The organism is Edaphobacter sp., assembly GCF_028283685.1.
Lineage (GTDB): Bacteria > Acidobacteriota > Terriglobia > Terriglobales > Acidobacteriaceae > Edaphobacter.
Map to the genome: position 1 here is coordinate 172,873 of NZ_JAPWKF010000008.1, position 55,958 is coordinate 228,830.

The 55,958-nt window shown below is 59.4% G+C and carries 54 protein-coding genes and 2 tRNA genes (2 of these 56 only partly in view); 28 read left to right on the forward strand and 28 right to left on the reverse strand.

Annotation, left to right across the window (positions count from 1 at the left end):
• On the reverse strand, window positions 1-505 hold the 5' portion of the coding sequence (gene mutM / locus PW789_RS15700; protein ID WP_299378228.1) for a bifunctional DNA-formamidopyrimidine glycosylase/DNA-(apurinic or apyrimidinic site) lyase. Its footprint begins 305 nt before the window's first position; the window shows 505 of its 810 coding nt (coding positions 1-505); the start codon lies at window positions 503-505; its stop codon lies off the left edge, out of view.
• A gap of 112 nt (window positions 506-617) precedes the next feature.
• On the opposite strand from mutM, the gene PW789_RS15705 reads away from it, so the two are divergent.
• Window positions 618-1,610, forward strand: a complete 993-nt coding sequence (locus PW789_RS15705; protein ID WP_299378231.1) for a beta-propeller fold lactonase family protein — start codon at window positions 618-620, stop codon at window positions 1,608-1,610.
• 107 nt (window positions 1,611-1,717) lie between these two features.
• Here PW789_RS15705 and PW789_RS15710 read toward each other — a convergent pair whose 3' ends face one another.
• On the reverse strand, window positions 1,718-3,790 hold the full coding sequence (locus tag PW789_RS15710) for a fused MFS/spermidine synthase (RefSeq protein WP_299378234.1): 2,073 nt from the start codon (window positions 3,788-3,790) through the stop codon (window positions 1,718-1,720).
• A gap of 227 nt (window positions 3,791-4,017) precedes the next feature.
• On the opposite strand from PW789_RS15710, the gene PW789_RS15715 reads away from it, so the two are divergent.
• From PW789_RS15715 to PW789_RS15725, 3 genes are all read left to right on the forward strand, one after another.
• Window positions 4,018-5,328, forward strand: coding sequence for an adenylosuccinate synthase (locus PW789_RS15715; RefSeq protein WP_299378236.1), 1,311 nt, complete (start codon window positions 4,018-4,020; stop codon window positions 5,326-5,328).
• An 11-nt stretch (window positions 5,329-5,339) separates the two neighbouring features.
• Complete coding sequence (locus PW789_RS15720; protein ID WP_299378238.1) at window positions 5,340-5,627, forward strand: putative quinol monooxygenase; 288 nt, start codon at window positions 5,340-5,342, stop codon at window positions 5,625-5,627.
• A gap of 162 nt (window positions 5,628-5,789) precedes the next feature.
• On the forward strand, window positions 5,790-6,341 hold the full coding sequence (locus PW789_RS15725; RefSeq protein WP_299378240.1) for a nuclear transport factor 2 family protein: 552 nt from the start codon (window positions 5,790-5,792) through the stop codon (window positions 6,339-6,341).
• 99 nt (window positions 6,342-6,440) lie between these two features.
• On the opposite strand, the gene PW789_RS15730 is transcribed toward PW789_RS15725, so the two are convergent.
• Both PW789_RS15730 and PW789_RS15735 read right to left on the reverse strand, forming a co-directional pair.
• The gene (locus PW789_RS15730) at window positions 6,441-6,761 is read right to left on the reverse strand and encodes a hypothetical protein (RefSeq protein ID WP_299378242.1); all 321 of its coding nucleotides are present in this window, start codon (window positions 6,759-6,761) and stop codon (window positions 6,441-6,443) included.
• Window positions 6,762-6,886: 125 nt separating this feature from the next.
• Entirely contained in the window at window positions 6,887-7,459 is a 573-nt protein-coding gene (locus tag PW789_RS15735) for an HIT domain-containing protein (RefSeq protein ID WP_299378245.1), read from the reverse strand.
• Window positions 7,460-7,832: 373 nt separating this feature from the next.
• Here PW789_RS15735 and PW789_RS15740 point away from each other — a divergent pair, with 373 nt between their 5' ends.
• Entirely contained in the window at window positions 7,833-9,758 is a 1,926-nt protein-coding gene (locus PW789_RS15740) for a 30S ribosomal protein S1 (protein ID WP_299378248.1), read from the forward strand.
• Window positions 9,759-10,226: 468 nt separating this feature from the next.
• On the opposite strand, the gene PW789_RS15745 is transcribed toward PW789_RS15740, so the two are convergent.
• From PW789_RS15745 to PW789_RS15780, 8 genes are all read right to left on the reverse strand, one after another.
• Window positions 10,227-11,006 (reverse strand): hypothetical protein, encoded by a 780-nt coding sequence (locus PW789_RS15745; RefSeq protein ID WP_299378251.1) that lies wholly within the window; start codon window positions 11,004-11,006, stop codon window positions 10,227-10,229.
• A 259-nt stretch (window positions 11,007-11,265) separates the two neighbouring features.
• Entirely contained in the window at window positions 11,266-11,439 is a 174-nt protein-coding gene (locus PW789_RS15750) for a hypothetical protein (RefSeq protein WP_299378253.1), read from the reverse strand.
• Window positions 11,440-11,501: 62 nt separating this feature from the next.
• A complete protein-coding gene (locus tag PW789_RS15755) occupies window positions 11,502-11,675 on the reverse strand; it encodes a hypothetical protein (protein ID WP_299378253.1) in 174 nt (57 codons plus the stop codon).
• A 62-nt stretch (window positions 11,676-11,737) separates the two neighbouring features.
• Window positions 11,738-11,911, reverse strand: a complete 174-nt coding sequence (locus PW789_RS15760) for a hypothetical protein (RefSeq protein WP_299378253.1) — start codon at window positions 11,909-11,911, stop codon at window positions 11,738-11,740.
• Window positions 11,912-11,973: 62 nt separating this feature from the next.
• Window positions 11,974-12,147 (reverse strand): hypothetical protein, encoded by a 174-nt coding sequence (locus tag PW789_RS15765; RefSeq protein ID WP_299378253.1) that lies wholly within the window; start codon window positions 12,145-12,147, stop codon window positions 11,974-11,976.
• A gap of 412 nt (window positions 12,148-12,559) precedes the next feature.
• Complete coding sequence (locus tag PW789_RS15770) at window positions 12,560-13,249, reverse strand: phosphoribosylanthranilate isomerase (protein WP_299378256.1); 690 nt, start codon at window positions 13,247-13,249, stop codon at window positions 12,560-12,562.
• A gap of 5 nt (window positions 13,250-13,254) precedes the next feature.
• Entirely contained in the window at window positions 13,255-14,058 is an 804-nt protein-coding gene (gene trpC, locus PW789_RS15775; RefSeq protein ID WP_299378258.1) for an indole-3-glycerol phosphate synthase TrpC, read from the reverse strand.
• 116 nt (window positions 14,059-14,174) lie between these two features.
• Window positions 14,175-14,261, reverse strand: a tRNA-Leu gene (locus PW789_RS15780).
• A gap of 182 nt (window positions 14,262-14,443) precedes the next feature.
• Between PW789_RS15780 and PW789_RS15785 the strand changes: the two genes are divergently transcribed.
• Window positions 14,444-14,701: a hypothetical protein gene (locus tag PW789_RS15785; protein WP_299378261.1), complete on the forward strand. Its 258-nt coding sequence runs from the start codon at window positions 14,444-14,446 to the stop codon at window positions 14,699-14,701.
• A gap of 13 nt (window positions 14,702-14,714) precedes the next feature.
• Here PW789_RS15785 and PW789_RS15790 read toward each other — a convergent pair whose 3' ends face one another.
• On the reverse strand, window positions 14,715-15,365 hold the full coding sequence (locus PW789_RS15790; RefSeq protein WP_299378263.1) for a response regulator: 651 nt from the start codon (window positions 15,363-15,365) through the stop codon (window positions 14,715-14,717).
• A gap of 384 nt (window positions 15,366-15,749) precedes the next feature.
• Between PW789_RS15790 and infC the strand changes: the two genes are divergently transcribed.
• Window positions 15,750-16,370: a translation initiation factor IF-3 gene (gene infC / locus PW789_RS15795; RefSeq protein ID WP_299378265.1), complete on the forward strand. Its 621-nt coding sequence runs from the start codon at window positions 15,750-15,752 to the stop codon at window positions 16,368-16,370.
• Between the two features lie 445 nt (window positions 16,371-16,815).
• Here the strand turns inward: infC and PW789_RS15800 are convergent, their stop codons facing one another.
• Window positions 16,816-18,999, reverse strand: a complete 2,184-nt coding sequence (locus PW789_RS15800) for a prolyl oligopeptidase family serine peptidase (RefSeq protein ID WP_299378267.1) — start codon at window positions 18,997-18,999, stop codon at window positions 16,816-16,818.
• A gap of 24 nt (window positions 19,000-19,023) precedes the next feature.
• Here PW789_RS15800 and PW789_RS15805 point away from each other — a divergent pair, with 24 nt between their 5' ends.
• Window positions 19,024-20,094: a VWA domain-containing protein gene (locus PW789_RS15805; RefSeq protein WP_299378270.1), complete on the forward strand. Its 1,071-nt coding sequence runs from the start codon at window positions 19,024-19,026 to the stop codon at window positions 20,092-20,094.
• A 67-nt stretch (window positions 20,095-20,161) separates the two neighbouring features.
• Here the strand turns inward: PW789_RS15805 and PW789_RS15810 are convergent, their stop codons facing one another.
• Both PW789_RS15810 and PW789_RS15815 read right to left on the reverse strand, forming a co-directional pair.
• Window positions 20,162-20,554 (reverse strand): LysM peptidoglycan-binding domain-containing protein, encoded by a 393-nt coding sequence (locus PW789_RS15810; protein ID WP_299378273.1) that lies wholly within the window; start codon window positions 20,552-20,554, stop codon window positions 20,162-20,164.
• Window positions 20,555-20,612: 58 nt separating this feature from the next.
• The gene (locus PW789_RS15815) at window positions 20,613-21,041 is read right to left on the reverse strand and encodes a YidB family protein (protein WP_299378276.1); all 429 of its coding nucleotides are present in this window, start codon (window positions 21,039-21,041) and stop codon (window positions 20,613-20,615) included.
• Window positions 21,042-21,279: 238 nt separating this feature from the next.
• On the opposite strand from PW789_RS15815, the gene PW789_RS15820 reads away from it, so the two are divergent.
• Complete coding sequence (locus PW789_RS15820; RefSeq protein WP_299378279.1) at window positions 21,280-21,675, forward strand: RidA family protein; 396 nt, start codon at window positions 21,280-21,282, stop codon at window positions 21,673-21,675.
• Between the two features lie 49 nt (window positions 21,676-21,724).
• Window positions 21,725-22,138, forward strand: coding sequence for a peptide-methionine (R)-S-oxide reductase MsrB (gene msrB / locus PW789_RS15825; protein WP_299378860.1), 414 nt, complete (start codon window positions 21,725-21,727; stop codon window positions 22,136-22,138).
• A 218-nt stretch (window positions 22,139-22,356) separates the two neighbouring features.
• Here the strand turns inward: msrB and rpmB are convergent, their stop codons facing one another.
• The gene (gene rpmB, locus PW789_RS15830; protein WP_299378282.1) at window positions 22,357-22,545 is read right to left on the reverse strand and encodes a 50S ribosomal protein L28; all 189 of its coding nucleotides are present in this window, start codon (window positions 22,543-22,545) and stop codon (window positions 22,357-22,359) included.
• 395 nt (window positions 22,546-22,940) lie between these two features.
• On the opposite strand from rpmB, the gene PW789_RS15835 reads away from it, so the two are divergent.
• Together PW789_RS15835 and PW789_RS15840 are read left to right on the forward strand one after the other, a co-directional pair.
• Window positions 22,941-23,549, forward strand: a complete 609-nt coding sequence (locus PW789_RS15835; protein WP_299378284.1) for a gluconate 2-dehydrogenase subunit 3 family protein — start codon at window positions 22,941-22,943, stop codon at window positions 23,547-23,549.
• Entirely contained in the window at window positions 23,546-25,237 is a 1,692-nt protein-coding gene (locus tag PW789_RS15840; RefSeq protein ID WP_299378287.1) for a GMC family oxidoreductase, read from the forward strand. The genes PW789_RS15835 and PW789_RS15840 overlap by 4 nt, the downstream gene beginning before the upstream one ends.
• Window positions 25,238-25,263: 26 nt before the next feature.
• Here the strand turns inward: PW789_RS15840 and PW789_RS15845 are convergent, their stop codons facing one another.
• Genes PW789_RS15845 through PW789_RS15860 form a run of 4 tightly spaced genes read right to left on the reverse strand, consistent with a single transcriptional unit; the run spans window position 25,264 to window position 29,005 of the window.
• On the reverse strand, window positions 25,264-26,229 hold the full coding sequence (locus tag PW789_RS15845) for an EamA family transporter (protein ID WP_299378289.1): 966 nt from the start codon (window positions 26,227-26,229) through the stop codon (window positions 25,264-25,266).
• Between the two features lie 20 nt (window positions 26,230-26,249).
• Window positions 26,250-26,447, reverse strand: coding sequence for a hypothetical protein (locus PW789_RS15850; RefSeq protein WP_299378292.1), 198 nt, complete (start codon window positions 26,445-26,447; stop codon window positions 26,250-26,252).
• A complete protein-coding gene (locus tag PW789_RS15855; RefSeq protein ID WP_299378295.1) occupies window positions 26,434-27,936 on the reverse strand; it encodes a sulfatase-like hydrolase/transferase in 1,503 nt (500 codons plus the stop codon). The genes PW789_RS15850 and PW789_RS15855 overlap by 14 nt, the downstream gene beginning before the upstream one ends.
• A 52-nt stretch (window positions 27,937-27,988) precedes the next feature.
• Window positions 27,989-29,005: a LacI family DNA-binding transcriptional regulator gene (locus PW789_RS15860; protein WP_299378298.1), complete on the reverse strand. Its 1,017-nt coding sequence runs from the start codon at window positions 29,003-29,005 to the stop codon at window positions 27,989-27,991.
• A gap of 213 nt (window positions 29,006-29,218) precedes the next feature.
• Here PW789_RS15860 and PW789_RS15865 point away from each other — a divergent pair, with 213 nt between their 5' ends.
• The 4 genes from PW789_RS15865 to PW789_RS15880 all read left to right on the forward strand — a co-directional run bounded on the left by PW789_RS15865 (window position 29,219) and on the right by PW789_RS15880 (window position 35,904).
• Entirely contained in the window at window positions 29,219-31,243 is a 2,025-nt protein-coding gene (locus PW789_RS15865; RefSeq protein WP_299378301.1) for a carboxypeptidase-like regulatory domain-containing protein, read from the forward strand.
• A 2-nt stretch (window positions 31,244-31,245) separates the two neighbouring features.
• Window positions 31,246-32,577, forward strand: a complete 1,332-nt coding sequence (locus PW789_RS15870) for a hypothetical protein (RefSeq protein ID WP_299378303.1) — start codon at window positions 31,246-31,248, stop codon at window positions 32,575-32,577.
• An 82-nt stretch (window positions 32,578-32,659) separates the two neighbouring features.
• Window positions 32,660-34,744, forward strand: a complete 2,085-nt coding sequence (locus PW789_RS15875; protein WP_299378305.1) for an alpha-L-arabinofuranosidase C-terminal domain-containing protein — start codon at window positions 32,660-32,662, stop codon at window positions 34,742-34,744.
• A gap of 56 nt (window positions 34,745-34,800) precedes the next feature.
• On the forward strand, window positions 34,801-35,904 hold the full coding sequence (locus PW789_RS15880) for an aldose epimerase family protein (RefSeq protein WP_299378308.1): 1,104 nt from the start codon (window positions 34,801-34,803) through the stop codon (window positions 35,902-35,904).
• 65 nt (window positions 35,905-35,969) lie between these two features.
• Here PW789_RS15880 and PW789_RS15885 read toward each other — a convergent pair whose 3' ends face one another.
• The 3 genes from PW789_RS15885 to PW789_RS15895 form a co-directional block, all read right to left on the reverse strand.
• On the reverse strand, window positions 35,970-36,785 hold the full coding sequence (locus PW789_RS15885) for an NAD(P)-dependent oxidoreductase (protein WP_299378311.1): 816 nt from the start codon (window positions 36,783-36,785) through the stop codon (window positions 35,970-35,972).
• Window positions 36,782-37,246 carry a MarR family winged helix-turn-helix transcriptional regulator gene (locus tag PW789_RS15890; protein ID WP_299378314.1) on the reverse strand — a complete coding sequence of 155 codons (465 nt, stop codon included), beginning with the start codon at window positions 37,244-37,246 and terminating at the stop codon, window positions 36,782-36,784. The genes PW789_RS15885 and PW789_RS15890 overlap by 4 nt, the downstream gene beginning before the upstream one ends.
• Before the next feature lie 137 nt (window positions 37,247-37,383).
• The gene (locus PW789_RS15895; RefSeq protein ID WP_299378317.1) at window positions 37,384-38,496 is read right to left on the reverse strand and encodes an XdhC family protein; all 1,113 of its coding nucleotides are present in this window, start codon (window positions 38,494-38,496) and stop codon (window positions 37,384-37,386) included.
• A 345-nt stretch (window positions 38,497-38,841) separates the two neighbouring features.
• On the opposite strand from PW789_RS15895, the gene PW789_RS15900 reads away from it, so the two are divergent.
• The 4 genes from PW789_RS15900 (at window position 38,842) to PW789_RS15915 (ending at window position 43,840) form a co-directional block, all read left to right on the forward strand.
• Complete coding sequence (locus PW789_RS15900; protein ID WP_299378320.1) at window positions 38,842-39,504, forward strand: 2Fe-2S iron-sulfur cluster-binding protein; 663 nt, start codon at window positions 38,842-38,844, stop codon at window positions 39,502-39,504.
• A 10-nt stretch (window positions 39,505-39,514) separates the two neighbouring features.
• Entirely contained in the window at window positions 39,515-40,519 is a 1,005-nt protein-coding gene (locus tag PW789_RS15905) for a xanthine dehydrogenase family protein subunit M (protein WP_299378322.1), read from the forward strand.
• Window positions 40,520-40,528: 9 nt separating this feature from the next.
• The gene (locus PW789_RS15910) at window positions 40,529-42,844 is read left to right on the forward strand and encodes a xanthine dehydrogenase family protein molybdopterin-binding subunit (protein WP_299378324.1); all 2,316 of its coding nucleotides are present in this window, start codon (window positions 40,529-40,531) and stop codon (window positions 42,842-42,844) included.
• 66 nt (window positions 42,845-42,910) lie between these two features.
• Entirely contained in the window at window positions 42,911-43,840 is a 930-nt protein-coding gene (locus PW789_RS15915; RefSeq protein ID WP_299378327.1) for an AraC family transcriptional regulator, read from the forward strand.
• A gap of 74 nt (window positions 43,841-43,914) precedes the next feature.
• Here PW789_RS15915 and PW789_RS15920 read toward each other — a convergent pair whose 3' ends face one another.
• Window positions 43,915-45,036, reverse strand: coding sequence for an MFS transporter (locus PW789_RS15920; RefSeq protein ID WP_299378330.1), 1,122 nt, complete (start codon window positions 45,034-45,036; stop codon window positions 43,915-43,917).
• A 1,073-nt stretch (window positions 45,037-46,109) separates the two neighbouring features.
• On the opposite strand from PW789_RS15920, the gene PW789_RS15925 reads away from it, so the two are divergent.
• From PW789_RS15925 to PW789_RS15940, 4 genes are all read left to right on the forward strand, one after another.
• Complete coding sequence (locus PW789_RS15925; protein ID WP_299378333.1) at window positions 46,110-46,448, forward strand: helix-turn-helix domain-containing protein; 339 nt, start codon at window positions 46,110-46,112, stop codon at window positions 46,446-46,448.
• Between the two features lie 284 nt (window positions 46,449-46,732).
• Window positions 46,733-47,719 carry a type II toxin-antitoxin system HipA family toxin gene (locus tag PW789_RS15930; protein ID WP_299378336.1) on the forward strand — a complete coding sequence of 329 codons (987 nt, stop codon included), beginning with the start codon at window positions 46,733-46,735 and terminating at the stop codon, window positions 47,717-47,719.
• A gap of 572 nt (window positions 47,720-48,291) precedes the next feature.
• Window positions 48,292-49,638: a hypothetical protein gene (locus PW789_RS15935; RefSeq protein WP_299378338.1), complete on the forward strand. Its 1,347-nt coding sequence runs from the start codon at window positions 48,292-48,294 to the stop codon at window positions 49,636-49,638.
• Between the two features lie 108 nt (window positions 49,639-49,746).
• Window positions 49,747-50,154 (forward strand): hypothetical protein, encoded by a 408-nt coding sequence (locus PW789_RS15940; RefSeq protein ID WP_299378341.1) that lies wholly within the window; start codon window positions 49,747-49,749, stop codon window positions 50,152-50,154.
• 18 nt (window positions 50,155-50,172) lie between these two features.
• On the opposite strand, the gene PW789_RS15945 is transcribed toward PW789_RS15940, so the two are convergent.
• Both PW789_RS15945 and PW789_RS15950 read right to left on the reverse strand, forming a co-directional pair.
• Entirely contained in the window at window positions 50,173-50,757 is a 585-nt protein-coding gene (locus PW789_RS15945) for a hypothetical protein (RefSeq protein ID WP_299378385.1), read from the reverse strand.
• 249 nt (window positions 50,758-51,006) lie between these two features.
• Entirely contained in the window at window positions 51,007-52,221 is a 1,215-nt protein-coding gene (locus PW789_RS15950) for a site-specific integrase (RefSeq protein WP_299378388.1), read from the reverse strand.
• Between the two features lie 404 nt (window positions 52,222-52,625).
• Here PW789_RS15950 and PW789_RS20210 point away from each other — a divergent pair, with 404 nt between their 5' ends.
• Window positions 52,626-52,847: a helix-turn-helix transcriptional regulator gene (locus PW789_RS20210; protein ID WP_367182579.1), complete on the forward strand. Its 222-nt coding sequence runs from the start codon at window positions 52,626-52,628 to the stop codon at window positions 52,845-52,847.
• 77 nt (window positions 52,848-52,924) lie between these two features.
• Complete coding sequence (gene xerC, locus PW789_RS15955) at window positions 52,925-54,286, forward strand: tyrosine-type recombinase/integrase (protein ID WP_299378391.1); 1,362 nt, start codon at window positions 52,925-52,927, stop codon at window positions 54,284-54,286.
• A 6-nt stretch (window positions 54,287-54,292) separates the two neighbouring features.
• On the opposite strand, the gene PW789_RS15960 is transcribed toward xerC, so the two are convergent.
• Window positions 54,293-54,368 (reverse strand) — tRNA-Ala (locus tag PW789_RS15960).
• A gap of 204 nt (window positions 54,369-54,572) precedes the next feature.
• Between PW789_RS15960 and PW789_RS15965 the strand changes: the two genes are divergently transcribed.
• Both PW789_RS15965 and PW789_RS15970 read left to right on the forward strand, forming a co-directional pair.
• Window positions 54,573-55,295: a sigma-70 family RNA polymerase sigma factor gene (locus PW789_RS15965; RefSeq protein WP_299378394.1), complete on the forward strand. Its 723-nt coding sequence runs from the start codon at window positions 54,573-54,575 to the stop codon at window positions 55,293-55,295.
• On the forward strand, window positions 55,292-55,958 hold the 5' portion of the coding sequence (locus PW789_RS15970; protein ID WP_299378397.1) for a zf-HC2 domain-containing protein. It continues 20 nt past the right edge of the window; the window shows 667 of its 687 coding nt (coding positions 1-667); it begins with the start codon at window positions 55,292-55,294; the stop codon falls past the right edge of the window. The genes PW789_RS15965 and PW789_RS15970 overlap by 4 nt, the downstream gene beginning before the upstream one ends.

The window sequence follows — 55,958 nt, forward strand, 5'->3', positions numbered from 1 at the left end:
TGCCGACTCCGTGCAGCAGCGACTGGTTCAGCAGCGCAGCCTTGATCGGCGTCTTGCGGTTGCGGAAGAGCGTGATGAAGTCCTCGACGCCGATCGTCAGCGGCTCCTTGCCCGGGCCTTCATACGCCTCGTGCGAGATCGAGAGGCGTCCGAAGCGGCGCGCATCGACGAAGCGAAGCTCCTTGCCGCCGCTGAGAGTCAGGATGGCGTGCGTGTGCGGTGGCACCGGCGTCTCGGGATCGGAGACCAGCAGCCGTCCCGTCATACCCAGGTGGACCAGAAACTGCGCGGTTGCTCCATCGGCCTGCGTCACGTCCGCCACGACTGTCTTGCCCACGCGCCGCACCCGGTCGATACGCGCGCCGGTCAAAACAGAGGCGATCTCCTCCGGCGACGACTTGAAGGTCTGCGGCTTGTTGCTCGTCCACACGCTGCGGACGCTCTGGCCGTGGATGCGCTGGTGGACGCCGTTGGCGACGGTTTCGACTTCGGGAAGCTCAGGCATTGCTGCTTAAGTATAGGTGCCGCACGTCGGGGAGAGATTCAGCAGGCTGCGCCACGGTCGGCGCGTTTGTTGCAGACCGGCATCTGCGCCGATGGCTATACTGGTCCGCGCTATGACGAAGACTCTTTCCTTTGCATCTTTCCTGTGCGCCGCAGTCGTGGGCGCGGTCTCTACCCTTGCCCCGGCAGAGACGCTGCTGGTGGCCAATCAGCATGATCAGAGCCTCAGCGTGATCGACGTCGAGGCGAAGAAGGTCGTCGCCACCATCCCCGTCGGCGGCGTCACCGGCCACGAGCTCGCCGTCTCGCCCGACGGTAAGCGGGCCTTCGTGCCCATCTATGGCAACGCAGGCGTAGGCCGCGCGGGCACCGACGGCACAGAGATCTCCGTCATCGATCTGGCCTCGAAGAAGATCGTCGGTAAGGTGGAGTTTCCCCACGGCGTGCGGCCGCACTGCGCCGTCTTCGGCTCGAACGGCATGCTCTACGTCACCACCGAGCTCGACAAGACCGTCAGCATCATCGACCCCAAGACGCTGAAGGTCGTCGGCGCTGTCCCTACCGGGCAGGAGCAGTCGCACATGTTCGTGCTCTCCCACGACGGCAAACGCGGCTACACCGCCAACGTCGGCCCGGGCACAGTCTCGGTGCTCGACATTCCGGCGAAGAAGACCGTGACCGTCATCCCCATCTCCGGCAACACGCAGCGCATCTCCATCTCGCGTGATGGCTCGATGGTCTTTACCGCCGACCAGAAGGCACCACGCATGGCCGTCATCGACACGGCCACTGACAAGGTCAAGGGCTGGATCCCGCTCGAAAGCCCCGGCTACGGTACCGTCCCCACACTCGACGGCCGCTGGTTGCTGGTGACGCAGCGCGATACCGGCAAGCTGGCCGTGGTCGATCTGAAGTCGATGAAGGTGGAGAAGATGATTGAGGTCGGCAAAGGCCCCGCCGAGGTCATCCTCAGCAAAGACGGCAAGAAGGCCTACGTCGCCTGCAACTTCTCCAACCAGATTGCTGTAGTGGATATCCCGACGTGGACGATGGAGGGCCTCATTCAGGCCGGCAACTTCTCCGACGGCATGGCGGTAGCCCCGTAGGAATGCGCCTGTTGATTGGCTGCAATCCCGATCATTCCCAGTGAACACAAGGAATCTGCTTTTGCCCGTTGCGCCGCCACCGCGCAGCGGGCCTTCAGCTTTAATGCTCAGCGCGCGCTCAGACGGACGATCGGCAGCAGGCTCGAATAATCATCCGTCCACACCCGCAGCTTGTCCTTCTGCACGATGAACTCCGTGTACGGTGACACTTCGGGCCGCGAGAAGAAGCTTTTGTCCGCCGTCATCACTACCCACTCCGCGCGAAACTCACCGCGCTCGTCGTTCGACGGCGAATTGACGTCCCGCACCTCCAGATGTGCTGCCTCGCCCAGCAGTGCAACCTCCGGCGCCAGGTTCAGATACTGGTTGGAGACGTGAACCACCAGGATGCCGTTGGGCTTCAGGTGTGAGCGGTACAGCTGCATCGCCTCGATCGTCAGCAGGTGCAACGGAATGGCGTCGCCCGAGAAGGCGTCCAGCGCCAGCACATCGAACTGCTGTGACGGCTCGTGGCTGAGTGAGGTGCGCGCATCGCCCGGCACGATCGTCACCTTTGCCGGGGAGTTGCTCAGGTACGAGAACAGGTGTCGCGCGATGGGTTCCACCTGCGGATTGATCTCGTAGAAGCGGATGCGGTCCAGCGGGTGGGTATAGGCGGCCACCGTTCCCGTGCCTAGGCCGATTACCCCGATGTGCCGCGGACTCGGCATTCCATAGCTGGTATCGCAGCAGAAGCGCAGCGCCAGCCCGATGCCCGAGTCCTTCGCATAGTACGTCGTGGGAATGTGTGCACCCTCCGACGAAAAAATCTGCGTGCCGTGCTGGATGGTGCCGTGCATCAGCGTGCGATACGGCACGTGCAGCGGATGAAAGTCCGCCTGCTTTACCCGCAGTGTGCCGTAGAAGTTCCGGACCTGGGCGATGGTCTGCTGACGAAAGCCGAGATGCAGGACCACGGCCAGAGCCAGCATCAGCACCGCCGCAGTCGACCAGAGCAGCCGCTGCGCCCAGCCGTCGTTCCACGTAGCGGCAAGCGCCAGTACCGCTGTCGCGAAGAACGCCAGCGCAAGGTCGTAGTTGGCCGAAAAAATCAGCGGAAACGCGATGCCGATCATGAATGTTCCGGCAGCGCCGCCTGCAGCGATCAGCAGGTAGAAGAGCGTAGCCTCCGACGAGCGCCGCGGTCGCAGCCGGTAGGCCTCGCCGTGACAGAACAGGCAGGCGACGAAGCACTCGAAGAGGAAGAAGGCAATGGTCAGCCCGATCGGCAGGGAAAAATCGTCCTTCGAGAGCGCATAGCCCAGGCTCGCCAGCATCAGCACCAGCAGGCGCACCACCAGGGGGCGCTGATACAGCACAGGCCGGTCGAACGCGATGATGAACGTCAGCAGGTAGACCGCGAGCGGTAGCACCCAAAGCAGCGGAATCGCCGCAATGTTGACCGTCAGGTGCGCGGTGACAGCCGACAGCTGCATGGCCGCAGCCATCGGCAGCAGGAACCACAACCAGCGGTGATGCGCAGGGCTGGCTGCGCCTTCCTCCTCCAGTGTTGAGGCATCGGGTATAGCTGTGGTGCCGTCCGTGCTCCTGCCTCCTGCTGTAATGGCGAAGACCAGTGCCACGAACAGGACGAATCCGGCTGCCCACAATCCGCGTTGCATCCTCAGCGTGATGTGCGGCTCAATCAGGGTGGGAAAGGCGATCAGAGCGAGCAGCGACCCGGCGTTCGATAACGCAAACAGCCGGTACCAGACCGGGGCGGCCTCTCTCCCTGTCGACTCTCGCTCCGATAGCCACCGCTGCAGCAGTGGGCTGGTGGAGGCCAGCACCAGGAAGGGAAGTCCTATGGAGCGCGTCAGCGTCCAGAAGATCGTTACGACCGGATGCGAGGTGTTCGCCGTGCCGGAGGCAAGCAGCATCGAGAGCGCCAGAATCACCACGGCAACCGCGACCGTGGCCATATGAATACGGAACTGCCTGCCTCCACGATGCGTCAGCCAGTGGGCGTAGAGATAGCCCAGCAGCAGCGCCGCCTGGAAGAACACCAGGCAGGTAAGCCATACCGCGGACGAGCCTCCCAGGAGCGGAAGGATCTGCTTGGCGGACATCGGCTCGATGACAAAGAGCAGGAAAGCCGAGAGAAAGGCAGTGGTTCCGTAGAGGACGCGCGTCGAGGGCATGATGTGAGTGGAGCAAGCATACGTGAGCCCGCCGCGGCGGTGTCCGGGATTTTTCTCCCCTGCCCTGCAGCAGAATGCCCGCATCTCCATAGGCCACTCCGGCTGCGGGACGCGATATGATGGACGAGGCGCGTTTTTCGCCTGGAGCAGGTTGCACGGCATGCCAGCGCAATCAGGCCAAAGAGAAACTCCCCGGAAACAACAGACGTTTGGAGAGCGAAGACATCGTGAGTCAGCCGAAATCAGCGGTCATTTTGGGCGCCCAGTGGGGCGATGAGGGTAAGGGCAAGATCGTCGACGTGCTTTCGGAGCGCTTCTCCGTCGTGGCTCGTTACGCAGGCGGCCACAACGCCGGACACACCGTCATCATCTCCGGCAAAAAATTTGTGCTGCACCTCATCCCCTGCGGCGTGCTGCGCGAGGGCTGCAAGGGCATTATCGGCAATGGCGTCGTGTTGGACCCCGCGGCCTTCCTCGCCGAGGTCAAGATGCTCAAGGAGCAGGGCCTCCCGGTCAACGGTCAGCTCTTCATCTCCAACCGCGCCCAGGTCATTCTGCCGTATCACCGCATGATCGAGCTGGCCGCCGAGACCGCCCCCGGACGCACGAAGATCGGCACCACCCGCCGCGGCATCGGCCCGGCCTACGAAGACAAGATCCACCGCAACGGCCTGCGTGTCGTCGACCTGTTGAACCCCGCTCTGCTGCGCACTCACATCACCAACGCCTGCCACGAGAAGAACACCATCGCGCACGCGCTGTTCGGCACCGAGCCGCTGGACCCCAAGTCGATGTACGAGGAGTACGCCCGCTTTGCCGACCAGATCGCTCCGTTCGTTACCGATACGGCCGTTCTGCTCAACGAAGAGCTGGACAGGGGCGGCAGTGTGCTGTTCGAAGGCGCGCAGGGCGCCCTGCTCGACATCGACCATGGCACCTATCCCTTCGTGACCTCGTCATCAGCCACGGCAGGCGGCGCCGTCATTGGTACTGGTGTCGGCCCGACCAGGATCGGCACCGTCATCGGCGTAACCAAGGCTTATGTCACTCGCGTCGGTGAGGGCCCGTTCCCCACCGAGGACAAGTCCGTCGCCGGCGAAGAGCTGCGCGAGCGCGGCCAGGAGTACGGAGCCACCACCGGGCGTCCGCGCCGCTGCGGCTGGCTCGACCTGCCCCTGCTGCGCTACTCCAACATGATCAACGGCACCGAGTGGCTGGTCATCACCAAGCTTGATGTGCTGGATACCCTCGAAGAGATCCCGGTCTGCACTGCCTACAAGATCAACGGCAAGATCACGGATGTCATTCCCGCCGATATCCGCGGCTTCGACGAGATCCAGCCGATCTACACCAAGCTGAAGGGCTGGAAGAGCTCGACCGTGGGAATCACCGAGTGGGACAAGCTTCCCAAGGCTGCACAGGACTACCTCGAGTTCCTCGAGAAGGAGTCCGGCGCCAAGGTCGGCATGGTCTCCACCGGTCCCGACCGCGAACAGACCATGACGCTGCCTGCCTTTGACGCGGCGCTGAAGGGATAAGGAGAAGGGCGATGCTGAGCTTTACGGTACGAATGCGTTTCGAGCCCCGTGATCACGAAGAGATCGTCGTGATCCTGCGCGAACTGACGACGTCTTCGCGTCAGGAGCCGGGTTGCGTAAGCTACATCGCCCACTTCATCGAAGGAGATAACGGCACAGTGCTGATCTATGAGCAGTACAAGGATCAGGCCGCGCTGGATTTCCACCGCGAGACGCCGCACTTCAAGCAGTACGCCATCGGTGGCCTCTACCAGAAGATGCTCGAACGTCACGTGGAGAATCTGAACGCGGTCAACTGACCGGTTCGTTTCCCCCGTTTGAATCTTTCGTAATATCTCATAGCAGCCACCAAAGTTCTTTTGACTCTGACAGGGAAGCGGTCTACCATCCGGTACGCCATGGTATCCCGCGCCTCATTTCGCAGAGTTACCTCCCCCCACTCAGCCCCGTCTTCATCCGTCATGACGGCGGTTGTTCTGCTCACCTGTTTCGTTGCCCTGCTTAGCGCACAGCAACAGGCCTTTGCTGCGGAAAAGCCCCACGAAAAGAAGCACGATGTTAAAAGGCACGTAGAAGCTCTTGAAGAGCAGTGGCGCAAGGCGCAGCTCGCAGGCGATGTGGTCACGATGGACAAGATGCTGGCCGACGACTTCATCGGCATCTCCATGTCCGGCCAGGTCAACACCAAGGCGCAGCAGCTGGAACGGGTGAAGACGCGCAAACTGGTTCTCACCAGGGTTGATCTGAGCGACATGAAGGTCAAGCTGGTCGGATCGGTGGCCATCGTTACCTCGCAGGCCGCGGTCGAGGGGACCAACGACTCCGAACAGATGCATGGCCTCTTCCGCTACACGCGTATCTATCAGCGTCTACCGAATGGCGACTGGAAGATCACCAGCTTCGAGGCTACGCGCATTCATTCCGATAAGAGCGGCGGAGAGAAGAAGGCCGGGCCTGCAGCACCCAGTTCCAGCGGGCTGCGCGGCGATGCGAAGCCAGGATTGGGCCGATGACAGACCTACAGATCGATCCTCGAAAGATCGTTCTGCGATGGAGGGATGGTAAAGATTAGCTCAGCGAGCCCGTGAAAGGAATCGGGGCTGTAAAGACAATCAGGCCGAGGCGATCTTCGACTTGAACCGTCCATCTGGTGCAGCAGGCTTCGCCGACTGGGAGTCTGCCACCGTACTGACGGGAAGATTGAGCGCCAGCAGGCGCCGAAACAGCGAACGTGTCGAGCCCGTGAGACGGGCATCCTCGGATTCGTGAGGAAAGAGCGTAATCGATGGCTCGGCCATCCCGGAACGCATGATCACGCTCTCGCGGTGCGAAAGATTGGCGGACAGCAGATAAGGCCGGGGCTCAGCGGAGCGCGCTGATTTTACGTTGAACGATGGATCGGGACGGAGAGATGAGGGTGGAATTTTTGGCATCGTGGGCATTGGGGCCTCCGGAAACGACTTCTTATACCGGTTAGTTCGTGCGCCAGTGACTCATCAAGATCTGATGTTGGAGAAATTAGTAATGTTGTCCAGCCGATAACGGCCGGCTACTTAGGTTACTTAGCAGTGATTGCGTCGCGCAGCCTGGCCCAGGTGACGTCGAGTGTCTCCGGCAGTACGCGGGTCTCTGCGATCGTCGTCATGAAATTTGTATCACCGATCCAGCGCGGAAGTATATGGAGATGGATATGGCTCGCGACGCCTGCTCCCGCGGCCTCGCCCAGATTCATTCCCAGATTGACGCCGTCCGGGCGATAGACGCTCTTTAATACCGTCTCCATCTTCTGCCCCAGCTCGATCATCTCGTGCGCGGCATCCGGCGAGATCGCCGCCAGAGAATCGGTGTGCTGGTAGGGCAGCACCATCGCATGGGCGGTCGCGTAGGGAAAGGCATTCAGGCAGAGGAAGCAATGCTGCCCACGGTAAACGATATAGCTCGCTCGCTCGGCGATCTCCGGCTGCATGCCGTGTGCGATGGCATAATCGGTGGCGGCCAGCATATTGCAGAAAACGCAGTGCTTGTCTTCGGACTCAGGCCATCCTGCCAGCTCGGCGGGCACCCCGGAACGTGCCTTGGGGTCGGTGCGGGTGATGTAAGCGTAGCGCCAGGGTGTCCAGAGATGATCCATAAACTGATGTTAATAGAGAGAAGAGCAGAATCTCTCCATGCTGCAGGCAACGCTGAAATGGGTGAGGACAGTATCTCTGTCGCCGTTAGGCGACATGGCGTCAATGAATGATGAAGAATGATGAAAATGCCTGCTGATAATCGGTAGTTCGGTTGACGTATTGTGGTAGAGGTTCTATCGTTGTAGTTGAGCCTCTGCGTGTGGGACCCAAGTGCAGCCGCTCCTACGATAAGCCGTAAATTCCTCCGGTAATTGCGAGCTTGACCAGGAAATTCGAGATCGGCTCTCTTTATTTGAGAGATTGCCGGCGGTTTCCTTTGACAGGCAGCACGTCCTTCCGATGGAATGCTTGGGTCCTGGAGTACGCATTCACATGGTAGATAACCATCATCCCGAAACCGAGAGCAAACCCCTGACCACCGAACTTGAAGTCCTGGCGCCCGAAGCGACGGCCGAGAACACCGAGCTGTCTTCCGAACTCACCCCTAACCCGCAGCAGACCGCTCCTTCGAGCGAGACCGTAGCAGAGCCCGCAGCAACAGCAGCGGCGATTGCTACCTCCGAGACCGAAGAGCCCGATTACGATGCAGCCGACTTTGCTGAGGCCTTGGCTAACTTTGACCGCGAACAAGCGGCAGAGACCGCAGCCGCGCAGAGCTTGACGACCGAAGAAACGATCGTCACCGGCACCGTAGTCAAGATCACCGATAAGCACGTGGTGATCGATATCGGTCTGAAGTCCGAGGGATTGATTCCTCTGGACCAGGTTCTGGATGTGAACGGCCAGCCGAAGTTCCAGCCCGGCGACCAGATCGAGGTTGTAGTCGAGCGTGAAGAGGCAGAGGGCGGATACCTCGTCAGCTACGAGAAGGCTCTGCGCCACAAGGTGTGGGACACGCTCGAAGCAGCTGCCAACGAAAAGACCCCGGTGAAGGGCCTCGTCCTTAGCCGCGTCAAGGGCGGTCTGACCGTCGACATCGGCATCAAGGCCTTCCTGCCTGGCTCTCAGGTAGAGATTCGCCCCGTTCGCAACCTCGACGGCTACCTTGGTCAGGAGCTTGAGGTTCGCGTCATCAAGCTGAACAAGAAGCGCGGCAACGTCGTCATCAGCCGCAAGGAACTCCTCGAAGAGGATCAGAACGCCAAGAAGTCCGTGACGCTCGCGACCCTGGAAGAGGGTTCTGTGCTCACCGGAACGGTGAAGAACCTTACCGACTACGGTGCGTTCGTCGATATGGGCGGCCTCGATGGCCTGCTTCACATCACCGACATGAGCTGGGGACGCCTGACCCACCCGCGTGACCTGGTCAACGTCGGCGATGAGATCCAGGTAAAGGTCCTCAAGTTCGACAAGGATAAGCAGCGCGTTTCGCTCGGCTTCAAGCAGCTGACGCCTGATCCGTGGCTCGATGCCACCGAGCGCTACCCGATCGGTGCGCAGGTGCGTGGCCGCGTCCTCTCCGTCACCGACTACGGCGCGTTCGTCGAGCTCGAGCAGGGCATCGAAGGCCTGGTTCACGTCTCCGAGATGACCTGGTCCAAGCGCATGAAGCACCCGTCGAAGATGGTCAAGCCGGGCGATGAGGTCGACACGATCATCCTCAGCGTCAACCCCAATGACCGTCGCATCTCGCTGGGCATGAAGCAGCTGCAGGACAATCCCTGGGAGGCGCTCGAGGACAAGTATCCGATGGGTGCTGTCATCGAGGGTCGCGTCCGCAACCTCACCGACTTCGGTGCCTTCATCGAGATCGAGGATGGTATCGATGGCCTGGTACACGTCTCGAACCTGAGCTGGACCAAGCGCATCAAGCATCCTTCCGAGGTCCTGAAGAAGGGCGAGAAGGTCAAGGCTGTTGTTCTGGGTGTTGAGCCCGAGAATCGCCGCCTGTCGCTTGGTGTCAAGCAGCTCCAGCCCGATGTCTGGGATACGTTCTTCGCGCAGCATCGCGTTGGCGATGTGGTCAAGGGCAAGGTTCTGCGCACCGCGCAGTTCGGCGCCTTCGTCGAGATCGCTGAAGGTGTTGAGGGTCTCTGCCACGTCTCCGAAGCTGTTGACGAGAACAATGTTCCCGTCAGGCTGGAAGTCGGCGATGAGCACGAGTTCCGCATCGTCAAGATGAACCAGGACGAGAAGAAGGTCGGCCTGAGCATTCGCGCTGTGGGCGAAGAGGCCAGCCGCTCCGAGGTGGAGAGCTATAAGGAGCGCGATCACAAGGGATCGTCTTCGTCCTCCTCATCGAGCAGCACGACGCTGGGCGACCTCATCAACTGGAAGCGCTCGGAGTTCGGCGAGTAATCACCGACTCAACAAGCAAGATCGAAGGGCCTCCCGCATGGGAGGCCCTTTCGTATGTCCGCAGACTCACCAGGAGCTAGGATCGCCAGAAGCCGAGACGGTACAGACTGAAGGTCGCATCAATGTCTTACGTGGTCTTACGTGGTCTTACGTGGTCTTACGTGGTCTTACGTGGCACGCCACGCTGTGCAGCATGGTCATGCCTGGTTTCCTGGAACGGGGGCGTCCAGGTTTTGTCGATGGCGAAGCGTCGTTGTAGTTGCTCTCTGAGCCATATCCTGCGAAACAAGGTGGCTACGTCTCGCTGAGAAAAATCGAAGTACGGGTAACCAAGGCAAGTGGGCAGGCGGAAGATGCGATCGCACGTCCCCTATGCTTGCGTTTGTTGCAAGGATGGAGATTCCGGAATATACGAAAATAGCCTCTCGTCCATTGGGAAGAGAGGCTATTTGTGAAGCGAGTGTGTTTCTACGCCGAGACGGAGTGAAGCTCGTTGGAGTGAAGTGACTGCGGAAGCGGCATGGAGGCGATATCCGGAGCCTTGACCGTGGTGCGGCGCATCACCTCAAGCTCTGCGGGAGCAAAGAGCTCTGCAGGAATGCCACCGACGGCGACATATCCAGGCTCATCGCCCAGCGCCATGGAGATCTGGTTCCAGCGCAGGAAGGGAGACGTAGTCGGAAGCACGATGAGTCTGCGCTTGGGCTCCGGGAAGGCGAAGTACGCCGACCAGATGCAAAGTGTCGAGCAGATAGCAATTCCGCTGACGATGTTGACCACAGAGTTCATGTTTGAACCATGGGCAAGCCAGGCTGCGCGAATAAGATCTGTCGTTGCCAGAAATCCGAGGCCGAAGCTAACGCCGAAGATACGACTGAGATAGGAGAGTCCCATCGGACGAATGGCAAAGCAGACGAATAGCAGCAGGCAGAGTGTAAGAATGCTCGATGTCTGCTGAAGCTGCGTCACCATGGTGACCATGAACTTGGCGCCGGTAAGATGCGGACTGACCGCAACACCAATCGCCACAGCAATCGAGATTGCTGCAACCCAGCGGAAGACGAGCATTCCAAGCGTCTGCAGACCCTTGAGCGGAGCCATCGCGAGCTTAAAGATGCTGTAGATCACCAACAGCGAAAGAATCGACTCGATGGCGTATGTGATCCAGTACGTGTAGAAGTACAGCGGATAAGCGCGGTGCAATCCCAGTGTGCGAGTGCCAAACAGCAGCAATGGGATACAAATCATGGCAGAGACAACTTTGCACGACAACAGGGCAGTAAGATATGAAAATTTACCGGCCGCCTTACTGCGGATAAGCATAGTAAGCGCTACTCCACAGAGCATGGGCTCAAGGTAAGAGAGCAAATCCAGTAAGGTGTTCTGTGTTTGTGTCATTGTGTTCGTCTCCGTCCGACGACTACTTATTAAGCTAGCCCATCACCTGTGACGACACAATACTAATTTTTTAGCAAATGCAGAAAATTGCACAGTATTCCCAAAGCTTTTAGCGCATACCGCAGCCATTTGGATCGTCGGGGGCGCACATGGGGGTGGGCAGAGCCGAGTTGCGAGCGACGGAGATCTTGGAGGAGGTCGAAGCTGCCGAAATCTGTGTGGAGGCTGCTGCACCGGTGAGGACGAGGGCGACGACTGCTGCGCGGACGATGATGTTCTTCATGAGGATTTTTCTCCCTGGGTCTGAATGTCTAATCTTTTGAATCTGGATCGGTTAGCAGCTTTTTAGCGCATACCGCAGCCGTTTGGATCGTCAGGGGCGCACATGGGGGTGGGCAGAGCCGAGTTGCGAGCGACGGAGATCTTGGAGGAGGTGGAAGCTGCCGAAATCTGTGTGGAGGCTGCTGCACCGGTGAGGACGAGAGCGACGACTGCTGCGCGGACGATGATGTTCTTCATGAGGATTTTTCTCCCTGGGTCTGAATGTCTAATCTTTTGAATCTGGATCGGTTAGCAGCTTTTTAGCGCATACCGCAGCCGTTTGGATCGTCGGGGGCGCACATGGGGGTGGGCAGAGCCGAGTTGCGAGCGACGGAGATCTTGGAGGAGGTAGAAGCTGCCGAAATCTGTGTGGAGGCTGCTGCACCGGTGAGGACGAGGGCGACGACTGCTGCGCGGACGATGATGTTCTTCATGAGGATTTTTCTCCCTGGGTCTGAATGTCTAATCTTTTGAATCTGGATCGGTTAGCAGCTTTTTAGCGCATACCGCAGCCGTTTGGATCGTCGGGGGCGCACATGGGGGTGGGCAGAGCCGAGTTACGTGCGACGGAGATCTTGGAGGAGGTCGAAGCTGCCGAAATCTGTGTGGAGGCTGCTGCACCGGTGAGGACGAGAGCGACGACTGCTGCGCGGACGATGATGTTTTTCATGAGGACTACCCCTAAAGTGGTATTTACGTCTAAAAATTTTTCGCTGGACAACTGCGATGTCCTAACCATATGATGTGATCATCGATAAGTCCAACGTTATGAGTTATATAGTGAAGTATTAATGTTTTGAGATTACTGAAGTAATAAGGTATACAAGACCTGGTTTTCTTCCTTATTTCGAAGGATTGGACTCTTACTCGATCGGTTGGAGCGATAATCGCCCCAAAAAATGAAGCTGGTGGGTAGAAACCATTCAAGAGTGAGGCAGGCACAATCTTCAGTCAGGCCGTTGCAGCCGCTTGCAGCTCGGCGCGGGCGTGGCACTGCGTGGCTCTCATCTTCGAGAGCCACTGGATCGGGCTGAAGGCATCAGTAGGAAAGCTGCCAGGTGATATGTGGCGGCAGAGGTGGGCTATTCGGCGGCGGCGGCCACCGGTCTTGATTTGGCGATCTCGAGGAATCGCGCCAGCCGGTCCGGATCTTTGCGGCCTGGGGTAGCTTCGACACCGCTGGCGACATCTACACCCCAAGGCTGCATCAGCTCGATGGCCTGGGCGAGGTTATCCGGCTTCAGGCCGCCCGCCGCGATCAGGCGCAGGTTGCGGCAGTGGTTGCGAAAGACCTCGCGCGCGGATCTCCAATCGAAGGAGACACCGGTGCCGCCTCCCAGTCGCCCCACGCGGGAGTCGACGAGCACGCGATCCGGGCCGCCGGAGTTCCTCACCAGGTCAAGCTGGCTGGCGATGTCGAAACTTGAGTCGGCTGAGCCGTCCGCGATCCAATGCAGCGTCTGGACGAGGCCAAAGTTGAGTCCCAGCAGCTCGCGCAGACGTTCGATCAGCGCTGTATCGTGGCCGCCGTGCAGCTGGGCTGTATCCAGGCCTGCCTTCAGGGCGATCTCGGCGATCTCTTCTGCGCTGTGAGTGTAGAAGACGCCGACTTTTTCGATGTGCGACGGCAGGTGCGGCGTGATGGCGGCGACCTGTTCGGCGCTCATCTGGCGTTGGCTTTCAGCGAAGACGAATCCCAGTGCATCGGCGCCGAGTTCAGCGGCGAGAAGGGCATCGTCAAGGTTGGTGTTGGCGCAGATCTTAACCCACATGTCGGTTAGAACTCGCTCGCGTAGTCGCGGTCAAGCAGCAGGGCGAGCGTTCCCGCGGGGTCGGGTTGCCGCATAAGCGTCTCGCCGATCAGGAAGCCGTGATAGCCCACCTCGCGCAGCAGGCGGATATCCTCTGCAGTGCGAAGTCCGCTCTCGGCTACCTTGACGGTTTCGGCAGGCATCACCGAGACCAGCTCAGGCAGCAGCTCCGGATGCATGGTGAAGGTGCGCAGGTCGCGGCTATTGACGCCGATCATGTCGAAGCCGAGGTCGATGGCGCGATCCAGCTCGGCGCGGTCGTGCACTTCGCAGAGGACGTCGAGGCCCATCTGTACTGCCTCATCGCGCAGGTCGCTGAGCGTCTGGTCCTCGTGCGCGGCGACGATCAGCAGGATGCAGTCGGCCCCATAAGCGCGGGCTTCGAGGATCTGGAAGGGGTCGAGCATGAAGTCCTTGCGCAGGCAGGGAATGCTGACGACCGAGGACGCGGCCTCGAGGTCGGCGAGCGATCCCTGAAAGAACTCCTGGTCGGTGAGCACCGAGAGGCAGGCAGCGCCGTTTTCGGCGAATCCCTTGGCCAGCGTCGCAGGGTGAAACTCGGCGCGGATCAGTCCGCGGGAGGGGGAGGCCTTTTTTATCTCGGAGATAATGGCCGGCCCTGTTGCTGCGACCTCGCGCATGCGGGAGATAAATCCTCGCGGAGTGTGAGAGGCAGCTTTACGCTCTAGTGCGGCGATGTCTGCGGAGGCCTTGCGGGCGTTCACTTCCAGCAGGGTATGGGCGAGGATCTGATCAAGCTGCGTCGGCATGCGGTATCCCGGGCGGACCGTTGTGGAGCGCCCTCTTTAGATATTAGCTGATGCGGCGACTGGGGGCTTAAATGCCAAAAGGAGCGCATCGCGCTCCTTTTTCAATAAATCTTTTATGGTGCCGAAGGGGGGACTCGAACCCCCACACCCTTGCGAGTACATGGACCTGAACCATGCGCGTCTGCCAATTCCGCCACTTCGGCAACGGTCGTACACGCCCTGCCAGTAAGGCTGAACACTGTAACCGCGAGACTTTAGTCTTTCAAAAACCGGACCCAATGTCAATGCAGCTGAAGTCCGCGGGTATCCTCAGAGAGAAGCCAAACTCCCGGTTGGAATTTGCGTCTACTTGGTTTGAGAGTGAACAGGACCCATGAAAGAACAGATGAAGTCAGCAAAAACTCCTGCCGCTGTGCCTGCGGTGGAGACGATCCCCGCAGACCTTGCCCTTGAGGTTCGCAAGCTGGTGCACGACCTGAGCAATTCGCTCGAAGTCATCGTACAGACCAGCTATCTTCTGGGAACCCTGGATATGAAAGAACCGGGTTCGGAGTGGCTGCGCTTGATGGACGACGGTGTCCGTCGCGCCATGGAGACCAATCTGTCGCTGCGCGAGTTTATGAAGACCCACGCGCAGCGTTGAGTTAGCGCAGAGTTCAGGCCTTGCCGCGAGTCCGGGCTGCGGCCTTGGCTGGCTTCTTCGCCGCGCCGGCAGGCTTGGTGGCCTTGATCGGCTTCTTCGTAACGGCCGCTTTCTTGGGAACGGCGGTCTTTTTCGTCTTGGATTGAGCGGTCCTCTTTGTTGGGGCCGTCTTCTTTGCGCCAGCAGTCTTTATTGGAACAGTCTTCTTCGCGTTGCGAGCAGCCTTCTTCGCGACTATCGCCTTCTTCGCCTTTGCGGGAGCTGCGGCTTTGGCGGCGGCAGGCAGGGTGGCCAGCTTGCGGGTGTGCGTCTCTAATAGCTGATCGATCTGCTCCAGCAGGCGGCGCGTGTGCATCGGCTTCACCAGCATGTGATCGGCTCCCAGCTCCTGCCAGTCCTCATCAGCCATGGGGAAGGCTGTGAGCAGGGCGACGGCCGGGTGATAGGTGGCGGTGCGTGCGGCGGCGATCACTTCTGCGCCTGCCTGGTCGTTTTCCATGCGCATGTCCGTGATGACCATGTGGTACTCGTGGGAGCGCAGCTTCAGGCGGCCCTCTCGCGCGGACGCGGCGGTGTCGACATCGAAGCCGTTAATCTCAAGCACGGCCTTGAGCGTCAGCAGTACCGCAACTTCATCATCCACGAGCAATACACGACGCTTCATACACCGTCTCCTTGGAGGGAAAGAACCTGATAAAAGCTTGGAATTTGCGAGATACACCCACGGTTAAACGCACCCGCGATCCTTACGATACATGAGAACGATACATGAGATGGCCACTCGAAGTTGTTTCCCTCGCCTGCGAGGACAACAGCTGTCGGTACACCGGTCGGACGGTCTATCTTCCGTCTTTTCTGCTCATCCGTCCCGGCAAAACGGAGCGGAAGTTCGGGCCAATATGGCGGAACTCCTTGTCGCGATGTTTCCCTGGCGGCCTACATCGTTCCGTGAAGGTCCTGCATCCCAAGGAATGTTATACTTTTGTGTGCGGCGCCCCTGCCAAACATAGGGCCCGAAACCCATAACATTTACGCATGGCGAGCTTGAATGCCCGCTGTGGAGGCAAATATTCCACCGATCGATAAGCGCTCTGCCAAGTCATTTATTCGCACCAACGAACGGATCCGCGCCCGCGAAGTCCGTGTCATCGACGAGAGTGGGGAACAGTTGGGCGTCATGGCCCCCTTCGATGCCCTGAAGATTGCTCGTGAGCGCTCTCTGGATTTGGTTGAGATCTCTCCGAATGCCGTCCCCCCCGTCTGCAAGATTCAGGACTATGGAAAGTTCCTGTACGAGAAGGACAAGAGCGATCGCGCGGCGCGCAAGAAGCAGAAGGTCATCGTCATCAAGGAAGTGAAGTTCTCCGTTACGGTAGACGAGCACGACTACCAAACGAAGAAGAATATGGCTGTACGCTTCCTGGGCGAGGGCGACAAGGTGAAGGCCTCGCTTCGCTTCAAGGGACGCCAGATGGCGCACCGCGATCTCGGCTACAAGATCATCAACCGACTCATCCAGGACATCGGTGAGGCCGGCGTCGTTGAGTTCATGCCGCGCATGGAAGGCACCACGCTGCACGCCATTCTCGCGCCATCGAAGAAGGCCGAGCCTGCTCCGAAGAAGGTTGTGCCAGCTGCTGAAACCGCACCTGCGGTCGCTGAGGCATAAGGCTCTCGAACACGCAAAGACACCGAAGGCTCCCCGCGAAGGGAGCCTTTCATTTTGGTGGTGTCCTTTGAGAGAACCTAGGAGAGCAATTAGTTTTCTTTCTTAGCGCTGTCGTGCCTGTGTGACGTGCACATGCGCCTTAGGAGCGCGATCGTGTACGACCGGGGTACGAGTAGAGCGTGGCGTGGCCTGTCCTGGCTGCGCCAAAGCGAAAACAGGGCTGAACGCCAGAAGTATGGCCATGGAAATTTTCAGTCTCATACAAACGACCCCTTTCCGTTTCCATCTATCTGACGCGCTGGCACCGTGCCCGGATTCACATTACTGACCGTGCCGGGCTTGAGTGCTCGCACACCCTCAGCACATGCAGTATGGGCCTTAAATGGCGAAAATGAACCACCCATTTTGGTACACCCCGGTAGCTATTTGGTTACCGGGCAGCTGATTACGAAACGGTGATGGAGGCCGCTATCCTCAGCGTAATCAACAGAAAAGCATACTGATCTACGACCAGGTCGACGCGCTTGGAGAGCGGCATGCCGCCGCCGTGGCCGGCCCGCGTCTCCACCCGGATGAGGATCGGGTTGGCGCCTGCCTGCGCAGCCTGCAGCGCGGCAGCGTACTTGAAGCTGTGCGCCGGAAAGACGCGGTCGTCGTGGTCGGCCGTCGTAATCAGCGTCGGCGGATACGCCGTGCCCGGCTTCACATTCTGCAACGGCGAGTAGCGATAGATCGCCTCGAACTCTGCCTCGTTCTCGCTGGGCGCGCCGTAGTCGGTCTTCCACGCCCAGCCGATGGTGAACTTGTCGAAGCGCAGCATGTCCAGCACGCCTACGGCAGGCAGCACCGCGCCGAAGAGATCGGGCCGCTGAATCTCGCAGGCCGCCACCAGCAGGCCGCCATTGCTGGCTCCGGAGATCGCAAGTCTGCCGGACATCGTGTACTTGTTGGCAATCAGCCACTCCGCCGCGGCGATGAAGTCGTCGAAGACGTTCTGCTTGTTCTGCTTCGTCCCGGCGAGATGCCAGTTCTCGCCGTACTCCCCGCCGCCGCGCAGGCTGGGTTGTGCGTACACGCCGCCCATCTCCATCCACAGCAGGTTCGACGACGAAAACTCCGGCTGCAGCGAGACGTTGAAGCCGCCATAGCCGTATAGCATCGTGGGGTTGTTGCCATCCAGCTTGAGACCGCGTTTGTGGCTCACGAACATCGGCACCCGCGTGCCGTCCTTGCTGGTGTAGAAGATCTGCTTCGTCTCGTAGTCGGCGGGATGGAACTGCAGCTTCGGCTCGCGGTATGGCGTCGATTCGCGCGAGGCCATCTCCAGGCGATAGATCGTCGAGGGCGTCGTGAAGTTGGTGAAGAGGTAGAAGGTCTCCGTGTCCGTGCGCTTGCCGCCGAAGCCCGCCACGGTGCCGATGGCTGGCAGCGTGAGCCGCCCGATGTGATGGCCCTCCGGCGAGTGCAGTTCCACGATGTTCTGCGCGTCGGCCAGGTAGCTGGCGATCAGCGTGTTGTCGATCATGCTGACGCCGTCGAGATGATTGCGTCCCTCGGGGATGATCGTCTTCCAGTTCTCTCGCGCAAGGTCGTTGAGATCGACCTCGATTACGCGGCCGTTCGGCGCATCCAGCGTGGTGTGAATCCAGAAGCGCGTGCCGTCGTTGTCGATGGGCGAGTAAAGCGCGTCGGCCACCGACGCGATCGCGATCACCGGAGCATCCGGCTGTTGCAGATCCTTCACCGACAGCTCGTTCTTCGGGCTTGAGCCTTTCGCCTGGAGAAGAAGCAGGTAGCGGCCATCATCGGTGACGACGGCGCCCAGGTTCAGCTCGCCGTCGTCAGGACGATGGAAGACCAGCGTGTCTTCACTCTGCGGTGTGCCCAGCTTGTGAAAGAAGACCTTGTGAAAGTAGTTGGTCGACTTCAGCGCATCGCCTTCGGGAGCATCGTAGCCCTCGTAGAAGAAGCCGCTGCCGTCCTTCAGCCACGAGGCCGAGCTGAACTTCGACCACGCGATCACATCCGGCAGATCCTTGCCTGTCGTCACGTCGCGGACGTACCACTTCATCCAGTCCGATCCGGCATCGGCGATAGCGTAGGCCGCCAGCATGCCGTCGTCGGAGACGCTGAGGCCCGCGATCGCCACCGTGCCGTCGGCCGACATCGTGTTCGGATCGAGCAGCACGTTCGGCGTCCCGTCGAGTCCCTCCGTCCAGTAGAGGGTGTTCTGGTTCTGCAGGCCGCTGTTGTGTGAGTAGAAGTAGCGCGTGCCCTTGCGCCGTGGAACCGTGTAGCGCTCGAAGTTGATCAACTGCATCAGGCGGTCGTGCATCGCCGCACGCTCCGGCACGGCATCCAGCACTGATCGTGTCAGCGTGTTCTCTTCTGCGATCCACGCGGCCAGCTCCGGCGCGTCGAGATCCTCCATCCAGCGATAGGGATCGGCGACCTGCACGCCGAAGTAATCGTCCACCTGGTCGTCTTTGCGGGCCGTGGGGTAAGTGAGCTTCTGCGCGGAGGGGAGGGAAGTGTCGTCAGCGGTCATCATCATGCGTATCTCTGCTGGCACTATATCGTGCGGCGCAGAAGCGTGCAGGACACCGGCCTTGCCATACACTTTCGGCATGGGCCTTCTCTTCCGCGCGGCTTCGTGTGGCGTCATGTTAACGGGCTGCGCCTTCGCGCAGAGTGCAGCTCCGCCACAACAGCCAGCCCCGCAGCAACAGCAGCAGCCCGACCAGCAACAACCGACCAGCCGTATACCTTGCGCTCGCAGGCCAATGTTGTGCTGGTGCCTGCCACGGTGCGCACGAAGAAGGGCGAGATCATCTATGCGCTCAAGCCCGAGCAGTTTGTCGTCGAAGACAACGGCGTGGCGCAGAAGATCCAGATGGACGAGGACACCGATTCACTCGGCCTGACGCTGGTGGTGCTGGTGCAGTGCAGCCGGAGCGCCGTCGCGCAGTATGCGCGCATCTCCGGCCTCGGCACCATGGTGGAGTCGCTGGTGGGCGGCGCTCCCCGGCAGGTCGCCGTGGCCAGCTATGGCAAAGAGGCGACCATCCTGAGCGATTTCACCGACCAGGCGGATGAATCCTCGGCAGCCCTCAAGAACCTTGAGCCCTGCGACGACAGCGAGGCCGCGACCTTCGATGCCGTCGCCTGGGCCACTGCCATGCTCGAAGAGCACAAGGACCACAACCGCCACGCCATCCTGCTCATCAGCGAGACCCGCGACCACGGCAGCCACAAGAAGCCTGCCGAGGTGATCGCCGCGCTGGGCAAGACCAACACCGTCGTCGATGCCGTCTCCTTCTCGCCCGGCAAGAGCGAGATGCTCGACAGCCTGCGCTACGGCGGCGGCTCCGGCATGCTGGGGTTGATGGTCATGGCCGTCAACGCGGCCAAGAAGAACGCTCCCAAGACACTGGCCTCGCTCTCCGGCGGCGAATACATCAACTTCACCACGCAGAAGGGCTTCGACAACGGCCTGCACCAGCTGGGCAACCGCATCCACAACTACTACCTGCTCAGCTTCACGCCGCAGCCGGCGGACAACGGCCAGCCTGCGCCGGGGCTGCACAGCATCCACGTCACTGTGCCCGATTATCCCGATGCGAAGATCGACGCACGCCAGAGCTACTTCGCCGGAGCGCTCGACGGCGCATCGACGGACGTGCCGGATACTCCAGACCCGCCGAATTCTCCGGGACCAAGGTAGCGCAACCCAGCGCAAAGAGAACGGCCGTCCCGTGTAACCGGAACGGCCGTTCTTCTGTTCAAAACGATTAGTCGAGAGGCGGAAGGTTGATCGTAGCGCCTGCAGAGATCTTGTCCGGGTTGGCGATACCGTTGTGCGACGCAATCTCTCCGTACTTGTTCGCGTCGCCGTAGAACAGCTTGCTGATCTTCGAGAGGCTATCGCCCGACTTGATCGTGTACGGCTGATCGTCGCCACCGGTGGTTGCGATCTCATGCTTCAGATCGGCGTAGGTCGGGTCGGCCTTTTTGATCGCGTCCCATACGCGGTTCGCGACGACCTTTGAAGGCACGCTCGCCTTGATGTGAAGCTGCTCCCCGGCCAGGTCGACTGCTTCGACCTTCGCACCATACTCACCGAAGCTTTCGATCGTGGAGATGACGCCGCTGTACTTCGATTTAAGCTGTTCCAGATCAGCCATAGATTCTCCTTCATCGCCGGAGCGTTTCCGGCTTGGGTTTGAGGGTTGCTGTTTTGGCTTACGAGATAAACTTGCCGAGGATCTGCTGCGCCAGTCCGCCCATGCCGCCCTGTTCCGTCGTGGCGGTTGCCGTGGCGGTGTTGCCGTTCGCAGCGAAGTGCTGAACGACCATGGGAAGGATGATGGCGAGCGCCGAGCTGACCACTGCGGGCGAGACACCCGCGTGCTCTGCCGTTTTTTCAATCAGACCAGTGGAACCGAGACCCTGCTCCACCTGCTCCGGAGTGGCTGTGGCGGCCTGTCCGTTCATCCAGCTGCCGATGTGGTCAGCCATGCCGTTGGACTTCAGGCTCGCCAGCACGCCCTCGATGCCCTCTGGATGCGCCGTCAGCGCCTGGATAAACCCTCCGGCCACCTTGGCCTGGTCTCCCTGTGATGCGTCCCCTGCCTGCCCTGCGAGCTGCGAAATCGTGTCGAGTATTCCCATCGTCGTTCTCCTCGCGTTTCGTTTTTAATTAGTTGCCGCTGGCCGGAATCATAGTCCGAGCGCAGGGCACTCATGTTACCCCATCGCAAATTCTGCTGGTTTGACGTTGGAGGCGGCCAACGGCCCGCCGGGTTGGCCGCAACAGTTTGCATACCGCGAACTTATGCGCCCTCGTGGGGCGTTTGCTCTCTCTTGGGATACGTATGCGCCTCGCCTGGGGTGACGGTAGACTGGCAGCATGAGCGATTCAAAGACAGCCATCTCGACCACAGAGGCCCCTGCGGCCATCGGACCCTACTCGCAGGCCGTGCGCGTGGGCAGCACCCTGTATACCTCCGGGCAGATAGCCCTGGACCCGGCGACCGGCCAGGTCGTCGACGGCGGCATCGAGGCCCAGACCACTCGCGTCTGCGAAAACCTGAAGGGAGTGCTTACTGCGGCCGGCGTTGACTTCACCCGCGTCGTCAAAACCACCGTCTTCCTCAAGAGCATGGCAGACTTTGCTGCGATGAACGCCATCTACGCCACTTACTTCGCGCCTGCGGGCGCTGTTGCTCCCGCGCGCTCCACCGTCGCCGTCGCCCAGCTGCCCAAGGATGTGCTGGTCGAGATCGAGGTCATCGCCACGCTGTAACCGTGCAGCCTGCTACACCATCTAATCGTCAGAAGACGGGGGAGAGATGATGACCGAGACAAATACTTCAAAGCACAAGATTCACAAGACCGAGGCGGAGTGGCGCGAACTGCTGACGCCCGAGCAGTTCTACGTGATGCGCGAAAAGGGGACCGAGCGCGCCTTTACCGGGGCACTGCTCAACAATCATGACTCAGGAACCTACACCTGTGGCTCCTGCGGCGCGGGGTTGTTTACCTCGGACAAGAAGTTCGACTCCGGCAGCGGCTGGCCAAGCTTCTGGCTGCCCATCTCGGCGGACGCGATCGAGGCCCACGAGGACAACAGCCACGGCATGCGCCGGATTGAGGTCACCTGCGCCAACTGTGGCGCGCACCTGGGACACATCTTTCCGGATGGCCCGCAGCCCACAGGCATGCGCTACTGCATCAACAGCGCCTCGCTGGGATTCGACAAGCAGTAAGTCGCCTCGACAGGCAGTTTAGGAAGAGACAGGCAAGGGCCGAGGACTGCACAAAGCAATCTCTCGGCCCTTGCCTTTTTAAACTAAGTAGGCAGGACGAAATAAGCAGGACGTAAGCGAAGATATTTTAATAAACAGGAAAAGCCCCAGCCCGCGATGTAGCGGCTGGGGCAAATTTTTTGTGCCTTCAAGATGGCCTCCGGAGAGGCCGCGATGGCTTAGCCCTTAACGATCTTGCCGGTCTTGATGCAGCTGGTGCAGGCGCGAACACGCTTCGAGGTTCCCTCGACGACGGCCTTGACCGACTGCAGGTTCACGTTCCAGCGACGGCGGGTGGTGTTGTGGGCGTGCGAGATGTTATTTCCGAACTGCGGACCCTTGCCGCAAAGATCACACTTCTGAGCCATGGCTTACTCCAATCTTTTGTTCGCAGAGCCTCCTCAAGCAGGTTCGATCCAGAAGATCGTAACCACTGCCGTCCGGGAAATCCTCGTATGTTCGGGATGCCCGGTCTGCGGAGGTGGCAGGCGTTGAAACACTGCCGCGTCAAGCTGCAGACACTTTTGTCATTCTAGCACTACCCGCAGCCGGATCGCCACCCCTGTCTCACTTCTTCCGCTTTTTCGCCTCAGGAAAGTCCTGTTTGCCGATTGAAACTCCGGGTGTCTATAGTGGTCACAACTCAGCGGACGCCGCCCAGGCTGAATTTTGTGCGGCAAAATTGCAAAACGGAAAGCCACATGATGAGTCTTTCCTCTATGAGCCGCAGCCTCACGGGGCACGGCAGGGCTGGAGTTTCTTGATGAACCGACGTGATGTCCTCAGGCTGCTGGGCTCGACCGCAGCTATCTCTGCACTTCCTCTGGAAGCAATCTCTCTTATTCAGACGGCGCACGCGCAGGTGGCCCAGGCGCCGGGCCTTAAGACCCTCAATCCTCATCAGAATGAGACAGTTATCGTCATCTCCGAGATGATCATCCCGGAGACCAATACCCCCGGAGCAAAGGGCGCCAAGGTCAACGAGTTTATCGATCTGCTGCTGACCGCATGGTACGACCCGTCCGATACCAGGGTCTTCCTCGACGGTCTGACCGCCGTCGATACCCAGAGCCGCAAGCAGTTCGGCAAGGACTTCACCGCCTGCACCGCCGATCAGCGGACGCAGATGATGCACGCCATGGACGAAGGCGCTATGCAGTTCGCCACGGCCCTCAAGGCTTCGCCTGCGCGGACCAAGGTCTCGCTTGAGCAGACCACCCCGCCTCCCACAAATTTCTTCTACACCATGAAGAAGCTGACGCTGGCCGGCTACTACACCTCGGAGATTGGCTTCGAGAAGGAGCTGGGCAAGTTCATCATTCCCCCCGGTCACGAAGGCTGCGCTCCGTTGGATTCGGCGGTGGCGCAATGAACATGCAGACACAGAAGTCGAACACCTACGACGCTATCGTTATCGGCTCGGGCATCACCGGCGGCTGGGCCGCCAAGGAGCTCACCGAAAAAGGCCTCCAGACCATCGTGCTTGAAGCCGGGCAGAGCATCGTCCCCGAGCGCGACTACGTGGAACACGTCCCCACCTGGGACATCAAGTTCCGGGGTATGCGCGACCGCAAGTACGAGGCCGTCAACCAGCCCATCCAGCGCCACATCGGCGATGAGTGGAACTCCAAGTTCTTCGTCAACGACATCGAAAACCCCTACACCACTCCGCCCGACCAGCCCTACCTCTTCCTGCGTGGCCGCCACGTCGGCGGACGTTCCGTGATGTGGGGCCGGCAGAGCTATCGCTGGAGCGACCTCGACTTTGAGGCGAACCTCAAGGACGGCCACGGCGTCGACTGGCCCGTCCGCTACAAGGACGTCGAGCCCTGGTACGACTACGTGGAAGACTTCATCGGCGTCACCGGCCAGGCCGAGAATCTTCCGCAGCTTCCCGACGGCAAGTTTCTCCCGCCGATGGAGATGAACTGCGCCGAGCTGGTGATGAAGGATGTCATCGCACAGAAGTTCCCCGATCGCCGCCTGACCATCGGACGTACCGCGATTCTCACCGTGCCGCATCGCGGCCGCGCAGCCTGTCACTACTGCGGCCCGTGCGCCCGCGGCTGCATCACGCGCTCCTACTTCAGCAGCATTCACTCCACGTTGCCTGCGGCAGAGGCGACAGGCAAGCTCACCATGCGTCCCTTCAGCGTGGTGCATAGCCTGATCTTCGACCCGAAGACACGGAAGATCACCGGCGTCCGCGTCATCGACGGCCAGACGAAGGAGGCGATGGAGTTCCACGCCAAGGTCGTCTTCCTCTGCGCCTCGACGCTGGAGTCGGCACGCATCCTGCTGAACTCGGCGACACCGGAGTTCTCGACCGGCCTCGCCAACTCGAGCGGCGAGCTGGGCCACAACCTGATGGACCACATCATGGGCGGCGGCGCGACCGGCATCATCCCCGGCCACGAAGACCGTCAGCAGATCGGCAACCGTCCCAACGGCATCTACGTGCCGCGCTTCCGCAATGTGAAGGACAAGCACCCCGGCTTCGTCCGTGGCTACGGCTTCCAGGGCGGTGGCGGTCGCGACGATTGGGGCCGTGGCAGCGAGATGCTGGGCTTCGGTGCCGACTTCAAGCACACCCTGCACCAGCCGGGTCCATGGCGTTTCACCTTCGCCGGCTTCGGTGAGTGCCTGCCGAATCACGAGAATCATCTCGAGATCGACAAGGACAAGGTCGACGCGTGGGGAATCCCAACCATGAAGATCAGCCACAAGTGGCGCGAGAACGAGTACGCCTTGCTGAAGGACATGCAGGTGACAGGCGCGGAGATGCTCGAGGCCGCGGGAGCCAAGGACATCACGCTGCGTGAGACTCCGTCGGCCCCGGGTGAGGGTATCCACGAGATGGGCAGCGCCCGCATGGGACGCGATCCGAAGACCTCGGTGCTCAACTCCTGGAACCAGGCGCACGATATCAAGAACCTGTTCGTCACCGACGGCTCGTTCATGGTCTCGTCCGCCTGCCAGAACCCGTCGCTCACCTACATGGCGATGACGGCGCGCGCCTGCGACTACGCCGTAAAGCAGATGAAGAGCGGCGACCTTTAGGTCGCCGCTTCAACTCAATCTAAAAATTACTTTCCGAGAACCTGGCCGGCGATGGGCGTACTGCCCTGCGCCGGCGTCTTCGGCGCGCTCACCACCAGCGCCACCGAAGCCAGCACAATCACAACGGCCACTCCCTGGCTGAACGACAGAGGCTCATTCAGCAGCAGCCATCCCAGCACCACCGCCACCAGCGGGTTGATGTACGCATACGTCGCCACCGACGAGATCGACACATTTCGCAGCAGGTACGTGTAGGCGGTATAGCCTGCCAGCGTTCCGAAGATGGCGAGAAACATCACCGCCAGCCACGGCCCCTTGCTCGCATGCGAGGACTGGAAGCCCCCGGTCCCCAGCCCGACGAGGACGTCGATGGCGCCGCCGATCATCATCTGCCACGCCGTGCACACCAGCGCCGGAGCCTGGAACTGCGTGCGGCTCAGCAGAACCGAGCCCAGTGCCCATGCAAAAGCAGCGACGATCAGGCCGATCGCCGCAGGCGTTGCGCTCTGCACCGGCAGGCCCTCGCGCACGCTCTGCCGCAGCAGCAGCGCAATGCCCGAAAAGCCAAGAACGATGCCGATCCTACTGGAGAGCGTCGGTGAGGTGTTCCTGGTGAGCAGGGCCTCCAGCACGGCCATAAACAGCGGAATCGTGGCGATGATCAGCGCCGTCAAACCTGCTGGCAGCTGGCGTCCGGCATAGCTCAGCAGCAGCGTGTTGCAGGTAAACATCAGCAGGCCGAGGCCGGTCACCCGCGTCAGGTCGCGCCGTCCGATCTTCAGCGACGATCCACGCACTGCCAGCACTGACAGCAGGATGCCTCCTGCGATGAGGTAACGGATGCCGGCCACAAACGCCGGATGGATCGTCTGCACGGAATATCGAATGGCCACGAAGGCCGATCCCCAGCACAGATACACACAGGCAAAGGCGAGCACGATGCGCAATGTGCGTCGCCGTGAAAGTCCGTTATCGTGCCTGTCGAGGATCATGCGTGGGCCATCGGCCAGGATCAGGCAGGCTTGGTGAAGAGCTGCATATCGCCATTTGTCCTGGGAAGAGAATTGTATCGGGCCACACGGAACTCTGCCCAGAAACCGATCCAGCGCGGGTCCCGCTGCAGCTCCTCGCCCAGCGCGAGAATCATCTGTTCGCGCACCCTGGCGTACTTCGGGTCGTCGATCAGGTTGACCGCGTCATCGGAGTGCATGTCGTACAGCTCGTCGCTGGGCGAACTGGCGTTGTAGGCGTAGAGAAAGTGTCCGCCGTCGGGCGTGCGATGCTGCAGCCCGCAGGCAAAGTTGACGCCCACGTGCCAGCCGCCGAAGAACAGCAGGTTGCTGTGCCGCGTCACCGGCTTTACCCGCCAGCGCAGGCAGCAGCGAGACGCCGTCGAACTTCGCCTCAGGCTGAATGCCAGCTGCGTCGAGGATCGTCTGCGACAGATCGAGCAGCGAGATCGAATCGGAGACAACCTTCGTCTGCGAACCACCCTGCGGCTTGACGACAAATGGCACGCGCAGCACGTCGGGATACAGGTACACGCCCTTATCGACCATGGCGCGGCGGCCGTTCATCTCGCCGTGATCGCTGGTGAAGATCACCAGGGAGCTCTCGTACAGCCCCTGTTTGCGCAGCTCGTCGAGAAAGAGTCCGATAGCGCGATCGACCACCTCCATCTGCAGGATGTACGCCACGCGATAGTCGATCAGCGTCTGCGGATCGTAGATGCCCCAGTACTTGCGATAGACATCGAGGATCTCCGGCTCGTTCTCCCACTTCTTGAAGTCGCGCTTGCGCGAGGCTTCGTAGGAGCTCGGTAACGTCATCGCGCTGCGCAGCTCCTTCTCGCGCTGTTCATAACCTGCCGGGATCGAGAAGGGCTGGTGTGGATCGAAGATGTCGAGCTGGTGGTAGATGGGATGCTTGCCCGGGTTCTCCGTCTCCAGCAGCGAACGCAGTGTCTCGACCGAGCGCTTGGCCAGGTAGCAGGAGTAGTGCGCCTCGAACGGAAACGGCTTGCCGTCCTCCTGCACGATCCAGCCACCGGCGGAGTTGCCGGGCGTCTTGCCGTCCTGCATGCGGAAGACGATCTCGCGGGAGTACTTCTGCGGCTTCACGCCAAGGCTGCGCTGGTACGCAAGAAAGCCCTCGTCGTCGAAGACCGGCGGCGACCAGCGATCCCACGGCTGGTCGTTCTCGCCAAAGGCGTCGAGAAACTTCTGCGTGCCGACGTGGCCCTTGCCCGACTGGCGCGTGAGATAGCCAGCGGCCTTCAGGTACTCGGGGAAGATGGTGTCTGTGGGACGCAGCTGCGTCTCCAGCCCCTCAGGCGCCCGCTCGCCGTTGCCCTGGATGTAGCTGTAACGCCCGGTGAGATACGACGCCCGCGACGGCGCGCACAGCGGCACCGTGCAGAAGGCATTTGAGAAGAACGTACCGTCGGTCATCAGCGACCGGATGTTCGGAATCTTGACGTGCTTCGAGAGCGGGCGATCCGGGTGATACAGATCGGGGCTCACCATGTCTGCCGTGATCAAAAAGATGTTTGGCTGTTTGCCCGCGCCGGTGCGATGAAACGGCCCAACGCCGGTGCGCGGCTGGATATATGAGCGATCGCCCGAATCGGGCGCCTGCGCGGAGGTGCTGCCTGCAAGAAGCGCGGCGGGGGCCATGCCAAGAAAGTGTCGGCGATTCATAAGGGTAAAAAATACGCCCCCGGGTGGATTGATGTAAAGCATTACATCCGCGTCATCCGGCCTTGCTCTTAAGCCGTGCGACGGAACCCGTTGATGCACGCGGAACAAGATACGGCGAGATGACCGCAGGCTCGTGCTCCAGGCTCTCGTTGCGGCTGGCCTGCAGCGCATAGAAGGCGCGCGTGGCGATCTCCTTGCGCGAGAGGTGCAGCGTGGTCAGCGCGGGATGCACCACCTCGCAGACGAACAGGTCGTCGAAGCCGATCAGCGAGACCTCGTCCGGCACGCGGCGCTCCAGGCGGCTCGCCGTCTCCAGAAAGCCGATCGCCATCATGTCGTTTGAGCAGACCAGTGCTGTCGGCGCGTTGCGCATCGTGAAGAGCCGCTCCGCGGCAAAGCGTCCGCCGGTGAGGCGGTGGTCGCCTTCAAAGATCCATTCGTCGCGCAGTGAGAGATCGCAGGCCTTCATCGCCGCGAGAAACGCCTTGCGGCGGCGGTTGGCCGAGTTCTGCGTCACCGGCCCGGCAAGGAAGCCGATCTTCTTATGCCCCAGCATGCGCAGGTGCTCGATCGCCTCGACGAAGCCTTGAATGTAATCGACCGTCACAGTGCGAAAGTCCCCGGCCAGCGCGGGTTGATTGAGAAATACGACGGGCACATCGGCCGAGCGCAGCAGTTCGATGGTGGCGTTGCTCACCTCGGAGGTGAAGATGGCCAGCCCGTCGATACCGCGCTCGAAGAAGCGCCGCACTGCGGCGACGAGACGCTGCTCGTTGTAACCGGTATTGGCGATGGTGACGTCGATGCCGTGCTGCGTGGCGAGGAGTTCGAAGTGTTCGATCAGGTCGGGGAAGAAGGGATTGCGGATGTCGGAGACGATGATGCCGAACAGGTTGCTGCGCCCGGAGCGAAGACATCGCGCGCTGCTGTTGGGGCGATAGTTCAACTCCTCAATCGCAGCCCGTACTTTTGCGGCCGTGTTCTCCCGCACCTTACTCGAGGAGTTGATGACCCGCGAGACGGTTGCGGTGGAGACACCGGCCCTTCGGGCGACCGCAGCTATATCCATGAATGACCCGCCAGATGCAAAGATGTGCTGCTCAGTATAAGTAAGCGACGGCGACACGAATGGCAAGTCTCTCTGTGCCTGAATTACTTCTTGACAATATTTTTTCGCGAAACGTATGCTTCTCTTTCGCAAATGTAAAGCATTACATTTTGTGCCTCTGCGATTTGAGGCATGTGTCTTTTCGAGGCCTGTATGCACGATTTTAGAAAAATATTGAAGCTTGTCCTGACCGCGATCCTGCTCACCTGCGGTGCCATGTCGGCGTATGCCCAGAGCGGAAGCTCGTCGGTGCAGGGAGCCGTGACCGACTCCACCGGCGCCGTGATCCAGGGCGCGAGCGTCGTTCTCACCAACGCCGCCACCGGTGTGGCGCTCAACGCCGTCACCGATGGCAGCGGCAACTACTCGTTTCCTACCGTCCAGCCGGGCACCTATGGCCTGATGGCCTCGAAGGACGGCTTCGCCTCCTACCGCATCTCGCAGTTCACCGTGACCGTTGGCCAGCGCGCCAGCCTGAACGCCACGCTCAGCGCCTCGTCCACCGAGACGGTTGAGGTCAACGCCAGCGGCCTCACCAACCTGCTCGACTCCGAGTCCAACGACCTCGGCACCGTCATCGGGCCGCGCAGCGTGAACCAGCTGCCGCTGGCCAATCGCAACTTTCTGCAGCTGGGCCTGCTCTCGGGCGCGACGCAGCCCACCTCGGGCGCTGCAGCCAGTTCGACCTCGCAGACCGGTCACGACGACGTCTCCATCAACATCGCGGGCAACCAGCCGGACTTCACGCTCTACGTCGTCAACGGCCTGCAGACGCTGGGCAGCCGCGCCGGCAACACCTCGCTGAATCTCTCGGTCGGCGCTATCGATCAGTTCGAGGTGCACTACGGCTTCTTCATGCCCGACCTCGGGCCCAACCCCGGCATCGTCGACGTCGTCACCAAGAGCGGCGGCAACAAGATTCACGGCGAGGTCTTCGAATTCGTCCGTAACAACCAGATGCAGTCGCGCGATTTCTTCAACGTCGACGCCACCGGCAGGCCTACCGCGCCCGGACCGTACCATCTCAACCAGTTCGGCTTCGACTTCGGTGGTCCCATCCTGCACGACAAGCTCTTCTACTTCGTCAACTACGAGGGCTACCGGCGCACTACGTCGAACGTGCAGAACGCCACTACTCCCACCGCGGCGATGTTCGGCGGCGACTTCACCAACACCGGCGTGACCATCTACGACCCGGCGACCTACAACCCCGCGACCGGCCAGCGCAGCCCCTTCCCCGGCAACAAGATTCCCGATGCGCGCATCTCGCAGAACATCAAGGGACTGCTGAAGTACTACACCGCAGGCCCCACGCTGACGACCAACAACGTCGTCGGTACGCCCAAGGCGACCTATAAGTCCGATCAGTTCATGGGCAAGATCGACTACAGCATCAACGCTGCCAACCAGATCTTCGCGCAGGGCAACTGGCTCAACTCTCCCGTGGTCAACCCCGGCCTCTTCCCCGGCCAGGGCACCTCATTCCCGCTCGACACGGAGCTGGTGAACATCGGCTGGAACTCGACTATCGGCTCGAACAAGGTCAACGTGCTGCGTCTCGGCGGCATCCGCGATTCGGTCTACTCGCAGGGCGTCTCGGTCAACGGCATTCAGACCCAGCTTGGCATCCAGGGCACTGCCGATGTAAACGGCGTTCCCGCCATCAGCTTTGCCAACGGCGGCTGGAGCGGCTTCGGCACCTCGACCGGCCTCATCGGCAACCTCGACAACGTGTACCAGCTCCAGGACAGCTTCAACTGGCTGCACGGCAATCATCAGATCAAGTTCGGTGCTGACATCGCTTACCTGCGCACGATCCAGTCCAGCGCCAACGCGAATGCCCGTGGCGCCTTCAACTTCAACGGCAACTTCACGGCACAGTTCGCCCCCGGCGGCTTGACGCCGGTCGCGGGCACAGGCAGCTCCTTCGCCGACTTCCTGCTCGGTGATCTCAACACCGGCCAGTCCATCGGCATGCCGCGCACGCATCTGCGCTGGACGACCGCGCAGCCCTACGTTCAGGACACCTGGAAGGTGACGCCTAACCTTACGTTGCCAACCTTGCCCTCGCCTGGTACGGCGCCACCTCGCCCAATCCCAGCGGTCCAGACAAGAATCTGGTCCACAGCTTCGACTTCACCGCGGGCAAGCCCACCTTCGCCGCGCTGGGACAGGCCAATCCCTCGGTCTATCCGATGACGATGACCAACTGGGCGCCGCGCATCGGCTTCACCTACTCCCCGCCCGCGCTCAAGAACACCGTCGTCCGCGCCGGATGGGGCATGTACTACACCACGCAGCAGGCGGTGAACTTCCAGTACGCCGTCGTCTCGCAGGTCATTACCATCAATAACGCGGTCTCGAATACACAGCCCAATCCGCAGTATGTTCTCGGCGTCAATGCGATGCCTGGCTTCACCGTGGGGCAGATCACCCAGCCGCAGGCTGATGCAATTACCGGCCCCATCCAGTACTTCAGCGCCACGCAGCGTTCGCCTTACGTCGAGCAGTGGAACTTCGACGTGCAGCATACCTTCGGCGCCAAGAATCTCGTCGACGTCGCCTACATCGGCAACGCGGCGCATCGTCTGCCGCTCAACTGGAACCCCTTCGACTGCTCCTCTCCCGGGTCTAACCTCTGCTTCGATTCCAATAATCCCTACAACGGCAAGTTCAGCTACATGCAGGAGGTCGATAACATCGGCTACAGCAACTACAACGCCCTCCTCGTGAAGTTCCAGCACCAGTTCTCCGACGGCTTCAGCCTGATGGCGAACTACACCTACTCCAAGGCGATGGCCGCCTCGCAGCAGGGAAGCAACGGTACGCTCAACCAGCGCCGCAGCTGCCTGCCGGGCTGCGACTACGGCCCGTCGACCTCCAACATTCCGCAGTCGCTGGTCATCAGCGGTGTGTGGGAGCTGCCCTACGGACACAACCGTCACTTCGGCAATAGCTCCAACGCACTGATGAATACCGTCATCGGCGGATGGGATCTCGACGCCATCGTCACCATGCGCTCCGGCCTGCCCTTCACCATGACGGCACCCAACAACACCGCATGGTCCCCCGGTCAGATCCGGGCCAACACCTACTGCGACGGCAGGTCCGCGCTCTCCAATAAGGACGTCCGCACCAACGGGCATTACTGGCTGAAGTCGCAGACCGTCGGGCAGACCGAACAGCAGGGCGCCTGCTACGTCGATCCCTCGCGTGACCCCGTCAACCTCGTCAACGGATCGCTGCCGCTCAAGCCGGGTACGACAGAGCGGGCACGCGCCGCCTTCGGCACCTCGTCCTTCGACAGCATGCGTGGTCCCGGCATCAACAACTGGGATATGGGCGTCCACAAGGTCTTCCCGCTGTTCAAGGAGTCGACCTTCACGCTGCGCGGCGAGTTCTTCAACGTCTGGAATCACACCCAGTTCGCTAATCCCAACAGCGGCGTGGCGGCAGGCACCAACTTTGGCCTCATCACCTCCACGCAACACGCTGCGCGCATCATTCAAATCGGCGGCATGATTAAGTTCTAAGCCGCCTTGAATATCGCAGGAAGAAACTCACACCGGGGGATGCGGTCGTCCGCATCCCTCCGAACTACACAAGGAGCAGGGTTTGCCGGAGACGAAGCATCGCTATCGGAGGACACGCAGTCTGCGTGCCGCATCATGGACCGCAGGCCTGGCTTGCGCGATCACGGGCACCAGCATGGCGCAGATCACGTCTTCGCACCCAATGCCGCACGAGGTCGAGGTGCATGTCTCGGCCAACGGAACCAGGACCGTCCCCGAGACGCTCTTCGGCAGCTTCCTCGAGCCCATCGGCAACTCCATCAACAACGGCATCTCTGCCGAGATCCTGGTCAACCGCAGCCTCGAAGACGGACTGTGGAACCACGTCAATCTCGAGAACATGTTTCGCGAGCAGCCCGAGCTGATCGAGTCCTCCAACGAGACCGGCATCCCGCTGCCCTGGCAGTCCCTGAATACCAACGCCGGCAATCGCTTCGAGCTGCACATCGGCGACGCTGCCAACACCTGGCAGTCGCTCGAAATCATGGGCCAGCCCGACGAGTTGACCGGCATCAAGCAGCGCGTCTACCTGCCCGTGCATCGCGTGCTCACCTACAAGGTCTCGCTCTACGCCAAGCACCTCAACGGCCCGGAGACCCTGCGTGTCTCGCTGCGCAGCCACACCTCCGGCAAGGTGCTCGCCGAGGCGACGATGAAGGCCTCCGCGAAGGACTGGACCAAGTACACGGCGACGCTTGAGCTGAAGCAGGGCAGCGTGCGCCGTCTCGAGCCCGTCGACTTCGCCGTCTCGGTCGAAGGTGTGGAGCGCGTCGACGTCGACCAGATCTCGCTGATGCCCACCGACGCCATCGGCACGCTCGATCCCGACGAGGTCGCAATGGCCAAGGCCATGCACATGACCGAGCTGCGCTTCGGCGGCAACTTCAGCTCGTACTATCACTGGCGCGACGGCATCGGCCCCGAGGACAAGCGCCTCACCACCAAGAACATCGCCTGGGGCATCCCCGAGTACAACAACTTCGGCACCGATGAGTTTCTCCAGCTCTGCGATCTCACCGGCGCAATCCCGCAGTTCAACCTCAATATGGGCAGCGGCACGCCCGAAGAGGCCGCCGACTGGGTGCGCTACATCCGCGAGCATCACAAGGGCCACGTGATCTACGAGATCGGCAACGAGCTCTACGGCAAGTGGCAGGTCGGCTATCCCACCATCAACGAGATCGCGGCGCGCACGCTGCTCTTCAGCAAGGCCGTCCGCTCCGTCGATCCCGATGCCGAGATCATCGCCACCGGTCTTGGCCCCATGGCCGACGGCAAGTGGAACGCGCAGCAGCTTACCCTGCCCGCCGGAACCTTCAACTATCTCTCGCTGCACTTCATCCTCGGCACCAATCACCAGGAGATGAAGCAGCCGACGCCCGACTTTGTCGCCGCCTCGGCCTACGCCATCCCTTACGCCGGTGGCCCCTACTTCGACAAGGTGCAGGCGCAGGTTGATGCCGACCCGAAGCTTCGCGGCAAGGTTCACTTCGCCATCACCGAATGGCTCTTCAACAGCAAGGGCTTCGGCGAACGCAACTTCACCAACGAGAGCCCCAGCTGGATGAACGAGGGCGGCGCCGTCATGGCGGCAGGCTTCTTCAACACCCTCCTCCGCCATACCGACCAGGTGAAGATCGCCGACATGACCGGCTCCATGGAGTTCGCCGGAGTCTGGAAGCGACGCGAGCAGGTCTACGCCGTGCCCGCCTACTACGCCTTCCAGATCTACAGCGACGTCAAGGGAGACACGCTGCTGCCTGTCACCAGCGATACCGGCACCTACGCCGTCAAAGGCGGCGTGAAGCCGCTCGACGATGTCACCGACATCCCCTACATCGACGTCGTGGCCACGCGCAGCAAAGACGGCAAGACCGTCACACTGCTTTGCGTCAACCGCAGCCTTGAGCAGGACATCCCCACGCACTTCAGCCTCGATTCGCTGCACGTCGCCGGAACTGCGGTGATGAAGCAGATCTACTCGGTCAGCCGCTACGAGCGCAACGATGAGATCGAGCCGAAGCATGTTCTGCCTCTCGAGGGCACCGCAAAGGTGGCGAAGGACGGTGCCGTCTCCGTCGTTCTGCCGCACGACAGCGTGACGGTGATCCGCGTTCCAGTCCAATAACCGGCCAGCGGCTGCACCTCGCCGAGGAGCAGCCGCCGGGAGAGAGTCAAAAGGCTATGTGGAAAGAGTCGATCGTTATTGCAACAGTTCTTCTTGGTCTGGGCACACGCGCGCAGGCTGCGGTGACGTCGGAGCGCTGGGGGGCTGCCTCCGACGGTGAGGTCAAGTTGTTCACCCTCACCAGCCCGCAGCTGCGCGTGCAGCTCAGTGAGTACGGCGCGCGCATCGTCAGCGTCGAAGCCCCGGATAAGAGCGGCAAGCGCGCCGACGTCGTCCTTGGCTACAACAATCTCGCGCAGTACGTCGAAGACCCCAAGGACTTCTTCGGCGCAGTCGTCGGCCGCTACGGCAACCGCATCGCGAAGGGACAGTTCTCGCTCGACGGAAAGACCTACCAGGTCCCCCTCAATAACAAGGGCAACGCCCTGCATGGAGGCACGCGGGGCTTCAGCAGCAAAGCCTGGCACGGCAGCGCTGTTGGCGAGAACGCCGTAGAGTTCACCCTGGTCAGCCCCGACGGCGATATGGGCTTCCCCGGCACCCTCACCGCGCACGTCCGCTACACGCTCGATGCGGGCAAACTGCGCCTCGACTACACCGCAGAGACTGATAAGCCCACGGTCATCAACCTCACCAACCACACCTACTTCAACCTCGCAGGCGAGGCCAGCGGCGACGTCCTCAAGCAGGAGATCCGCCTGAACGCCAGCAGCTTCACGCCCATCGACGCGACCCTCATCCCCACCGGCAGGATTCTTCCCGTCGCAGGCACGCCGCTCGATCTGCGCCACATGACGCCCATCGGAGCCCACATTAATGCTGACGACGAGCAGCTCCACCTCGCCGGCGGCTACGACCACAACTTCGTCATCAACGGCAAGTCAGGCACCCTGCGCGAGGCCGCCTTCGCCGTCGATCCTCAAAGCGGCAGAACCCTGCGCGTACTCACCACCCAGCCCGGCGTACAGTTCTACTCCGGCAACTTCCTCACCGGCACCAACCACGGCCACAGCGGCAAGCTCTACCGGCAGCACGACGGCTTCTGCCTGGAGACGCAGCACTACCCCGACTCCCCCAACCATCACAACTTCCCCAGCACCACGCTGAAGCCGGGCCATCCCATGCACTCCACCACAATCTTCGTCTTCGGCACGGAGTAACTGCGGCCTGCGGGAGCGGAAACGCGCCATCTCTGGCGGCTCCCGCCCCCTCCCCTGGGCGTTGGCTAAAGGATTCCCTGCTGCGCTGCGCGATACACCGTCGGCACAGACGGCTGAAAGCCGAGACTGCGAAGCCGCGATCCATCCATACGGCCCATCCACGGATCGGTCAAAGGCTCCGCGGACGGCTCAATGGGAGAGCCGACAAGGCTGGCCATCTCGTAGAGGCTAGTCGGCGCGTCGTCGCAGATGTTGACGATCTGACCGTCCATCGCCCCGGTCAGAGCAAGCTCGACCGCACCCGCAACGTCACGTTGATGAACAAGGCTGAACGTCTTCGCGGGGTGCCACTTGAACCTCCCGACCAGCGGCGGTACCGAGGCCAGATGTCCGTCCCCATCGCCGTAGACGAAGCCGAGACGGAGGATGCTCCAGTTAAGTCCGCTCTTGCGCAGCTCGTTCTCCGCCGCAATCTTGCTGGCCGGATACGCGAGCCTGGGACTGGTCACATCCTCTTCGAGGCCGGGATGCGATGCGTCCGCATCGTAGACCAGGCCGGTGCTTGCCATGATGAAGCGAATCTGTGGAGCGTATGCCTTCGCAGCAGCGATCAGGTTTTTCGTGCCATCGAGATTCGCCCGCCAGATGTCCTCCTCATTCTGAGTCCGAAAGACCGCGGCAAGATGAACGATCGCCGAAATGCCCTCCATGGCTTGCTGCAACGAATCCGCATCGAGAAGATCGCCTTCCACGCGCGTAGCTCCGGCGGGAACCTCTTTGCCCGGCCGCACAAGCGCGCGGCAGTCCACACCGGCATCGACGAACCGCCGCAGAAGCCGCGATCCCACAAGTCCCGTTCCGCCAGTCACTAAGATGGTCATGCTTGATCTCCTTTTAAAATGTGTTGATTAAGGCGTTGCGTTGCCACCTGCAGCACGCGACGGGCGATTGCCAGCTCCGCAGGGTCGGCGCCGTCGAATGCGGCCGTCAGAATGAGTTCGATCGGATCGGGCAGCTCTTTCCAAAGCTTCCTGCCAGCGCGGGTGATGCGAAGCATCCGTTGACGCTGATCGTCGGAGTCGGGTGCCTGATCGACGAGCCCCTTGCGCACCAGCGTCGCCACAACTCCGCTCAACGTAGCCCGCTCGATCTGGAGCATGCGCACCAGATCGCGCTGCATCGTCGGTCCTTCGTTCGCCAGCTGGTACAGCACATACCACTGCGTGGACCCTAGGTCGTAGGGACGCAGAACCGAGTCCATCACCGCGCGGGATGCGAAGTACAACCGCTTCGCCCACGCGCCCACCGAATCATGTTTCAGGTTCTTTTGCCTGTCTGCCATCCGCACCCCGATTCGATAGCTGCCTTACGAAATATTGATAGGTAGCAAACGAATTGTCAACCCTTGAACCCGGATGCGGTCGGATGATGAAGGCGGCAGACGCAGGCAATCACTGTTGCGAAGCAGAGTGTCCCTCGTCAAAGGTCATAAAAGATGGACACGCGCTTTCCAGCAAGTTTCGCCTGCATCTCCGCGACAATTGAGAGCGCGATGGTCGTCGGATCTCCCGTTCCAATGTCTAGCCCGACGGGCGCATGAAGCCGCGCCAGGCACTCGTCTTCGGAGACACCAAGTGCGGGGACAATCGAGGCAAGAAGCCGCTTCGTTCGATGGAGAGGGCCAAGGATACCAAGATATTTCAGTGGTTGAAGCAGAAGCTCTTTGAGGAGAGCCCGGTCCTGCTCGTATGAATGCGTAAGGATCACAGCGAGATCATCCGGCTGCGCGTTCAAGGGCGTGAGTAGTTGCTCGTTCGAACGCGAATCGCGAAGATCTTTTCGGAATGAAAGAACCTTGACCGCCGTAGCCTGGGGAAAGCGATCATGCCGAACAAGATGAGAGCGACCGTCTGCGATATGCACGTGCCACCCAAGTTCCGCGCCAAAGCGTACAAGAGGCTTGGCATCGTCGCCCGCACCGAAGACGAGCAAGCGAGCAGGGGGAAGAACCGGCATGCAAAGGAACTCTGGAAGACCAACCGATGGTCCATGTGAAACAGCGATGCATTGTTTAGAGGCAACAGCGCTGCGTACTTCATCTGTATGGAGGTTCGTGATCTGCCTGTTCTCAAAACGTGCATACACGTTTAAATCGTCACCTCCAAAGACAGCGGCCGTGCCGCACTGATCCCTAAGAGCACTGACGATGACCGACGAGACTCTTTGGTCGTTAGCCCGCTCAACCGCATCTAGTACCGCTGCCGCTTGCGAGCCCGTTTCCATAAGAACCCAGACTGTGCCTCCACAGCCCAAGCCATAAGGAACGCTATCGAAATCGTCGTCGAAGGATGATTGGTAACTCTGAATTGCAGCACCGTTTCTAGTGTTCCAAGCGATCTTGCGACTGATTTCAGCTTCCAAGCACCCGCCGCTTATCCCTCCCGCTTGTTCTCCTCCTGAAGTGATAAGCATTCGGGCTCCCACCTTCCGATAGGACGAGCCCTGAATATGAACGACTGTTGCAAGATAAACAGGCTGATCGAGCAATCGCGCGCGTTTCCAAAGCGCAACGATCTGTTTGGTGTCTGACATATCTAACGTCCCTGCTCCATCGTCTGTTGGGCCGGCCCACCGTTACGCCGAATAGCCTTCTGACTGAGAGATGCGGATTGCCACCGCTTAGAATGTGGATCGACAGGATTGTGCAAAGACTCGGCAGGATCAGGTAAACCTCTAGAGTTTCATCGGGCTAATCTCGTAAAAACGGAGATGTATGTAATTCCGGGCTTGACTGGAGTCTCATGAGATCAAGAATCCTGCAGTCCCTTTGCGGTTGAAGTCGGTGCAGGAGTTAGATATGGGTGTGCTCTGAATTCGTTACGAAGTACCAGCGTAGGTTAAGTAGCAGCGTGGCTTTCAGCATGACGGAGGGATCGCATGAGCTCCAAGGATAACGAACGGCAACAGACACTCACGACGCTGGACAAGCTCAGTCGAAGGGCATTTCTCTCCCGCGCTGGAGCCGCTGGCGTGGCGACGGCTACTGCGGGCCTGGCTGCGCCCTTGGCTTCGGCTGCGGTGCAATCTACCCAATCGCTTGCACCATCGCAGGAAGCAACGACAGCTCCGGCAGGCAGTGTCTCCGTCACTCTGAAAGTGAATGGCACCATACATCAACTGCAGATTGATCCGCGAGCCACCGTGCTCGACACGTTGCGCGAGACGCTTCACCTGACAGGCACGAAGAAGGGTTGCGATCACGGGCAATGCGGAGCCTGCACGGTTCACGTGAATGGTCGCAGGGCTAATAGTTGCCTGCTCTTTGCGGCGATGCAGCAGAATGCAGAGATCACCACGATTGAGGGTCTTGGAACTCCCGAACATATGCACCCGGTTCAAACAGCCTTCGTAGAGCATGACGGTTACCAGTGTGGCTACTGCACCAGCGGCCAGATCATGTCTGCCGCCGCCATGCTCAAAGAGCCTTGGGGACCGAAAGACGAAGATGTGAAGGAAGCGCTCAGCGGCAACATCTGCCGCTGTGGCGCTTATCCGAATATTGTGGCCGCTGTCCAGGCATGCCGGAACCGTACGGCGTAGGAGTACATCGATGCAGCCATTTGAATTAATTACTGTGAGTTCTATTCCGGACGCCGTCAAGGCACAAGCCGCCTCTTCGACTGCGCAACAAGGAGCGCCGGTCCGCTTCATAGCGGGTGGCACTAACCTTGTCGACTACATGAAGATCAACGTCGAGACGCCTCGGCAATTGATCGACATCAACGGTCTACCGCTCGCCGGGATTGAAAGCACGCCGGACGGCGGTCTGAAGATCGGAGCGCTTGCACGCAATAGTGATGTTGCGCACCATGAACTGGTGAAGGAACGCTACCCGGTACTCTCGCAGGCGCTGCTTAGCGGAGCTTCCACGCAGTTGCGGAACATGGCGACCACGGCGGGCAATCTTCTGCAGAAGACGCGCTGCGTTTACTACAGGGACACCGCATACGGCTGCAACAAACGACAACCCGGCAGCGGCTGCTCTGCCATTGGTGGCCACAACCGCATGCTGGCGCTCCTCGGAACAAGCGACAAGTGCATCGCAAGTAATCCCTCCGATCAGAACGTTGCTCTGATGGCGCTCGATGCAACGATTCATGTGACTGGGATCAAGGGCGATCGTGCCGTTCCCATCGACAAGTTCTTCCTGTTGCCCGGGCAAACCCCGGAGCGTGAGACCGTGCTGGAGCCGGGCGACCTGATCACGCACGTCACCTTGCCTCCTGTGCCCAGCGGAGCGAAGAGCCTGTACCTCAAGCTGCGAGATCGCGCCTCTTATGAGTTCGCACTCGCATCGGCCGCCATAGTGTTGAAACAGTCCGGTGGACGTGTCGAATCGGTGCAGGTTGCTCTCGGCGGTATAGGCGCAGTCCCGTGGCGTTCGCACGAGGCGGAACGCGCGTTGACGGGCAAAGTCGTGAGCGCGGTAAACTTCCGGGCTGCCGCCGAAGCTGCATTGCACGGCGCTCGCCCGCAGTCGCAAAACGGATTCAAGGTGGAACTGGCGAAGCGCTGTCTTGCCCACGCACTCGCACAGGCCGCAGCTCAGGCATAGGAGATCCAGATGGCTCAGCAACAAGAACAGGCTCCCGAGCGGATTCAGAACAGCAAAATTATCGGCGTCGCTACGCCACGCATTGACGGTCCTCAGAAGACAACCGGCACCGCGATGTACACGTCTGATCATCACTTCCCGGGGCTGGTCTATGCATGGCCGACGACTGCAACGGTCTCCAGTGGCACGGTGCAGAAGATTGACGCCTCTTTTGCGGAGAAGATGCCGGGCGTTTTGGCGGTCTATACGCACGAGAACCTTGGCCGGTTGTACCGCGTCCCTCCAGGCCCAATGCTCACGCTGATGATCGATGAAACGCGTCCTCCATTGGAGGACACAACAATCCGTTACTACGGGCAATATGTTGCCGTCGCTGTGGCGGAGACCATGGAGCAGGCACGGGCTGCTGCGGAGGCGGTGAAGGTTACCTATACGAAGAGCGCTCACAACACCGCGGATCAGCTTTTAACGGCGAGCCGTGAGCTCACTACAAATGAATCCCCGAAGACAGATGAGAACGCATCTGGAGTGAAAGAGGTCACAAAGCGAGGCGACACTGCAAATGCGCTGGCTTCTACGCATACAACGCACGACGCCGTTTACAGCACACCGACGGAGACGCACAATCCCATCGAGTTGCACGCTTCGCTAGCTGTCTATAAGGACGGCAGGTTCACTCTCTACGAAACCTCTCAGGCCGTGGTGAATCATCGTGACGTGCTTGCAGCTATGCTTGGCGTGCCGCCCGACAAGGTTCAGGTCATCACGCGTTTCCTCGGTTCCGGCTTTGGCGGCAAGCTTTGGCCGTGGCCGCACTCTGCGCTTGCAAGCGCGTGTTCCCGAAACCTCGGCCGGCCGGTCAAGCTCGTAGTCAGTCGCTCCATGATGTTCGAAAGCGTGGGACACAGGCCCGCAATCGACCAACGTATTCAATTGGCCGCTACGCCTGAAGGAAAGTTCACCGCGATTCAGCATGATTATGTGAACCACACAAGCATTCAGGATGATTACGACGAGGGATGTGGAGAAGCCACCGGTATTCTTTATTCCTGTCCGAACCTGCTGGTCACTGCGGGAATGGCGCGGCGCAATGTTGGCACGCCTACGTCCATGCGTGGTCCGGGTGCTGTCCCTGGCCTCTATGCGCTGGAATCGGCCGTCGACGAACTCGCGATCAAACTGAAGATCGACCCTGTTCAGTTTCGGTTGATGAACGAGCCTCAGGTCGACGAGACCAACGGCAAGCCGTTCTCTTCGCGCCATCTGAAAGAGTGCCTGACGACAGGTGCGGAGAAGTTCGGTTGGGAAAAGCGAAATGCGGCTGTCGGTTCGATGAAGAACGCGTCTGGGCAGACGCTTGGCTGGGGCATGGCTGCGTGCAGTTGGGGCGCAATGAAGACCGATGCAGAAGCCACGGTAGAACTACGTGCTGACGGCACAGCCCGCGTGGCGACTGGCGCACAGGACATCGGTGGTGGCACCTACACCGTGATCGCACAGATGGTCTCGCACGAGACGGGAGTTCCGGTGGAGAAGGTTGAAGTCGTCCTGGGTGACTCATCTCTACCGCCCGGCCCCATTAGCGGCGGATCGTGGGCTACGGCGTCTCTGACACCCGCAGTCCTTGAAGCTGCTCGCAGCGCCACCCAGGCAATTCTGCTCGCTGCCACTAAATCCGACGGGAGTCCTTTCAAAGGCAAAAAACAGGACGACCTTGAATTTGTAAACAACTCGGTGCACCTGAAAGGACAGGCAGGGCCGACGCTTTCCACCTCTGACGTTCTCAAGCTCGCAAAGGCGCAGTCTGTCAACGCGACTGGCAAGTCGCGCGGACTCTTTGGTGATCCACATGCAAAGTACTCGTTCCACAGCTACGGAGCCCAATTCGTAGAGGTGACGTGGGAGCCCGAGATAGCACGACTACGTGTCAGCCGGGTTGTTACGGTCATCGACGGAGGCCGGATGCTGAACCCTCGAACAGCGCAGAATCAGATCGAGGGTGCCGTCGTGATGGGTGTCGGCATGGCGATGCTTGAGGCAACGGAATACGACCAGCGCACTGGCCAGCCAATTAACAACAACCTCGCGGATTACATTGTCGCCGTTGCTGCTGACTGTCCGCACATCGACGTCACATTTCTCGATTATCCCGATTTCAACTTAAATCCGCTTGGTGCCCGCGGCGTCGGAGAGATCGGATTGGCAGGAGTCGCAGCGGCGATCACTAACGCTGTCTATCACGCGACTGGTGTACGGGTCCGCCGCCTGCCGGTGCGTATCGAGGACCTTCTCGCCGCTCCTGAGCACACCAGGGCGATCGCGTAACTGTTCGGAACATCAGACGGATCCATGCAGGCGATCCGCGGGACACTTTGAATTTGGAGTGAGGGGATGACGATCAAAGACGATGTGAAGGCTTTGCGGGCCGAACTGGCAGAGCGCATCGCCGCGCATGCGCGAACCAAGGGAGATCATCAGACGTCCGTTCCCGGCCTTCTGCTGACACGGCTCGTAGACGAGACACCTTGTTATCGGGCGGCTGTTCAGCCCAGCCTGACCCTCTTTGCTCAGGGGGGAAAAAGAATTCAGCTTGGCGGGGTGGATTATCTCTGCGACAACTCGTCATTCTTCCTCTCGTCAATCTACGTTCCGATAGAGAGTCAGGTCACGCAAGCCTCGCCGGCGAAGCCGCTCCTCACAATGAAGTTGTTTCTGGATATGGCAGGCGTTCGAGAGATGTTGAACCGCGAAGACTTCATCGTTCCAAAGCAGTCGTCGTCTCGCGAGCGCGGCGTGGCGGTAGGAGAGTCCACGGCAGGGTTGCTGTCCGCGTGCATTCGACTCATCGACCTCTTGTCCTCGCCCGAGGACATCCCATACCTCCATCCTTTGATCCAGCGAGAGATTGTCTATCGTGTGCTGCGCACTCCGCAGGCACAGAGCCTTCGTGCAGTTGTCACAAGCGGCGATCTCAGCAACCGGACGGCCCATGTGATGTCCTGGCTACGAACCAACTACGCGAAACCACTGCGGATGGAAGAATTGGCAGAGATCGCAAGAATGGGGGTATCAACACTGCATCACCAGTTCCGCGCACTGACATCCATGAGCCCCCTCCAGTACCAGAAGCAATTACGGCTGGAGAGCGCCAGGGAGCGCATGGTGATGAATGGGATCGATGCGAATACAGCCGCATTCGAAGTCGGGTACGAGAGCGTCAGTCAGTTCAGCCGCGAGTACAGCCGGCACTTTGGTCTGCCTCCGATACGCGACGTGAAGGCCATGCGAGATCGGCAGGACGCCGAGGCCATCCGGCACTGAGATTCATCTCTCGTATCGTGCAAAGGACGCCTGCAGATGAGGGCGCACCTTTTCTCGGGAATAACGAATAGCTTCTATGCCGGCTGTTGTATCCGCCGTCCATTCCCAACAATGCATGCAGAGAGCAGAAGCATGACCGCCCCTCCGATGAAGGTGCTTGTCACCGAGAAGTGATCCAGGAGGAAGCCCCCGAGTGCCGACCCGGACATGATCGACAACTGAATTGCCCCCACCATCAAGCCGCCTCCGCTCTCCGGCTCATCACTCACACCCTTGGACAGCCAGGTGGACCAACACACCGGAATGGCAGACTGAAGCGTTCCCCACACGATCAACGCGCCTCCTACCGACCAGAAGCTGCGCTGCACCAGCAAGAGAACGACGGTAGCCGCGGCCAGGGAGACCGGCAGCACGCCTAGAAGAAGATGCAGGTGCCGCTTCGCTAAGGCGCTCGCGCCCGAGGTTCCAAGGAATCCCGCCATGCCGAGCGCCAGAAGCAAGAGAGAAAGCTGCGTAAGGTTTACGTGGGTGCGCGTCTCCAGAAAGGGTCGGAGGTAAGTGAAGATACAGAAGCTTCCGGCAAAGGTCAGCATCGTCCCGAGCATGGCGAAGGCGACGTGTGGACGGCGGAGCAAGCCAAACAACTTGCTCACCGGACTCGGCGCTTCGGACGGCATCGCAGGCAGACTCATCCACTGCCACAGAATGCTGATCGCCGCGATCGGCACAATCGCCCAGAACACACCGCGCCAACCGATGATGCCTCCCACATAGCTGCCTATTGGAGCTGCAAACGCTGTCGCAACAGCGTTCCCCATATAAACGATTCCAAGCGCCTTCGGGACCTGGCTCTCAGGGACCAGGCGCATCACCGTGGCGGTGGCAAGTGACCAGAAGCCCCCCACCACGATGCCCAGCATGGCACGCGCCACCATGAGAATAAGGAAGTTTGGAGCGACTGCGATCAGCACAAGCGACAGCAGCATAAGAGCCGTAAGCCCGATCAGTACGTGCTTGCGATCGAACCGGGCGGCGAACGTCGCGATGTAGAGGCTGGCGAGAACTGCAAATAGTCCAGAGATAGAAATGGCTTGCCCGGCCATGCCCACACTGGCATGAAGATCCCTGGCAATCGGAGTAAGCAGGCTTACCGGCATGAACTCAGCCGCGATCAGCAGGGCCACGCACAAAGCCATCGCGCCGACTGCGCTCCACATTGCTGTCGTGCTGCTTAGGCTTTGTGTATCTGATGTAGAAGATGTCGCGGTTGCCAGCAAAGGTAGACGTCCCTCTCGTGAGTATCGTAGGCATCAACGATCCAAGAGCCCGTATTCCAACGGTATTTGGAAACTCACAGCCGGTGTTTCCCGATCCTGCCGTTCTTTTGCACAATCCTGTCCGAAGCTGGTTCCGGCTACGCATTTTCGACTCATACTTCGAAGTAGCCAACTGGTCCGGTGAGAACGGCAGCAGTACAGCGTTTCAGACATTCACCGTGTATCGACCGCTAACACCACTCCGTCGCGCCGCAAGCTCGTTCCTGTTGGCTGTCCTTCGTGAGCGCCACTTCCGCTATCGCACAAGCCGTACCTCGGCTGGTGTACAGCGACGACAACCGGGGGGCGCACCTATCCCACCGTCCGAACGCGCCCACCGGCCGAGCTCGGGCTGCAGAGCGTTACGGCAGAGCCTTGGTTCAAGGTTTCCGACAAGAACATGAAACTGGAAGGCGCTGCGTTCAATCGTGCCGGAAGGTCGTTGGAAAAGAATCACCGAAAGACGGTGAAGCCGTTACCGGATGTGGTGGCTCTTGGAGGGAGGGTACTCAAGCGTGGCGCTGTGTCGGTGAAGGTGTTTGGAAATTTGACACCAAATGACACCAGGCGGGAAAGGAGGGAGCTTGCAAGTTGTTGATTTATTGGTGGACCTGATCGGGATCGAACCGATGACCTCTTCCATGCCATGTTCTGGGTGTCCACGTAAAACACAGACGGCTAAAGGGTTATAAGTCGGGTCAACCGGATAAACCGGCTTTATAGGCAATATTTGCGGCCAAAATGCGGCCAAATACCAAGTGGCCATAGACCCGATAGTGTGGATCGGGTTCATCTATCTTTCGTGGCTATTTTATGTTCATTTGGATGCTCTTAAGAGCATCCAAATGAACATAATCTACTTTTAAGAGCAGAGGAGTGATATCATATCTGAGGATTCTCATGATGCTCTTTAGGGCATGTTAAATCCAATAATCTGCTCTCAAGGTGATATCGTGCCTCGAAATATTTTGCTTGTTTCGCCACCCTTTCCAGTCGAAGCCGCCCTGAAACGGCTAGGAGCCAATCTTCGGACGGCTCGGCTTCGACGTGGTTACACGATAGAAGATGTAGCCAAGAAGATCGGGACAGGCCATCGTGCGGTGATGGACGCCGAGCACGGGAAACCGTCTACTGGAATCGTCATCTACGCCGCACTGCTCTGGACCTTCGATCTACTGGGGCCGTTCGAAGACCTCGGAAACCCGCTGAAGGATGAGCAAGGACTGGTTTTGGCTAGCCGCCGCGAGCCGACCCGCGCCCGGCGCAGCAAAGGACTCGACAATGACTTCTAAATCTCCCACAGAATGCTTCGTGTACATCACCCTTCCCGGCGCGCAAACCTCCGTGACTGCGGGGAGATTTGTGTTGGAGAAGACTCCATCCGGGGAGCCCCTCGGGCGGTTTGTCTATGGCCGGTCCTATCTCGAAAACCCGAACGCGGGTGGAACTGGATCCTATCGAGCTGAAGCTCTCCGACCAAACCTATGAGACCGCTCGCCTGAATGGCGTTTTCGGTGCCATCCGGGACGCCGGTCCTGATTTCTGGGGGCGGAGAGTAATCGAAAAGCATTCCGGGGTGACGAAACTTGGGGAACTCGACTACCTTCTCGAGTCCCCGGATGACCGCGCCGGTGCGCTTGGGTTTGGAACGAACGTAAAGCCGCCAGCCCCGTTACGCGTCTTCAATCAGACTCTCAACCTCGATTTGCTGCAGGCGACCGCAGAAGCCTTGGTGAAGGACGACCTCCCCAACGATCCGAATGCTCTCCAGGTGCAGGATCTAATGTTGCTGGGGACGTCGATGGGAGGGGCACGTCCGAAGGCTGTCGTAGAAGACCAGGGAGCCCTATGGATCGCTAAGTTTGGCAGGCCAGACGACCGCTGGAACTCTGAACGCGTCGAGCACGCGATGCTTGAGCTCGCGCGTCAGTGCGGCATCCAAGCAGCTGAAAGCCGCGTGGAGCAGGTAAACGGCAAGGACGTCCTGCTGGTCAAGCGCTTCGATCGAACACGAGCTGAGGACAACAGCGGTTACCTGCGCAGTCGCATGATCAGCAGCCTGACCGTACTCCGGGCCGAAGACTCTGCGCTGGCTCGAGAGCGTTGGTCGTACCTTATTCTCGTTGAAGAGATGCGGCGCGTCGTCTCAGAGCCGAAAGAGGATGCTCGCGAGCTGTTTCGTCGCGTGGTCTTCAACGCTCTGATCTCTAATATTGATGACCATCCAAGGAACCATGCCCTCATCGCGCCTCAGAAGCACTGGAGGCTATCGCCAGCCTATGACCTCACGCCCGCGCCCTCGGTGAGCCTGGATCGCAGAGACCTCGCCATGGAGTGTGGAGCGCAAGGCCGATATATGAATGCGGCAAACATCCTTAGCGAGCATCGCCGGTTTCTCCTTGAACCCGAAGAGGCGCATAGGATCGTCACCGAAATGGCCGAGCAGGTTAAAAGTACCTGGGAGACCACGGTGCTTGTCGCTGGTGCCTCGCAGCGGGATGTAGACGCGATTCACTCGGCGTTTGTCTACCCTGGCTTCTTCCACACGCCCAACGGCAACTGAAGCAAATGAACTGTCGGACAAGCGTAGATATGATTGAAAATATTACGCAGCCCTCTGAAGCCCCAACTCGATGCTTCTGCAATCAATGTGATGAGGCCGCGCACTAAAAAAGAAGCAGCAAAGAAGGGTTCTCGGCGAGTCGAGTCGGAACCGTTGGCGGATGCGATGTAGTTGTCCTATCCGGATGGAAGCATCGGGTTTGCTTTGGTACCGGATCAGGCCGCTACGGCCCGCTTTGATTCGGTGCATTTATGCGCACGGGCGTGCGCCAAGTGTTAGCGGCGTATTGCCAATTCAGAGCGCACAGATCTCAAACTCCGCCAACCCTCGATCCGCTCGACTACTGATATCGGATGCGCCGCAGACAGATGGCTATGCCGGACCAACATGGTGATCGTCTTGTGGCCCGCGGCTTCATGAATCTCCTCGATACTTGCCCCGGCCATGGCCAGCCAAGATCAGAACGTATGGTCGGAGGATAGTCGCACTTTCCATTTGAAAGTACTGAGAACTGGGATAATGGATGCGCTGATTATTTCCAAGCTTCCGCAATCTGAAAGGAAGTAGCGTGTATGGCCCGTCAAAACAATGAGCGAGATACGACACCGATCTTGTCAGCGGCAGACTATTGGATACGGGAATGCCTGATCGGGGACGGTTCAGTTTTCACGCCTGGGGAGTGCCTCTGGTCCACTCCGGTTATTGATGAGGTCTATCACGCATTCGTCGAGCATCCGGACGTCAGCAGCGATGACTTCATGACAAAGCTAAAGCGCCAGCTCGGTCAGAGTTCGCCGGCTGCGCAGAGAATCGCTGCGGAGATGCTTTGGGCGCTCCTGCTCTTTCCATCGAACATGAAGGCAAGAACCAAGCGCCAGCAGATCACGGATATCTGGAGTCTCGCAGGTCAGCCGCTTCCACAGGACCATGCTTTACTTGCAGACGACGTGCTTGTAGGCATCGGCTCCGGTGGCCCGGGATTCAATAACTACAGGCCGAACGAGTTGGAATTTCTGATAGCGATCACGCGTGACCTAAAGAAGCGTGGCACTTCCGAGCGCTCTATTCTTCGTAGCTATGAATCGTTCTGGCCTTGGATCGCTTCCGTTCAGATGGAGGGCAACCGGCAATTCCGGCACATGCTCAGATACTTCAGCTTCCCGGATCAGGTGGAGAGGATTTCGTCGAACAACGACCGTAGAAGGATTCTGCGCGCCTATGGAGCCGCAGGGGCAAGAGAGGTCGGCGAATGGACTGATCGCCAGCTTGACGAGGCATTGATCGCACTACGCGCTCGGCTCCAGGCCGAGGCACCTTCTGCCGTTCTGGATTTCTACGAATCCCCATGGCGGGATAAATGGGCGCAGGATCGTAAGGTCAGGACGCCAGAAGGTGAAGTCACGGTCACCGTTCCCGGAGCTGAGGAAGAAGCTGAGGAGCTGGAAGCGAATCTTCAAGCAAGTGCTCCGCCTGATGTCCGGCAGTCGTTTGTGATTCAAGCCAAGCTCGTCCGCATCGGTGCCATGATGGGCTTCAAGGTGTGGCTTCCGCGTGCCGATCGCGGGCGCGTCAGCGAACTGCTCGAAGCGTCGGAGCGCGCAGCGTTGCTCGACAACCTCCCCTTGAACTATGACGGCACGACCCTCGATACGATCGAGTTGATCGATGTTCTCTGGCTGAAGGGCAGGTCCATGGCACGAGCATTTGAGGTGGAGCATACAACTGCTGTGTATTCTGGCCTTTTGCGAATGGCTGATTTGCTTGCGCTGCAACCCAATATGGATATCCGGCTGCATATCATTGCATCAGAGGAACGCCGCGAGAAAGTCTTCCGCGAGATGCAGCGTCCCGTGTTCTCGCTCTTGGAGCGAGGGCCATTATATCGAAGAGTTGCACGTTCATCTCCTACGAGAGCGTGAATGCGATTGCTTCGATGCCGCACTTGGCGCACATGCATGACAGCATCCTCCATGAATATGAGGAGGCTCCGAATTCCAATTGAAGATGCTCGCAGATTCGACTTTGAAATGAAGACACTTGCCAGATACCTTGAGGTCATCGTCAACCCAACATACGACGAGTTCCATGCAAATAGTTCTTCCTTTCGGCATGCTTACTTGACGTCTGTCGCCATATTCCATGCCGTGGATCGCGCCGCTGAAGAACGCGGAGTGCGTCCTGCGAAGCTGCGTCAGGACTGGTGTAAAGAGTCGCTGGAGTTCAAGTTGGTGGACATCCTTGCGCATCACTTCAAGCATGTTAAGAGCAACGACGAAAAAAACGCTTCAACTCGTCCTGGAATTCCCATAGTTCGTGTTTTGGGATTCGATGACGCTGGCGAAGAAATGGATCTCAGGCACCTGTATTTCATCATTCGCGACGCGGTGAGGTTCGTTCACAAGAAGGCCGGCACGACTCACCCTAGATTGCCGTAGTCCGAAGCCGGAATGAGGCTAAGAGCGTGGCCTAATCCGAAGCTGCTCTTGGATCTCTTGATAGATCGGCAGCGCCGTGCCACTCTCGATCGTTACTGCAACGCCATAACGAATTTGCAGATGCTCGCCGGAGCCTGAATCTTCCTTACACCAAATTCTCAGCGCAAGCGTGCCGTCCTCAAGGAATGCGACGGCCGAATCACCCTCGAAGTGCTCGTGAAAGATACTGCCGCGCTTGCAGCTAGGGTCCGACGGCTGCTTCTTGCGCCGCTTAACGCCTAGGACTTCGAATGGCGTGTCAGGCGCGGCTTCCAGCTTCACGGATCGATAGCTCTGGTGACCGGGTTTGATGGGCGAAGTCCACGCAAGTGTGACCGAGAGGAAGCGTGGATCGGTGACGCCCGCAAGGCTCTGTGGCAGCGGAATGCGGTAGCTCTGCGCACTGTCGGTCTGGAGGGTTCCATAACCAACGAGGGTCGCGCGATTCGGCGTGCATTCAAGCACACGATCGATTTTGGGAATACCGTATGGTCGCCTCAGAACCAGCCTTGGATCGCCTTCGCAACTACGTGAGGAGAGGGCCGCCGAAACCAGAATGGCCATTTTGTAGCCGAACTCTCTATCCGGCAGATTTCGCGTTCCGTGAGGATGGCAGTGAGCCGTATGAAGTGCTCCATGAGTGGAATTTTCTGTGGATAGGAGAAGAGCTTCACCTCGTACTTGCTCTCTTTGGAGTCGAATATGCGATCAACCTGAATCAATCTGACCGCGCTCCCTACGATGATTGGGTAGCCGAGAACCCGGGCCGCAGTCCACTCTATCCAAATGGACTGCCGGATTGTCGCAAGCGAATCATATATAAGAAGCGAGTAGTCCTGCGTCTACCTTTTCGATCGCGTCTTTCGCTTGAATTCCTTTCAAATAAACTATGGTTGATTCCATATCGCGATGCCCCAGCCAATGCTGCAACGTGCGGACATCGATTCCGTCTCGCAAATGCTGTGTAGCAAAAGTGTGACGAAACTTGTGAAGGAAGAAGCGCCTACAGTGTGGCCCGTCAGCACACGTATTTTCATGTTTCGTGATGCATTGTCCGCAATTCAACTTAGCTCGATAAGCAACCTGCTTGAGAACTTCAATGTGGGTGCTGTCCGGTTTGCCTTTTGAGTTGGGAAAGATCGGATCTGACGCAGCGGCATCGTTCTTGTTCTTCCACTTCTGCAATTGCTCCATCATCACAGTTGGCAGAGGCACTGATCGTTCTTCATAGTTCTTTGGTTTGAATTTCCAGAACGGCTTTTCTGTAACACGCACCAAGCTGTGATGGAAGTCGACATCGTGCCATGTCGCATATCGGACTTCATCTTTGCGGAAGCCAGAGGTCAAAAAGAACTTGAGAAGAACTTGTTCTTCAAATGTTGCCGCACCCAGTAAGGCCCGAATCTCTTCAGGCGTGTATACCGGACGGATGGTGCCGACATACTCAGGCCAATCGCTGCTCTTGATCAACTCCGTCTTTCCATAGTGCTTGAAGAATTGCAGTACGGTAACAAGCTTGCTGTAGACCGTCCTCGCTGCGAGATTCGATTCGAAGGCATCTCCAATAAATTTGATGATGTCCGCCCTGGTCGCCTCATCGAGATAGGTCTTGGCGTAGGACTTACGGAACAGCTCCGCCAAGGTCGGTCGATAGGTCAGGAAGGTACGATGGCTTCGTTGTTTACGAACGAACCCAAGATAATCACTGATCGCATCATCTATGGTCAGGCGTCCTGGGTCCGGAGACAAAAGGCCGACTCTCTTGGCTTCTAACTCGATAAATTTGGCCTGCGCGGCTGCGACCAAATCTTCGAACATCGGGCCACCTTTTCGCCGCCGCCTCCCACCTTCATACCACTCCAGATAGTAGCGACCTTCAGGATGGGTCTCCTCGCGGCCATCAATCAAAACCAGATCTCGAACGATGCTGCCACCACGTTCAACTATGGGGGCAAAACGCCATCTTCTATCGTCCTTAATCATCTTGACGATGTTGACTCGGCCAGCGCTCTTTTTGTAGCGTGACATTACCCTCCATCGCTGGTTGTGCGGAAAGACAGTAGGACCGACAGTACGATCCGCAAAACGCAGAAAAACCACGAGATCGTGTCAAGGTAGCGCTCTAACCAACTGAGCTACGCGCCTGTTGCTGCCCTTTGACAAGGCAGCTAAGCTACTGATTTCACCAAGAAAATCTGCGCTTCTTCAGGCGGAAATTTATGGACAGTAAGTCAGAGTGGGCACTCTAACTCTCTTGCTCAATTAGAAGCTGCTCGATTCTCGCTGGCCTACTTGGCTCAGGCCCTGAAAGGCCTCTGGATCGTTGCGAATTCAGATAGCAATGGGGTGTATTTGACCGAGTTTCAGCTCCAGATCATGATGTCCGCACTCATCCGGTAGGTGAGTGAGTCGACACGTTCAGGAGCATGCCAATGGGGCAAGTACAGGCAATAGACCAACTTCTTACAGCGGAAGAGGTTGCGGCCATGCTGGGAGTCAGCACTGATTGGGTTTGGGACCATTCGTCCAGAAGACAGCTCTATCTTCCCGTTATCCCAGTAAGTGACGGAGTACTCCGTTATAGACAAAGCCAAATCGAAGCATTCATCGCTGAGCGCGAAGCAGCCGGACGATTGCGCAGAGAACGTCGATGAGATTGACACGTCGGAGTGGCTAAAGACATAAACTGAAAATGGCCACTTGTTCCCTCCATACAGAATTTGAGGAACAAATGGGAACTTCGCACCAAAAGGGATGGGTTCGGATTCGCGGTAAGAAGTGGTATGGCTACTTCCGCCGAACGATCCTCGATCCGTCTACAAGTGAACCCAGGATCATTACCCACCCGGTGATCCTCGGCCTCAAAGCAAGCATGTCGAAGCTCGAGGCCAGAGCAAAGTTAGAGGTGGCGATCGCCAAACTGGGCGGTCAGCCAAATAGCGACCAATCCATAGTCAATGGAGCCGTCACATTAGGCTGGTTCGTTCGCAACCGTTATCTGCCACTTAAAGAGGCGGACTGGAGAGAAGAGTCGGGCAAGGTCAAGAGGTATTTGATCCAAGCTGATTTCGTGGATGGCTTCGAAGATGTCCGTTTGGAGAACTTCGACAAGTTCACACTGCAGAACCACCTCAATAAGCTGGCCAAGATCCATTCGCGGGATCGGGTACTGCAGGCTCGCTCTTATATACGGTCCATCTTTGCCGAGGCAGTTGACCAAGACTTCCTCCCCAAAGATCCGGCCCGGATGTTGAGGGTGCCTGCAAATTTGCGAGAGGTCGACAAGACGACACTGAGCTGGGATCAGTTGCGAGAGGCGCTCCATGAGATTGGCAAGCGTAGCCTTCGCGACTGGATTCTGGTGAAACTCGACATGTCGAATGCTCTGCGCCCGAGCGAAGTATTTCCCCTGCGATGGCGTTGTCTTCTTGAAGCAGACCGGGCTCTCGACATTCAGGAGACTCTGTACAAAGGCAAGATCCGTTCGTACGGCAAGACCAAGAGTAGTATCACGCAGGTCCCCTTAGCCGATCAGCTTTTCTGCGAACTGCTTGAGTATCGCGAGGAACTGCGGCGAAAGGGAAAGGATGTTTCTCCGGACGCTTTCATGTTCGGCGGGCGATTCGGTCAACCGATGGACCCGAGCAACTTCCGCAAACGTGTGCTGCACAAGATTGCGGAGAAGCTGGCGTTACCCAAACTGACCTTCCAGGTGATTCGCAGATCGATCGCGACACTCGGCAAGTCTAAAGGCCACGTCAAGGACATCCAGGGCATGATGCGCCACTCGAAGGCTTCGACCACGACGGACATCTACATGCAGTCGCTTGAACCAGAAGTGAGGACTGCTATCAATTCGATCTACGGAGAGCTCGTAAGATCTCCAAGTGGATGGAGGCCATCCGACCCGGCAGCATCAGCCGGGTCAGGACAAACAGAAGCACTCCGTGATGGAGTTGCGGAACACTCAGTTCGAGAAGGCGATGAAGTGCCTACAACTCAGCTGAGTAGGAAACCGACGCGCGGAGTGGTTTTGGAATTTGCTGCCAAAATGCGGCCAAGCTGGAAAGGAGGGATGACGCTAAATGATTGAGATGATTGGTGGACCTGATCGGGATCGAACCGATGACCTCTTCCATGCCATGGAAGCGCGCTCCCAGCTGCGCCACAGGCCCACTCTTAGGAAGGACTCTATCTATTCTCAGGCATAGGACCTGTTTCGTCAAACCTGCCGGGAACTTCTCTCAAGATACCGGTGTCTAAGGTTTTAGAGTGTGAGCGAGCACTCGGCCGCCGGCGGCGAATTTATTCCCATGCATCGCAACTGGTGCATGTTTGCAAGTGGTAACACAAAGGTCGTACTGTAGAGGTCATCCTGTATGCAGGCGGGAATGTTCGTGGGAAATCTAGCCAGCGCGATTGGAATCACGACGGAGGAAGCAGCCCTTGTCGCCGAGCTTAAGGCCGGCAGCGAGGACGCCTTCGGCATGCTCATCGCGCAGTACCATCAGCCGCTCTTCTCGCTGATCGCCCGCAGCCTCACCGATCCTGCAGACGCCGCCGACATTACCCAGGAAGTCTTCATCAAGGTCTTCCGCAATATTCGCGGTTTCCACGGCGAATCGAGCCTGCGCACCTGGCTCTATCGCATCGCCCTGCACGAGGCCTCCAACCAGCGCCGCTGGTGGTCGCGCCACAAGCGGCAGGAGATGACGATCGACTCGCCGTTGGAGTCTGCCGATGCAGGAGACGAGGGTCTGCCGCTGATCGCAACGCTGGCTGACTCCAGCAGCTCTCCTTATGACTATGCCGCGCAGGCTGAGCTTCGCAATCGCGTGGAAGCGGCGCTTCGACTCCTGCCCGAGGCGTTTCGTACCGTCGTTGTTCTGCGTGAGATTGAAGGATTTGCCTACGAAGAGATTGCCGAGATCCTGAATGTGAACATCGGGACGGTGAAGTCGCGTCTGACGCGGGGACGTTCCGCGCTGCGTGCCATTCTCATGGCTGATTCGGCCATTAATAATTCTGCTTCTTCCACATCAGGGGTCCCATCCAATCAACGAAGCGGGAATGTACCTTCCCGGGAGATGGTTGCTCGATGAATCTCACAGGGTGCGGTAAATATCGTTCTTCCTTTTCGGCCTATCTGGATGGCGCCGTCAGCGGGAAGCAGATGCAGTCGATCGCACAGCATCTGGATGGCTGCGAAGACTGCCGTAGAGAGTTCGATTCGTTGCGCTCCATGCAGCGTTCGCTTGCCCTGCTCGGGCCGGCAAAGGCTCCTGCCGATATGGGCACGCGTCTGCGCGTCGCCATCTCGCACGAGGTTGCCGATCGCAAATCCAGCTGGCGCGACGCCCTCGCGGTGAGATGGGATAACGCCTTCCGTCCGCTGCTGGTGCAGGTCTCCGCAGGTTTTGCCAGCTCGGTAGCGCTGGTGGGCGGCATCATACTGCTGCTGGGGGCGGTGGCTGCGCCTACTGCTGTTATGGCCAACGACGAGCCGCTGATGGGCTCGATGACGATGCCGCACTACCTTTACTCGGCGGGCGTGCCGCGTCCCATCATCACGCCGCAGGACACTGCCGTGGTGGTTGAGGCGTTAGTCAACGATCAGGGCCGCGTCTATGACTACAAGATCATCTCCGGTCCTGAAGATAAGACGGTGCAGATTCAGATCCTCGACCAGCTGGCGTTGTCGGTCTTCGAACCGGCCCGCGTCTTCGGCGCCCCGGTTCGGGGCCGCGTCCTGCTGACCTTCTCCG

Excerpts from the sequence above, each read along its gene's own strand:
- PW789_RS15705 (WP_299378231.1), top strand. The coding sequence starts at position 618 with ATGACGAAGACTCTTTCCTTTGCATCTTTCCTGTGCGCCGCAGTCGTG.
- PW789_RS15710 (WP_299378234.1), bottom strand. The coding sequence starts at position 3,790 with ATGCCCTCGACGCGCGTCCTCTACGGAACCACTGCCTTTCTCTCGGCT.
- PW789_RS15720 (WP_299378238.1), top strand. The coding sequence starts at position 5,340 with ATGCTGAGCTTTACGGTACGAATGCGTTTCGAGCCCCGTGATCACGAA.
- PW789_RS15725 (WP_299378240.1), top strand. The coding sequence starts at position 5,790 with ATGACGGCGGTTGTTCTGCTCACCTGTTTCGTTGCCCTGCTTAGCGCA.
- PW789_RS15730 (WP_299378242.1), bottom strand. The coding sequence starts at position 6,761 with ATGCCAAAAATTCCACCCTCATCTCTCCGTCCCGATCCATCGTTCAAC.
- PW789_RS15735 (WP_299378245.1), bottom strand. The coding sequence starts at position 7,459 with ATGGATCATCTCTGGACACCCTGGCGCTACGCTTACATCACCCGCACC.
- PW789_RS15740 (WP_299378248.1), top strand. The coding sequence starts at position 7,833 with ATGGTAGATAACCATCATCCCGAAACCGAGAGCAAACCCCTGACCACC.
- PW789_RS15745 (WP_299378251.1), bottom strand. The coding sequence starts at position 11,006 with ATGATTTGTATCCCATTGCTGCTGTTTGGCACTCGCACACTGGGATTG.
- PW789_RS15750 (WP_299378253.1), bottom strand. The coding sequence starts at position 11,439 with ATGAAGAACATCATCGTCCGCGCAGCAGTCGTCGCCCTCGTCCTCACC.
- PW789_RS15755 (WP_299378253.1), bottom strand. The coding sequence starts at position 11,675 with ATGAAGAACATCATCGTCCGCGCAGCAGTCGTCGCTCTCGTCCTCACC.
- PW789_RS15760 (WP_299378253.1), bottom strand. The coding sequence starts at position 11,911 with ATGAAGAACATCATCGTCCGCGCAGCAGTCGTCGCCCTCGTCCTCACC.
- PW789_RS15765 (WP_299378253.1), bottom strand. The coding sequence starts at position 12,147 with ATGAAAAACATCATCGTCCGCGCAGCAGTCGTCGCTCTCGTCCTCACC.
- PW789_RS15770 (WP_299378256.1), bottom strand. The coding sequence starts at position 13,249 with ATGTGGGTTAAGATCTGCGCCAACACCAACCTTGACGATGCCCTTCTC.
- trpC (WP_299378258.1), bottom strand. The coding sequence starts at position 14,058 with ATGCCGACGCAGCTTGATCAGATCCTCGCCCATACCCTGCTGGAAGTG.
- PW789_RS15785 (WP_299378261.1), top strand. The coding sequence starts at position 14,444 with ATGAAGTCAGCAAAAACTCCTGCCGCTGTGCCTGCGGTGGAGACGATC.
- PW789_RS15790 (WP_299378263.1), bottom strand. The coding sequence starts at position 15,365 with ATGAAGCGTCGTGTATTGCTCGTGGATGATGAAGTTGCGGTACTGCTG.
- infC (WP_299378265.1), top strand. The coding sequence starts at position 15,750 with ATGCCCGCTGTGGAGGCAAATATTCCACCGATCGATAAGCGCTCTGCC.
- PW789_RS15800 (WP_299378267.1), bottom strand. The coding sequence starts at position 18,999 with ATGCCGAAAGTGTATGGCAAGGCCGGTGTCCTGCACGCTTCTGCGCCG.
- PW789_RS15810 (WP_299378273.1), bottom strand. The coding sequence starts at position 20,554 with ATGGCTGATCTGGAACAGCTTAAATCGAAGTACAGCGGCGTCATCTCC.
- PW789_RS15815 (WP_299378276.1), bottom strand. The coding sequence starts at position 21,041 with ATGGGAATACTCGACACGATTTCGCAGCTCGCAGGGCAGGCAGGGGAC.
- PW789_RS15820 (WP_299378279.1), top strand. The coding sequence starts at position 21,280 with ATGAGCGATTCAAAGACAGCCATCTCGACCACAGAGGCCCCTGCGGCC.
- msrB (WP_299378860.1), top strand. The coding sequence starts at position 21,725 with ATGACCGAGACAAATACTTCAAAGCACAAGATTCACAAGACCGAGGCG.
- rpmB (WP_299378282.1), bottom strand. The coding sequence starts at position 22,545 with ATGGCTCAGAAGTGTGATCTTTGCGGCAAGGGTCCGCAGTTCGGAAAT.
- PW789_RS15835 (WP_299378284.1), top strand. The coding sequence starts at position 22,941 with ATGAACCGACGTGATGTCCTCAGGCTGCTGGGCTCGACCGCAGCTATC.
- PW789_RS15840 (WP_299378287.1), top strand. The coding sequence starts at position 23,546 with ATGAACATGCAGACACAGAAGTCGAACACCTACGACGCTATCGTTATC.
- PW789_RS15845 (WP_299378289.1), bottom strand. The coding sequence starts at position 26,229 with ATGATCCTCGACAGGCACGATAACGGACTTTCACGGCGACGCACATTG.
- PW789_RS15850 (WP_299378292.1), bottom strand. The coding sequence starts at position 26,447 with ATGCACTCCGATGACGCGGTCAACCTGATCGACGACCCGAAGTACGCC.
- PW789_RS15855 (WP_299378295.1), bottom strand. The coding sequence starts at position 27,936 with ATGAATCGCCGACACTTTCTTGGCATGGCCCCCGCCGCGCTTCTTGCA.
- PW789_RS15860 (WP_299378298.1), bottom strand. The coding sequence starts at position 29,005 with ATGGATATAGCTGCGGTCGCCCGAAGGGCCGGTGTCTCCACCGCAACC.
- PW789_RS15870 (WP_299378303.1), top strand. The coding sequence starts at position 31,246 with ATGACCAACTGGGCGCCGCGCATCGGCTTCACCTACTCCCCGCCCGCG.
- PW789_RS15880 (WP_299378308.1), top strand. The coding sequence starts at position 34,801 with ATGTGGAAAGAGTCGATCGTTATTGCAACAGTTCTTCTTGGTCTGGGC.
- PW789_RS15885 (WP_299378311.1), bottom strand. The coding sequence starts at position 36,785 with ATGACCATCTTAGTGACTGGCGGAACGGGACTTGTGGGATCGCGGCTT.
- PW789_RS15890 (WP_299378314.1), bottom strand. The coding sequence starts at position 37,246 with ATGGCAGACAGGCAAAAGAACCTGAAACATGATTCGGTGGGCGCGTGG.
- PW789_RS15895 (WP_299378317.1), bottom strand. The coding sequence starts at position 38,496 with ATGTCAGACACCAAACAGATCGTTGCGCTTTGGAAACGCGCGCGATTG.
- PW789_RS15900 (WP_299378320.1), top strand. The coding sequence starts at position 38,842 with ATGAGCTCCAAGGATAACGAACGGCAACAGACACTCACGACGCTGGAC.
- PW789_RS15905 (WP_299378322.1), top strand. The coding sequence starts at position 39,515 with ATGCAGCCATTTGAATTAATTACTGTGAGTTCTATTCCGGACGCCGTC.
- PW789_RS15910 (WP_299378324.1), top strand. The coding sequence starts at position 40,529 with ATGGCTCAGCAACAAGAACAGGCTCCCGAGCGGATTCAGAACAGCAAA.
- PW789_RS15915 (WP_299378327.1), top strand. The coding sequence starts at position 42,911 with ATGACGATCAAAGACGATGTGAAGGCTTTGCGGGCCGAACTGGCAGAG.
- PW789_RS15920 (WP_299378330.1), bottom strand. The coding sequence starts at position 45,036 with ATGGCTTTGTGCGTGGCCCTGCTGATCGCGGCTGAGTTCATGCCGGTA.
- PW789_RS15935 (WP_299378338.1), top strand. The coding sequence starts at position 48,292 with ATGGCCCGTCAAAACAATGAGCGAGATACGACACCGATCTTGTCAGCG.
- PW789_RS15940 (WP_299378341.1), top strand. The coding sequence starts at position 49,747 with ATGAAGACACTTGCCAGATACCTTGAGGTCATCGTCAACCCAACATAC.
- PW789_RS15945 (WP_299378385.1), bottom strand. The coding sequence starts at position 50,757 with ATGGCCATTCTGGTTTCGGCGGCCCTCTCCTCACGTAGTTGCGAAGGC.
- PW789_RS15950 (WP_299378388.1), bottom strand. The coding sequence starts at position 52,221 with ATGTCACGCTACAAAAAGAGCGCTGGCCGAGTCAACATCGTCAAGATG.
- PW789_RS20210 (WP_367182579.1), top strand. The coding sequence starts at position 52,626 with ATGGGGCAAGTACAGGCAATAGACCAACTTCTTACAGCGGAAGAGGTT.
- xerC (WP_299378391.1), top strand. The coding sequence starts at position 52,925 with ATGGGAACTTCGCACCAAAAGGGATGGGTTCGGATTCGCGGTAAGAAG.
- PW789_RS15965 (WP_299378394.1), top strand. The coding sequence starts at position 54,573 with ATGCAGGCGGGAATGTTCGTGGGAAATCTAGCCAGCGCGATTGGAATC.